Source organism: Novosphingobium guangzhouense (assembly GCF_002896965.1).
Lineage (GTDB): Bacteria > Pseudomonadota > Alphaproteobacteria > Sphingomonadales > Sphingomonadaceae > Novosphingobium > Novosphingobium guangzhouense.
This window is the reverse complement of the sequence record NZ_LYMM01000062.1, coordinates 1-55246: the sequence shown is the minus strand read 5'-3', so window position 1 is coordinate 55246 and position 55246 is coordinate 1. Positions and strand designations below refer to the sequence as shown.

General features: G+C 63.4%; 55 protein-coding genes and 2 tRNA genes (1 of these 57 cut by a window edge). 32 read left to right on the top strand and 25 right to left on the bottom strand.

Going from position 1 to position 55246, the window contains the following annotated elements; all coding sequences use genetic code 11:
* Positions 1–707 carry the final stretch of an NAD-dependent DNA ligase LigA gene (gene ligA, locus A8V01_RS20750; protein ID WP_103098204.1) on the top strand. The gene continues 1429 nt to the left of window position 1, outside the view, so only the last 707 of its 2136 coding nucleotides appear in the window; its start codon lies beyond the left edge, outside the window; it ends in the stop codon at positions 705–707.
* A 53-nt stretch (positions 708–760) separates the two neighbouring features.
* Here ligA and sciP read toward each other — a convergent pair whose 3' ends face one another.
* On the bottom strand, positions 761–1063 hold the full coding sequence (gene sciP, locus A8V01_RS20745) for a CtrA inhibitor SciP (protein WP_103098203.1): 303 nt from the start codon (positions 1061–1063) through the stop codon (positions 761–763).
* 230 nt (positions 1064–1293) lie between these two features.
* Between sciP and A8V01_RS20740 the strand changes: the two genes are divergently transcribed.
* The gene (locus tag A8V01_RS20740) at positions 1294–1569 is read left to right on the top strand and encodes a PilZ domain-containing protein (RefSeq protein WP_103098202.1); all 276 of its coding nucleotides are present in this window, start codon (positions 1294–1296) and stop codon (positions 1567–1569) included.
* Between the two features lie 20 nt (positions 1570–1589).
* Here A8V01_RS20740 and A8V01_RS20735 read toward each other — a convergent pair whose 3' ends face one another.
* On the bottom strand, positions 1590–2492 hold the full coding sequence (locus A8V01_RS20735) for a 50S ribosomal protein L11 methyltransferase (protein WP_103098201.1): 903 nt from the start codon (positions 2490–2492) through the stop codon (positions 1590–1592).
* On the bottom strand, positions 2489–3409 hold the full coding sequence (bla, locus tag A8V01_RS20730) for a subclass B3 metallo-beta-lactamase (protein WP_103098200.1): 921 nt from the start codon (positions 3407–3409) through the stop codon (positions 2489–2491). Before bla ends, A8V01_RS20735 begins: the two co-directional genes overlap by 4 nt.
* Positions 3410–3559: 150 nt before the next feature.
* Between bla and sdhC the strand changes: the two genes are divergently transcribed.
* The 6 genes from sdhC (at position 3560) to A8V01_RS20700 (ending at position 9120) form a co-directional block, all read left to right on the top strand.
* The gene (sdhC, locus tag A8V01_RS20725; RefSeq protein WP_103098356.1) at positions 3560–3955 is read left to right on the top strand and encodes a succinate dehydrogenase, cytochrome b556 subunit; all 396 of its coding nucleotides are present in this window, start codon (positions 3560–3562) and stop codon (positions 3953–3955) included.
* 12 nt (positions 3956–3967) lie between these two features.
* Positions 3968–4354, top strand: coding sequence for a succinate dehydrogenase, hydrophobic membrane anchor protein (gene sdhD, locus A8V01_RS20720; protein ID WP_103098199.1), 387 nt, complete (start codon positions 3968–3970; stop codon positions 4352–4354).
* Complete coding sequence (gene sdhA, locus A8V01_RS20715) at positions 4354–6162, top strand: succinate dehydrogenase flavoprotein subunit (RefSeq protein WP_103098198.1); 1809 nt, start codon at positions 4354–4356, stop codon at positions 6160–6162. Before sdhD ends, sdhA begins: the two co-directional genes overlap by 1 nt.
* 143 nt (positions 6163–6305) lie before the next feature.
* A complete protein-coding gene (locus A8V01_RS20710; protein ID WP_103098197.1) occupies positions 6306–6893 on the top strand; it encodes an HdeD family acid-resistance protein in 588 nt (195 codons plus the stop codon).
* Between the two features lie 56 nt (positions 6894–6949).
* Positions 6950–7360, top strand: a complete 411-nt coding sequence (locus A8V01_RS20705; RefSeq protein ID WP_103098196.1) for a BlaI/MecI/CopY family transcriptional regulator — start codon at positions 6950–6952, stop codon at positions 7358–7360.
* Positions 7357–9120 (top strand): M56 family metallopeptidase, encoded by a 1764-nt coding sequence (locus tag A8V01_RS20700; protein WP_103098195.1) that lies wholly within the window; start codon positions 7357–7359, stop codon positions 9118–9120. The genes A8V01_RS20705 and A8V01_RS20700 overlap by 4 nt, the downstream gene beginning before the upstream one ends.
* A gap of 51 nt (positions 9121–9171) precedes the next feature.
* Here the strand turns inward: A8V01_RS20700 and A8V01_RS20695 are convergent, their stop codons facing one another.
* The 3 genes from A8V01_RS20695 to ypfJ all read right to left on the bottom strand — a co-directional run bounded on the left by A8V01_RS20695 (position 9172) and on the right by ypfJ (position 11543).
* Entirely contained in the window at positions 9172–9948 is a 777-nt protein-coding gene (locus tag A8V01_RS20695) for a hypothetical protein (protein WP_245892754.1), read from the bottom strand.
* A gap of 8 nt (positions 9949–9956) precedes the next feature.
* Positions 9957–10607 (bottom strand): hypothetical protein, encoded by a 651-nt coding sequence (locus A8V01_RS20690; RefSeq protein ID WP_103098355.1) that lies wholly within the window; start codon positions 10605–10607, stop codon positions 9957–9959.
* A 63-nt stretch (positions 10608–10670) separates the two neighbouring features.
* The gene (gene ypfJ, locus A8V01_RS20685) at positions 10671–11543 is read right to left on the bottom strand and encodes a KPN_02809 family neutral zinc metallopeptidase (RefSeq protein ID WP_103098193.1); all 873 of its coding nucleotides are present in this window, start codon (positions 11541–11543) and stop codon (positions 10671–10673) included.
* 215 nt (positions 11544–11758) lie between these two features.
* Between ypfJ and A8V01_RS20680 the strand changes: the two genes are divergently transcribed.
* From A8V01_RS20680 to A8V01_RS20665, 4 genes are all read left to right on the top strand, one after another.
* Positions 11759–13312, top strand: a complete 1554-nt coding sequence (locus A8V01_RS20680) for a M28 family peptidase (RefSeq protein ID WP_103098192.1) — start codon at positions 11759–11761, stop codon at positions 13310–13312.
* A gap of 142 nt (positions 13313–13454) precedes the next feature.
* On the top strand, positions 13455–14912 hold the full coding sequence (gene guaB, locus A8V01_RS20675) for an IMP dehydrogenase (RefSeq protein ID WP_103098191.1): 1458 nt from the start codon (positions 13455–13457) through the stop codon (positions 14910–14912).
* A gap of 30 nt (positions 14913–14942) precedes the next feature.
* Positions 14943–16109, top strand: coding sequence for an RsmB/NOP family class I SAM-dependent RNA methyltransferase (locus A8V01_RS20670; RefSeq protein WP_103098190.1), 1167 nt, complete (start codon positions 14943–14945; stop codon positions 16107–16109).
* Positions 16110–16122: 13 nt separating this feature from the next.
* A complete protein-coding gene (locus tag A8V01_RS20665) occupies positions 16123–16665 on the top strand; it encodes a tetratricopeptide repeat protein (RefSeq protein WP_103098189.1) in 543 nt (180 codons plus the stop codon).
* Positions 16666–16702: 37 nt separating this feature from the next.
* Here A8V01_RS20665 and A8V01_RS20660 read toward each other — a convergent pair whose 3' ends face one another.
* Positions 16703–17185 (bottom strand): RNA pyrophosphohydrolase, encoded by a 483-nt coding sequence (locus A8V01_RS20660; protein WP_103098188.1) that lies wholly within the window; start codon positions 17183–17185, stop codon positions 16703–16705.
* A gap of 254 nt (positions 17186–17439) precedes the next feature.
* On the opposite strand from A8V01_RS20660, the gene A8V01_RS20655 reads away from it, so the two are divergent.
* From A8V01_RS20655 to A8V01_RS20645, 3 genes are read left to right on the top strand one after another with little or no spacing between them, the layout of a single operon-like run.
* Entirely contained in the window at positions 17440–19398 is a 1959-nt protein-coding gene (locus A8V01_RS20655; protein WP_103098187.1) for a 2-oxoacid:acceptor oxidoreductase subunit alpha, read from the top strand.
* Positions 19399–19435: 37 nt separating this feature from the next.
* Positions 19436–20449 carry a 2-oxoacid:ferredoxin oxidoreductase subunit beta gene (locus A8V01_RS20650; protein WP_103098186.1) on the top strand — a complete coding sequence of 338 codons (1014 nt, stop codon included), beginning with the start codon at positions 19436–19438 and terminating at the stop codon, positions 20447–20449.
* Between the two features lie 59 nt (positions 20450–20508).
* Positions 20509–21459: a metal-dependent hydrolase gene (locus A8V01_RS20645; RefSeq protein ID WP_103098185.1), complete on the top strand. Its 951-nt coding sequence runs from the start codon at positions 20509–20511 to the stop codon at positions 21457–21459.
* Here the strand turns inward: A8V01_RS20645 and A8V01_RS20640 are convergent.
* Positions 21416–22129: a phosphatase PAP2 family protein gene (locus A8V01_RS20640; RefSeq protein ID WP_211295094.1), complete on the bottom strand. Its 714-nt coding sequence runs from the start codon at positions 22127–22129 to the stop codon at positions 21416–21418. The genes A8V01_RS20645 and A8V01_RS20640 overlap by 44 nt on opposite strands.
* A 54-nt stretch (positions 22130–22183) precedes the next feature.
* Here A8V01_RS20640 and A8V01_RS20635 point away from each other — a divergent pair, with 54 nt between their 5' ends.
* Positions 22184–23563, top strand: coding sequence for a cryptochrome/photolyase family protein (locus A8V01_RS20635; protein ID WP_103098183.1), 1380 nt, complete (start codon positions 22184–22186; stop codon positions 23561–23563).
* A 45-nt stretch (positions 23564–23608) separates the two neighbouring features.
* On the opposite strand, the gene A8V01_RS20630 is transcribed toward A8V01_RS20635, so the two are convergent.
* Complete coding sequence (locus A8V01_RS20630) at positions 23609–23836, bottom strand: hypothetical protein (protein ID WP_146037343.1); 228 nt, start codon at positions 23834–23836, stop codon at positions 23609–23611.
* Between the two features lie 137 nt (positions 23837–23973).
* Here A8V01_RS20630 and A8V01_RS20625 point away from each other — a divergent pair, with 137 nt between their 5' ends.
* Positions 23974–25281, top strand: coding sequence for an SAM-dependent methyltransferase (locus A8V01_RS20625; protein ID WP_103098181.1), 1308 nt, complete (start codon positions 23974–23976; stop codon positions 25279–25281).
* A gap of 24 nt (positions 25282–25305) precedes the next feature.
* Here A8V01_RS20625 and A8V01_RS20620 read toward each other — a convergent pair whose 3' ends face one another.
* The 4 genes from A8V01_RS20620 to A8V01_RS28345 all read right to left on the bottom strand — a co-directional run bounded on the left by A8V01_RS20620 (position 25306) and on the right by A8V01_RS28345 (position 28632).
* Positions 25306–25647, bottom strand: coding sequence for a PilZ domain-containing protein (locus tag A8V01_RS20620; RefSeq protein ID WP_103098180.1), 342 nt, complete (start codon positions 25645–25647; stop codon positions 25306–25308).
* Positions 25648–25723: 76 nt separating this feature from the next.
* Positions 25724–26434 (bottom strand): SDR family NAD(P)-dependent oxidoreductase, encoded by a 711-nt coding sequence (locus A8V01_RS20615; RefSeq protein ID WP_103098179.1) that lies wholly within the window; start codon positions 26432–26434, stop codon positions 25724–25726.
* Positions 26431–27876, bottom strand: coding sequence for an amidophosphoribosyltransferase (purF, locus tag A8V01_RS20610; protein ID WP_103098178.1), 1446 nt, complete (start codon positions 27874–27876; stop codon positions 26431–26433). The genes A8V01_RS20615 and purF overlap by 4 nt, the downstream gene beginning before the upstream one ends.
* Before the next feature lie 309 nt (positions 27877–28185).
* Positions 28186–28632: a hypothetical protein gene (locus A8V01_RS28345; RefSeq protein ID WP_146037342.1), complete on the bottom strand. Its 447-nt coding sequence runs from the start codon at positions 28630–28632 to the stop codon at positions 28186–28188.
* Positions 28633–29064: 432 nt separating this feature from the next.
* On the opposite strand from A8V01_RS28345, the gene A8V01_RS20605 reads away from it, so the two are divergent.
* From A8V01_RS20605 to A8V01_RS20590, 4 genes are all read left to right on the top strand, one after another.
* On the top strand, positions 29065–30306 hold the full coding sequence (locus tag A8V01_RS20605) for a lipoprotein-releasing ABC transporter permease subunit (protein WP_103098177.1): 1242 nt from the start codon (positions 29065–29067) through the stop codon (positions 30304–30306).
* Positions 30299–30982 carry an ABC transporter ATP-binding protein gene (locus tag A8V01_RS20600; protein ID WP_103098176.1) on the top strand — a complete coding sequence of 228 codons (684 nt, stop codon included), beginning with the start codon at positions 30299–30301 and terminating at the stop codon, positions 30980–30982. Before A8V01_RS20605 ends, A8V01_RS20600 begins: the two co-directional genes overlap by 8 nt.
* A 93-nt stretch (positions 30983–31075) precedes the next feature.
* Positions 31076–31354, top strand: a complete 279-nt coding sequence (locus A8V01_RS20595) for a hypothetical protein (RefSeq protein WP_103098175.1) — start codon at positions 31076–31078, stop codon at positions 31352–31354.
* 10 nt (positions 31355–31364) lie between these two features.
* Positions 31365–31856 (top strand): glutathione peroxidase, encoded by a 492-nt coding sequence (locus A8V01_RS20590; RefSeq protein ID WP_103098174.1) that lies wholly within the window; start codon positions 31365–31367, stop codon positions 31854–31856.
* A 7-nt stretch (positions 31857–31863) separates the two neighbouring features.
* Here A8V01_RS20590 and A8V01_RS20585 read toward each other — a convergent pair whose 3' ends face one another.
* A complete protein-coding gene (locus A8V01_RS20585) occupies positions 31864–33087 on the bottom strand; it encodes a GGDEF domain-containing protein (RefSeq protein ID WP_103098173.1) in 1224 nt (407 codons plus the stop codon).
* Positions 33088–33384: 297 nt separating this feature from the next.
* Between A8V01_RS20585 and dnaE the strand changes: the two genes are divergently transcribed.
* Positions 33385–36987, top strand: a complete 3603-nt coding sequence (dnaE, locus tag A8V01_RS20580; RefSeq protein ID WP_103098172.1) for a DNA polymerase III subunit alpha — start codon at positions 33385–33387, stop codon at positions 36985–36987.
* Between the two features lie 43 nt (positions 36988–37030).
* Here dnaE and A8V01_RS20575 read toward each other — a convergent pair whose 3' ends face one another.
* The 3 genes from A8V01_RS20575 to A8V01_RS20565 form a co-directional block, all read right to left on the bottom strand.
* Positions 37031–37303, bottom strand: a complete 273-nt coding sequence (locus A8V01_RS20575) for a hypothetical protein (RefSeq protein ID WP_103098171.1) — start codon at positions 37301–37303, stop codon at positions 37031–37033.
* Between the two features lie 82 nt (positions 37304–37385).
* Entirely contained in the window at positions 37386–38180 is a 795-nt protein-coding gene (locus A8V01_RS20570) for an enoyl-CoA hydratase/isomerase family protein (protein WP_103098170.1), read from the bottom strand.
* Positions 38181–38239: 59 nt separating this feature from the next.
* Complete coding sequence (locus A8V01_RS20565) at positions 38240–39310, bottom strand: PA0069 family radical SAM protein (protein WP_103098169.1); 1071 nt, start codon at positions 39308–39310, stop codon at positions 38240–38242.
* A 98-nt stretch (positions 39311–39408) separates the two neighbouring features.
* Here A8V01_RS20565 and A8V01_RS20560 point away from each other — a divergent pair, with 98 nt between their 5' ends.
* Both A8V01_RS20560 and A8V01_RS20555 read left to right on the top strand, forming a co-directional pair.
* The gene (locus A8V01_RS20560; protein ID WP_103098168.1) at positions 39409–39990 is read left to right on the top strand and encodes a TetR/AcrR family transcriptional regulator; all 582 of its coding nucleotides are present in this window, start codon (positions 39409–39411) and stop codon (positions 39988–39990) included.
* Between the two features lie 141 nt (positions 39991–40131).
* Positions 40132–40980 (top strand): TauD/TfdA dioxygenase family protein, encoded by an 849-nt coding sequence (locus tag A8V01_RS20555; RefSeq protein WP_103098354.1) that lies wholly within the window; start codon positions 40132–40134, stop codon positions 40978–40980.
* A 91-nt stretch (positions 40981–41071) separates the two neighbouring features.
* Here A8V01_RS20555 and A8V01_RS20550 read toward each other — a convergent pair whose 3' ends face one another.
* A complete protein-coding gene (locus tag A8V01_RS20550) occupies positions 41072–42295 on the bottom strand; it encodes an NADP-dependent isocitrate dehydrogenase (protein WP_103098167.1) in 1224 nt (407 codons plus the stop codon).
* Between the two features lie 155 nt (positions 42296–42450).
* Here A8V01_RS20550 and A8V01_RS20545 point away from each other — a divergent pair, with 155 nt between their 5' ends.
* A complete protein-coding gene (locus A8V01_RS20545; protein ID WP_103098166.1) occupies positions 42451–43212 on the top strand; it encodes a crotonase/enoyl-CoA hydratase family protein in 762 nt (253 codons plus the stop codon).
* Positions 43213–43535: 323 nt separating this feature from the next.
* On the opposite strand, the gene A8V01_RS20540 is transcribed toward A8V01_RS20545, so the two are convergent.
* A tRNA-Val gene (locus A8V01_RS20540) sits at positions 43536–43610 on the bottom strand.
* A 132-nt stretch (positions 43611–43742) separates the two neighbouring features.
* Entirely contained in the window at positions 43743–44117 is a 375-nt protein-coding gene (gene cpdR / locus A8V01_RS20535; protein WP_103098165.1) for a cell cycle two-component system response regulator CpdR, read from the bottom strand.
* Positions 44118–44276: 159 nt separating this feature from the next.
* Here cpdR and A8V01_RS20530 point away from each other — a divergent pair, with 159 nt between their 5' ends.
* Complete coding sequence (locus A8V01_RS20530; RefSeq protein WP_103098164.1) at positions 44277–45239, top strand: N-formylglutamate amidohydrolase; 963 nt, start codon at positions 44277–44279, stop codon at positions 45237–45239.
* 263 nt (positions 45240–45502) lie between these two features.
* On the opposite strand, the gene A8V01_RS20525 is transcribed toward A8V01_RS20530, so the two are convergent.
* Positions 45503–46303 (bottom strand): SapC family protein, encoded by an 801-nt coding sequence (locus tag A8V01_RS20525; protein ID WP_103098163.1) that lies wholly within the window; start codon positions 46301–46303, stop codon positions 45503–45505.
* Positions 46304–46426: 123 nt separating this feature from the next.
* Entirely contained in the window at positions 46427–47866 is a 1440-nt protein-coding gene (locus tag A8V01_RS20520; RefSeq protein ID WP_103098353.1) for an FAD-binding oxidoreductase, read from the bottom strand.
* A gap of 170 nt (positions 47867–48036) precedes the next feature.
* Here A8V01_RS20520 and A8V01_RS20515 point away from each other — a divergent pair, with 170 nt between their 5' ends.
* Together A8V01_RS20515 and A8V01_RS20510 are read left to right on the top strand one after the other, a co-directional pair.
* The gene (locus A8V01_RS20515; RefSeq protein ID WP_103098162.1) at positions 48037–48621 is read left to right on the top strand and encodes a hypothetical protein; all 585 of its coding nucleotides are present in this window, start codon (positions 48037–48039) and stop codon (positions 48619–48621) included.
* Between the two features lie 179 nt (positions 48622–48800).
* A complete protein-coding gene (locus A8V01_RS20510; RefSeq protein ID WP_103098352.1) occupies positions 48801–50183 on the top strand; it encodes a DEAD/DEAH box helicase in 1383 nt (460 codons plus the stop codon).
* A gap of 87 nt (positions 50184–50270) precedes the next feature.
* On the opposite strand, the gene A8V01_RS20505 is transcribed toward A8V01_RS20510, so the two are convergent.
* Positions 50271–51347: a choice-of-anchor A family protein gene (locus A8V01_RS20505; protein ID WP_103098161.1), complete on the bottom strand. Its 1077-nt coding sequence runs from the start codon at positions 51345–51347 to the stop codon at positions 50271–50273.
* 195 nt (positions 51348–51542) lie between these two features.
* Positions 51543–52073, bottom strand: a complete 531-nt coding sequence (gene msrA / locus A8V01_RS20500; RefSeq protein ID WP_103098160.1) for a peptide-methionine (S)-S-oxide reductase MsrA — start codon at positions 52071–52073, stop codon at positions 51543–51545.
* Positions 52074–52194: 121 nt separating this feature from the next.
* Between msrA and A8V01_RS20495 the strand changes: the two genes are divergently transcribed.
* The 4 genes from A8V01_RS20495 to A8V01_RS20480 all read left to right on the top strand — a co-directional run bounded on the left by A8V01_RS20495 (position 52195) and on the right by A8V01_RS20480 (position 54639).
* Positions 52195–53055 carry a class I SAM-dependent methyltransferase gene (locus tag A8V01_RS20495; RefSeq protein ID WP_103098159.1) on the top strand — a complete coding sequence of 287 codons (861 nt, stop codon included), beginning with the start codon at positions 52195–52197 and terminating at the stop codon, positions 53053–53055.
* A gap of 60 nt (positions 53056–53115) precedes the next feature.
* Positions 53116–53982: an N-carbamoylputrescine amidase gene (aguB, locus tag A8V01_RS20490; RefSeq protein ID WP_103098158.1), complete on the top strand. Its 867-nt coding sequence runs from the start codon at positions 53116–53118 to the stop codon at positions 53980–53982.
* Between the two features lie 54 nt (positions 53983–54036).
* Positions 54037–54534 (top strand): 2-amino-4-hydroxy-6-hydroxymethyldihydropteridine diphosphokinase, encoded by a 498-nt coding sequence (gene folK / locus A8V01_RS20485; protein WP_103098157.1) that lies wholly within the window; start codon positions 54037–54039, stop codon positions 54532–54534.
* A gap of 29 nt (positions 54535–54563) precedes the next feature.
* Positions 54564–54639 (top strand) — tRNA-Lys (locus A8V01_RS20480).
* A 242-nt stretch (positions 54640–54881) separates the two neighbouring features.
* Here A8V01_RS20480 and A8V01_RS28340 read toward each other — a convergent pair.
* Positions 54882–55187, bottom strand: coding sequence for a beta family protein (locus tag A8V01_RS28340; RefSeq protein ID WP_146037341.1), 306 nt, complete (start codon positions 55185–55187; stop codon positions 54882–54884).
* Between the last annotated feature and the right edge of the window lie 59 nt (positions 55188–55246).

The window sequence follows — 55246 nt, the reverse complement described above, 5'->3', positions numbered from 1 at the left end:
GCGAGAAGACCATCGATGAATTCTTCGCCAAGGGCTGGCTGGAAAGCCCGGCGGACATCTTCCGTCTGCGCAAGCGCCGTGAGGACATTCTTGCGCTTGAAGGGTGGAAGGACAAGTCTGTGGACAACCTGTTGGCTGCTGTGGAAAGCAAGCGGAGCCCCGATGCCGCACGCCTGTTGTTCGGCCTGGGTATCCGCCACGTCGGCGCGGTGACCGCGCGTGATCTGCTGAAGCGCTTCACGACCTTGCCGGAACTGCGCGCACTGGCCGAACAGGCCCACGTCAAGGATGGAGAGGAGGAAGTGAAGGCGGCCAGCGACGCCTATGCCGAACTGGTGTCCATCGACGGCGTCGGGCCGGTGGTGGTGGAAGCGCTGGGCGACTTCTTCCATGAAGAGCACAACCGTGCGGTCTGGGATGACCTGCTGAGCGAAGTCACGCCGCCGCCTTACGTGGTCGAGACGAAGGAAAGCCCGGTTTCAGGCAAGACCGTGGTGTTCACCGGCAAGCTGGAAACGATGAGCCGCGACGAAGCCAAGGCGCAGGCTGAACGGCTGGGTGCCAAGGCGGCGGGTTCCGTTTCACCCAAGACCGATCTTGTCGTTGCCGGGCCGGGCGCGGGATCGAAGCTGAAGAAGGCCGCCGAACTGGGCATCGAGGTGATCGACGAAGCCGCCTGGGCCGACATCGTCAGGGCTGCAGGATAGTGGCCGGCAGAACCGGGCGCGCCGCGTGAAGGGGAAACGCGGCGCGGCGTGGTTCAACTGTAGCGGGCCTTGCGTTCATGCACCTGGCGATAGTGCTGCACGCGCGTGGCGCGCAGCCCGGCCATGCCTTCGCGCTCGATCGAACGCTGCCATGAGGCGAGCTCCTCCAGCGTAAGGTCGTAGCGCTCGCAAGCTTCAGCGATCGTCAACAGCCCACCGTTGACGGCCGCAACCACTTCGGCCTTCCTGCGAACGACCCAACGCGATGTATTGGGCGGCGGCAGGCTGTCGATGCTCATCGGCTCGCCCAGCGGGCCGGTGATGACCGTCGGCCGGTCGTTCTTAACGTCTTCCATGGTCGGCCTCGTAAAAGTTTCTGCCAACCCCCTGTCGTTGCCAACTATCCGTATAAAACCTTAATTTGAGACGAGTGCGACTGGTTAACGCATGTTTACGATGATTTACATATTCTCGGGGAAAAGTTCCTGAAAATACAATCGATACAAGAACCAAAAGTTTACGGACCGTTAACCAGTGTTAATTACCTTCATCTTCAGCCCAGATCCAATGCGCAAGAGAGGTAAACGTGCATAGTCGCCGCAAGCAGTCGAGCCATGCTGCAGCCGTGGCACGGCATGTCACTTCAGATGGCTGTCAGTTCGTTATCGAACGGGCAGGCGTTGCGGCCGGTCAGTGCTTCAGCTTCGTTGTGGACGATTACCCGCCGGTGCGCGGAACGGTGCGGTGGGTGGTCAAAGACCGCATTGGCTTCGCGTTCGACCGTCCGATTTCACGGGACGCGCAGGCGGCGATGCTCCGCCGCAGCCGCGTGGTGCAGGGGCTGGATCTGGTTCCGGCGTAACTATTTCGGGCGGGGACCGATCAATGGCCCCGTTTGCGCATCCACAGGATCGACCAGTCCCCGTTGACCATGCGCGCGGCAAGGCGCAGGCCCGCTTTGCGGCAGGCGGCGCGTACCGCGGCTTCCTGCGTTTCCAGCAACCCGGCCAGCAGCAAATGGCCGCCGGGCACCAGCGATTTTCCGAAATCGGGCGCCAGCGATACGAGCGGCCCGGCAAGGATGTTGGCCAGGATGAGGTCGTAAGGTCCACGTGCCTCCAGCACCGGATGGGCCATGCCGTCCGCCACCGTCATCACCAGTTCGCCGCGTCGCGCGCCCATCGTTACGCCGTTGGCCTGGGCGTTGTCTTCCACCACGTTGACGCAGACCGCGTCGATATCGCTGGCCGTCGCCAGCGTGCGCGGCCAGAGCGAGAGTGCGGCGAAGGCAAGCAGGCCGGTGCCTGTACCGATATCCGCGCAGTTGCGGATGACCAGACCTTGCGCCTTCATGTGTGTCAGCATCGCCAGGCACCCGGCGGTGGTCGCGTGATGGCCTGTGCCGAACGCCTGGCTGGCAGGGATCGCGAAATCGAACACGCCGGGTTCGTCAACGGACGGGTGCTCTGGCGTGTGGACGTGGAAGCGGCCCGCGCGGATCGGTTCGAGCCCTTCCTGACTGGCGACGAGCCAGTCGGTCTCGGGCAGTTCCTCGACGATCAGTTTGGGTTTCGCGTCCGCGAACAGTGCGGTGATCGCCGCCTTGTCCGCCTTGGTCGGCTTGCGATCGAGCCAGGCTTCGAGAACCCAGTCCTCCGGCTGGTCTTCGGCGACTTCGCGCCCGGACAGGACGATCTCGTGGTCCCAGTCCCAGGCGTCTTCATGGGCGACGAGCGCCGCCTCGATGATCGGACGGGCGGCGAAGACGGTGACTTTCCAGCTCACTTTGCGCTTTCCTTGGCAAGACGCTGCGACAGACGGCCTTCAGCGGCCTTGGCATAGGCGTGGCAGGCGTTCGAATCGGCAAGCGGCTTCTGGCCCGCCAGCCGTTCCATCAGGTCGCTCTGACCCGGATGCGGGGTCAGCAGGATATCGCAGGGCAGGGCGCTCATTACGGGCAGGCCCTTGCGGATGGCGGCCACGCGCTGCGGATGATCGGTAAAGCGATACCCGTCCGAAGATATCGTGGAGGAACTGTCGGCGTAGGCGATCTTGCGACAGCCCGCGCCGGGCGCGCACGAGGTCCAGGTCCAGCTGGTCGAGCCGGGCGCATGGACGGGCGTTGCGTGCGCCGTCAGCACCAGCTTGCCGAGCGTGACGGTGTCGCCGTCCTTCAGCACCCGGTCGACGCGGACCGGAGCGATCGGATCAAGGCCGGCGAACTGCGGATCCTCCGCGCTGGATTTGCCGCTGGAGAGAGCCGCTTTCTGCGCGGGCAGGGCTGCAACTTTTGCACCCGTGGCCTGCTGCAGTGCGGCAAGTGCGCCGACATGATCGAAGTGTTCATGGCTGGCAACGATCCAGTGCACGTCCCGTGGATTGAAGCCTGCGCGCCGAATGTTGGCGAGCACCAGCGGCGCGGCGTTGGTCGTGCCCGCATCGACAAGGACATGGCCTTTGTCGCCGGTCACAAGGATGGCGGAAATCCCGCAAGTTCCGACGTACCAGGTGTTCCCGAAGATGCGGGCGGGCGGCGCCGGGGCGTCCCATGCATCCTTGCCATCGCAGGCTTTCGCCAGCGCGGCAGGCGTCACCGCGCCCCGTTCTGCGGCCCGCTCTGCGACAGGGGCTGCGACAGGGGCGGTAAAGGGAGAGGCGGCCGTCAGGGCAGCCAGCGCGATAGCCAGAGAGGTGCGACTCATGTGCGATGCTTTACGGCTCACCTGCACGATAGACCAGTCCGTCACGTGGATGTTGCGCCGCAGAACTTGCACCGTCCCGCGATTTGTCTAAGGGGGCTTGCAATAGGGCAGTTCATGACACTGCCGCAGGCAAGGGGATTCGTAAGCGCCATGGCAAATGCCGGGACCAAGAACCGTCCGCTCTCGCCGCACCTCCAGATCTGGAAGTGGGGCCCGCACATGTTCGTGTCGATCCTCCACCGCGTCACCGGTGACGGCATGGCATTCGCCGGCCTCGCCGTGCTGCTTTGGTGGTTGGGCGCGCTCGCCGGAGGCCCTGCCTCTTACGCGACGTTCACGTGGGCGATGACGACGCCGATCGGCTATCTGGTGCTCGTGGGCATCTCGTGGGCGTTCTTCAGCCATATGGCGAGCGGCATCCGCCACTTCTTCCTCGACGTCGGCGCCGGCTTCGAACTGCAGGCCAACCGCCTGTGGTCGATCCTGTGCCCGGTCCTGGGTGTCGTTCTCACCGTCGCCTTCTGGGCGCTCCTGCTGCTTCGCTGAGGGTAACGAACAATGGGTAACGGAACCTCCATCGGCCGCGTCCGCGGCCTCGGCTCGGCAAAGGGCGGCGTCCATCACTGGCTGCTGCAGCGCTTCACCGCGATCGGCAACCTGCTCTCGGTGCTGTTCCTGATCGTCTCGCTGGTGCTGCTGCCGGACTATTCCTACGGCACCATGGTCGAATGGATCGCACGTCCGGTCCCGGCCGTCGCCATGATCCTGCTGGTCGTCACGACCTTCTGGCACGCACGCCTCGGCCTGCAGGTGCTGGTCGAAGACTACCTGCATGACCACGCCAACAAGTTCGCCGCAATCGCCGCGCTGAACCTTGCCGCTTGCGGCGGGATCGCGTTCGGCGTGTTCTGCATCGTCCGCATCGCGCTGGGAGCACACGCATAATGTCCGCGCCTGCTTACAAGATCATCGACCACACCTACGACACCGTCGTCGTCGGCGCCGGCGGCTCAGGCCTGCGCGCCACGATGGGCTCGGCCGAAGCCGGCCTGAAGACCGCGTGCATTACCAAGGTGTTCCCCACCCGCTCGCACACCGTTGCGGCGCAGGGCGGCATCGCGGCCAGCCTCAAGAACAACACGCCGGACCACTGGACCTGGCACATGTACGACACCGTCAAGGGGTCGGACTGGCTGGGCGACCAGGATGCCATCGAATACATGGTGCGCGAAGCGCCCGCAGCGGTCTACGAACTGGAGCATGCCGGCGTTCCGTTCAGCCGCAACGCGGACGGCACGATCTACCAGCGCCCGTTCGGCGGTCACATGCAGAACATGGGCGAAGGTCCGCCGGTGCAGCGCACCTGCGCCGCGGCTGACCGTACCGGCCACGCCATGCTTCATGCGCTGTACCAGCAGTCGCTGAAGTACGACGCGGACTTCTTCATCGAATACTTCGCCATCGACCTCATCATGGACGGCGGCAAGTGCGTCGGCGTGATCGCGCTGTGCATGGATGACGGCACGATCCACCGCTTCCGTGCGCAGGCCGTGGTGCTGGCAACGGGCGGTTACGGCCGTTCGTACTTCACCGCGACTTCGGCCCACACCTGCACCGGCGACGGTGGCGGCATGGTGCTGCGCGCCGGCCTGCCCCTGCAGGACATGGAATTCGTGCAGTTCCACCCGACCGGCATCTACGGCGCCGGCGTTCTCATCACCGAGGGCGCACGCGGCGAGGGCGGCTACCTGACCAATTCCGAGGGCGAGCGCTTCATGGAGCGTTATGCGCCTTCGGCCAAGGATCTTGCCAGCCGTGACGTCGTCTCGCGCTCGATGGCGATGGAAATCCGCGAAGGTCGCGGCGTCGGCCCGCACAAGGACCACATCTACCTGCACCTCGATCACATCGATCCCAAGGTGCTGGCAGAACGTCTGCCGGGCATCACCGAAAGCGGCAAGATCTTCGCTGGCGTGGACCTTACCCGCCAGCCGCTGCCGGTCGTCCCGACCGTCCACTACAACATGGGCGGCATTCCGACGAACTACCACGGCGAGGTCATGACGATCGGCGCCGACGGCAACCCCGAAACGGTCGTCCCCGGTCTGTTCGCGGTCGGCGAAGCGGCCTGCGTCTCGGTCCACGGTGCGAACCGTCTGGGTTCGAACTCGCTGATCGACCTTGTCGTGTTCGGTCGCGCCACCGGCCACCGCCTCAAGGAACTGCTGGTTCCCAACGGCACGCAGGGCGAACTTCCCAAGGATTCGGCGGACCTGGCGCTTACGCGTCTGGACCACTACCGCAACGCCAACGGCTCGTCCTCGACTGCGGAAATCCGCACCGAGATGCAGCGCACCATGTCGCTTCACGCGGCGGTGTTCCGCACCGACGAACTGATGGTCGAAGGCAAGGACAAGCTTGCCGCGACGTATCAGAAGATGAACGACATCAAGGTCACCGACCGCGGCCTGATCTGGAACTCCGACCTCATCGAGACGATGGAACTGGACAACCTGATCTCGCAGGCCACCGTGACCCTGCATGGCGCGCAGAACCGCAAGGAAAGCCGCGGCGCCCACGCGCACGAGGATTTCCCGAACCGCGACGACGCCAACTGGATGAAGCACACCGCCACCTGGTTCAACGGCTGGGGCGGCAAGGGCGGCGAAGTCCGCATCGACTATCGCCCGGTCCACGAATACACCCTCACCGACGACGTCGAGTACATCAAGCCCAAGGCTCGCGTGTACTGAGGACGATCTTCGGCCAAGGCTGAAAAACGAGAGGGAGGCGGCGCAGCGGCAAGGCTGCGCCGCCTTTTTCTATTTCTCCGCCGGGCGGTGCAGGGCGGAACCGTGCGCCATTCGGTGCATTGCTGGAGGCGAAAGGAACCTTCATGCAACGGCCTGACATCGACCCCCTGCTCGAACCCAATGTTGAGCGTGATCCCTTGGTGAAAGAGATGAAGCGCGCCCCCGGCAGCACCTGGGGCTGGGTGATGGGATATGGCGTGCTGCTGGTGCTGGCGGCGCTGATCGTACTGCTCAATCCGCTGGTGGCGGGCGTGGCGACCGGGCTGATCCTTGGCGTCATTTTGATCGTTGCCGGCGTTGCCGCACTGGCGGCAGGCTGGACTTCGCTTTCCAGCCGGGCGCGCTGGACGGAAATCCTGTTGGGTGTGATTGCGTTGTTCGCGGGTATCTTCGCCGTAGCCGACCCTGTTGCGGGCGCACTTTCGCTGGTCATCGCCATCGGCTTCTGGCTGCTTGTATCGGGCGTGCTTCAGGTCGTGTTCGCGCTTAAGGCGCACCATGACAAGGGCTGGAGACTGCTGTTGGGCGCGCTTGACGTGGTGCTCGGCCTGGTGCTGCTGTTCGCCAGCCCCGCAACCGGCCTTGCATTCCTGGCGATCATTGTCGCGATCAGCCTTACGGTTCGCGCCGTATTCCTCATTCAACTGGCGCTGCTGCTTAAGCGGAGCTGAACCGCCATTCACCTGCCGTTCATGTTTACAAGCGTAGTCGATTACGCATGTAGACGATGGAGGGAAGGGTGTCGGAGTCTCCCGAACGGCCGGATCGTATCTCCGCAGAGATCACCGGAGCCGAACATGCCGTCATGGAGGCGCTGTGGCAGCGTTCGCCGCTGACCGCGCAGGAAGTCTGCGAAGAAGTCTGTGGCCCGCGCGGGTGGAGCCTGGCGACGGTGAAGACGCTGCTTTCGCGCCTTGTCGCCAAGCAGGCGGTAGAGACCGAGCCTGACGGCAAGCGCTTCCTCTATTCACCGCGGATCGAGCGCACCGCCTATGTAGGCGCCGAAAGCCGCCGCCTTGTCGATCGCCTGTTCGGCGGCCGTGCGGCGCCGCTTTTCGCGCATCTGGCGCAGAGCGAACAACTTACCCAGGATGACATTGCCGAGATCGAAGCGCTTCTGAAGGAGCTGAAGTCATGATCGAATGGCTTACCGATACGCTGGTCGCCACCGGCGCGCTGATGGCGCTTGTGCTGCTGGTCCGTCGCCCGGTTGCGCGCTGGTTCGGACCGGCGGCGGCTTATGCGCTTTGGGCTTTACCGATGATCCGGCTGGTGTTGCCTCCGCTTGCGTTACCCAGCTTCATGGCGCACGGTTTTCTGACGAACCTGCGTGTCGGGGTGGAGCCGGTGACGGCATCGGCTGCCGGAACGCAGGCAACTGTCCCGGCAGAGGCTCTGGCGGTCGTCCCGTTCGTGGATGCGGCGGGTGCGCCGTCAGTGGCTGCAGCGGAACCTGGCTTGCTGGCGCAAGTGCCGTGGGCGAGCGTGGCGCTGGCGATATGGCTTGGCGGCGCGGCCCTGTTCCTTGTCTGGCGCACGGTGACGTACCGCTGGATGCGGCGCGACCTGCTGGATGGTGCGCGGGTGGTGGCCCGCTCGTCCACCGTGCGCATTGTCGAGACGCCTGCGATCACAGCGCCGCTGGCTTTCGGCGTGTTCGACAAGGTCGTTGCGCTGCCGCAAGGCTTTCTGGCCGAGGCGGACTCCGAAACCTCCGACTTCGCCATCGCGCACGAGATGGAGCATCACGCGGGCAGCGACCTGCTGGCGCTGATCGCGATGCAGCCGCTGTTCGCGCTGCATTGGTTCAACCCCATCGGCTGGGCGGGGTGGCGCGCGGTCAGGGCGGATCAGGAGGCATTCTGCGATGCTCGTGTCATGGCGGGGCGCAGCCGGGCGGAACGGGCGCGCTACGGCCGCCTGATCGCGTCGATGGCTGGAGGCACCCGGCTTGGTCTTGCAGCGCCGATGGCGGGGCCGCTTTCGGGTGAGAAGCCGATCATTCAGCGCCTGAAGGCGCTGGCAGCTGCCGACGTCAGCCCCACGCGCCGCGTACTGGGTCGCAGCCTGTTCGCGCTGGCTATCGTGGCGGTGCCGGCCACGGCTACGGTCAGCTATGCCGCGATGGATGAGGCCGGGATCGATGAGGCCGGGATCGATCCGGTGGCGGGATCGACCTCTGCGCCCCGGACTGCTGCCGTGAGCCATCCGGCCATGCTGACCGCGCCGCAGGCTCCCGTGCCACCTGCTGCACCGCAGGCGCTTGCAGAGGCGGATCTGCCTGTTCCACCCGAGGCACCGGAATTTCCGGAACTGCCGGACATGGATGCGGAGCAGGGCGTGGTGCCGCCGATTGCTGCCGTGCCGCCGGTTCCGCCGCTACCTCCGGTGCCGCCCGTACCGCCGGTGCGTTTCACCGATCGGGATGCCATGACGCGCGAGCAGGCCCGGCAACTGCACGATGCGCAGCGGACGGCGGCCGTGGCACAGCGCCGAGCGGCAGAGGCACAGCGTCAGGCACAGCGCCAGGCTGCCGCGGCGCAGGCCCGCGCTCCGCAGGTCAGCGAGACGGTGTCCGCAGACGGCAAGCGCCGGACCATCAGCATGGTGCACCGCGACGGTTCGCGCACGAGCATGCGGACCATGGTGCTGGATTCCGATTGCCCGGCAGCCAGCCGCCGCCGCGAGGTTCGGGGCGAGGGGAGCGGTGCAAGCGCGTCGGTGGTCATCTGCACCGGCGAGCCCGAGGCGGCGAAGCTGGCGGCGGTCAACGCCTTGCGCAGCGTTCGCGCCACATTCGCGGCCGACCGGGCTCTTGACGCCAAGGTTCGTGCCGAGATCCTTGCAGGGCTTGATGGCGAGATCGCCGATGCGCACCGCGAGATGAATGCCAACTGACGTAGAGTAGCATCGGAAGCGGGGCTGCGGCGGGGTCGCGGCCCCGCTTCCTTATGCGGGGCGCAGACTGGCCGACGTGATGTGCCAGCCTTGCGACACGCCCATGCCACGGTTGATCTGCCGCAGCGCATAACTGCCGACGAAGCGCTGACGCTTGCCGTTGTCGAGTTCGGCATCGACCGTGACCGGCACCGTTACATAAAGCGAACCTGCGCCGCCTTCGACGTCGGAAACCTTGCCGATGTCCACGTGTACGCGGCGGGTATGGGCATAGCCCTCGGTAAACGCCTGAAGGGTCTGGCCGCTGGAGCCTCCGTCCGGTCCCCATAGTGCCCATGCAGAGGGGAAATCGCGTTCGTTGATCGCGGCGTAATAGCGTTCGACCATGTCGGCTGCTGCGGGGCGACCGACGGGGTCGATGCCGCCGCAATCGGGCGTTTTCACCGCATCTTCGCCCAGGATGGCGCATCCGCGCGCGATCTCGTTGCGGATCATCGCGCAGGAATTGACGGCGTTGCACGGCGGCCGCGTAGCCGGGGACACGACCAGGCATTGCTGCACCAGCTTGTCCGCCTGCGCCTTTCCGATCTCGGACGAGCAGGAGACAGGCTGCATGTCGGTGGCGGCGGAAGGTATCTGCGGATCAAGCGAGGGAGGCTTCACCGAGGCGGCTGTGTCTGAAGCCGCAGCACTTGAAGAGGGCGCCTGATCCTGCGTTTCGCTGCCGGGGCTTGGCGCAGGGGCTTTGCTGCAGGCGGACAGGGCCAGCACCGTGGCGCCAAGCAGCGGCAGCAGGCGCAGGGATTGCCCGATCTGGCGGGTGCTCAATGTCCGGGTCATTCCTTGGGGGCGGGTTGCCGCGCGTCAGGTTCGGATTTGAACGCAAGATCCTTGCCGGAGTCCTTCTTGCCCTTGTCCGACTTTTCCTTGGCGTCCTTGGCCTTCAACTGTTCAAGATGCGCCTGCACGACACTGGCCGGGGCGGGGGAAGCGGGGTACCGGCAGCCCTTGGCCGCGCCCATGCCCTTGAGGAAGCCGCGCCGGGTCAGGCCCGCCTGAATCGCCGCATTCACCTTGCGGTCCTGCGCGTTGGCACCCGATACTTCGCGGATCAGGCCGCGAAACGGGATGAACGATGCAACCACCCACTTGCCGACGCGGCCTGCATTGATGCGATCGCGTTCTTCGGCGGGAAGATCGATGTCTGGCCCGAGAACTTCATCGAGTTCCTGAATGGCGCCCGCGATCTGCCGACACTTGGTAAGCCCGTTCAGCGCGTAAGGCTGCGTCGTCGCCTTGACCAGCAGGGGGGGGATTTCGCCGTCCCTGCCGACGTTGAGGTCATTGATAGGGGTTTTCGCAACGTCGACCGCATCGGGATCGCGTGACGTGATGGGCTTGTCGTCCTGACGTGCCAGTGCCGGACCCGTGACCGTGCTGATGGTAAGGCCCGCAATAACCGCCGCACCGAGCCATTTGCGTTTCATCACCCTGTTCTCCAGTTTCAGGTGCAAGCGCAGCATCCGCCAGGGAGCGCTTGCCCTGTAATGTCATCCTGTTGAAGAGAACGTGTCACATGCATCCTCGTTCCCGGTGTCCAGCCCACGCTTGAGCCACCGCATGCGTTCCGCGCTGGAGCCGTGCGTGAAGCTTTCGGGCGTAACGGCCTGACCGGCATTCTTCATCAGGGTGTCATCGCCGATCGCGCTGGCGGCGGTCAGTCCTTCCTCCATATCGCCCGGCTCGATCAGGTCGCGATGCTTGCCTGCCCAGACGCCGGCATAGCAATCCGCCTGCAATTCCATCCGCACCTGCAGCGCGTTTTCCTGCGACGGGTTCTGCTGCTGCGCCTGGCGGACCTGCCGGTCCAGCCCCGTAAGGTGCTGGACATGATGGCCGTATTCATGAGCGATCACGTAATAGCGCGCGAAGTCACCCCTTGCGCCCAGTTGCTTGTCCATCTGGTCATAGAAGCTGACGTCGATGTAGATGCCCTGATCGGCGGGGCAGTAGAACGGCCCCATCGCGCTTTGTGCCGCGCCGCAGCCACTGCGGGTGCCTCCGGTATAGAAGGTAAGGGTGGGCTGCTCGAACGGGATGTTCGCTTTCTGGAAAAGCGGTTGCCATGTGCTGTTGAGCGAGGACAGCGCGTTGCACGCCTCACGCGAATAAGGTGTGCGTGAGCAGATTTCGCCCGTGCTGCGCGATCCGGCCGCCGGTTCCTGCGGAGTGGCGGGGCTTTGCTGCTGCACGTTTTCGATCGTGCCCAGCATCTGTCCGGGGTCCACGCCGAAAACGAGCGCGCCGATCAGTACGATGACAAGCGTTCCGCAGCCCAGCTTTCCGCCGCCGATCGGAAAGCCGCCGCCACGGCCGCCTTCGGTCACCTTGATATTGTCGGGGTCAAAGTCATCCAGCCGCATCGGTGTTCCTGTCACTTTTTTCAGTCTAGCTAGACCTGTCCTTGCGGGCAGATCAATTCGCAAAAGCCATGGCTGTTCCTTTCGGATACGCAGGGCCACGGGTGTTGCGCGCGCGCGTCAACTTGGGGCCTCCTGGTAAAAAATGCTTCCTGAAGACAAGGATGGAGCAAATTTTGCAACCGCGCCCGGATTTGTGCCTTATAGGTGGGGGCGACATGAAGGCGGGCATTCGGGCAGTGGGACTTACAGCGCGGAAACGTGCGTGGAGAACGGCGGCGTTCTTTGCGCTTTTCGCTGTCGCACCTTCCTGCGTCGTCATCGGCGCAAGCATAAGCCGCGCCGACCGCGAGATAGAGGATCGGCTGCGCGCGCACATCCAGATCCTTGCCAGCGATGATTTCGACGGTCGTGAACCCGGCACCGATGGCGAGGCGAAGACCCTGCGCTATCTGGCGAAGCAGTGGTTCGACATCGGCCTTGTCTCGGGCACCAACGATCCGGGCAACGAATGGTTTGCACCTGTGACGGTCATTGCGCACGAACCGTCGAACGGCTCGGCGCGGTTCCTGCGCAAAGGCTACCGCGCCTCCATCGCGCCCAGCGATGTGCTGGTCTTCACGTCCGGCAAGCGTGCGCTTGTGCGCAATGCGCCGCTGCTGTTCGTTGGCCGTGCGCGCAGCCAGGACTTCACGCGCAACGAACTGGCAGGCCGTATTGCCGTCGTTCTCGACGGGAATACGCCCGACAGTGCACGGCAAAACGAACTGCTCTCGATGGGGGCATCGGCGGTCCTGACCGTTCTGGATGGCGAACGTACCATCGATCAGGTCGCGGCGCGGCGCAGGCGTTCGGGCTATGCCCTCTCGGACGAGGCGGTCGGCGGCGATCTGGAGGCGTTCATCGGCCGTGCTACCATGGAAACATTGCTAAAGGGCACTGCCCATACGTTCGACGAACTGGAGCAGGTGGCAGGCAAGGACGATTTCGCGCCGGTCGTGCTGGATGTAACGGCCTCGCTGGAAGCCAGCACCGACGAAACCACGATCCGCACACACAATCTGATCGGCAAGCTGCCCGGCCGCAACAAGCAGGCGGGGGCTGTGCTGTTCGTGGCGCACTGGGACCATTTCGGCGAATGCGGCGAACCTCCGGCCGAAGACGTCATCTGCAACGGCGCGGTCGACAACGCCAGCGGTGTTGCCGCGCTTACGGAAGTGGCGCGGCGCCTTGCGCGCAACCCGCAGATGGACCGCGACGTCTATTTCCTTGCCACCACGGCCGAGGAGCTTGGCTTGCTGGGCGCCCATGCCTTTGCCGACAATCCGCCGCTGCCGCTGGAAAAGATCGTTGCGGCCTTCAACATCGATTCGGTGGCTATCGCCCCGCGCAAGACGCCTTTCGCCATTGTCGGCAGGGGCATGACCGCGCTGGACAAGGACATCGCCAAAGTCGCCAAGGCCGAAGGCTTCCGGCTGCGCGATAACGACGACGCCAACGAATACATGAAGCGGCAGGACGGCTGGGCCTTGCTGCAGCACGACATTCCCGCCGTCATGGTGACGACCGCCTATGGTGACATGGAGCGGATGCGCAGCTTCTTCGATGGCGACTATCACCGGCCAAGCGACGACCTTTCCCACCCGATCGAACTGGGCGGGGCCAGCGATGACGTGAAGATGCTGACCGCGCTGGGGCGCTGGTTCGCCGATACGCGCAAGGTGCCGGTCGTGGCGCCGACAGGGCGCGCGGCGGCTACGACGAAGAAGTAGCGCGGCGCCGGAACCACCACGCGCAACCGGACCCGCGAAAAACATGGGATTCGCCCCCTAGCCCTAGCCGCTGCCTTTGATTACATGGGCCGCCACGATTCTCCCCCCTCTCGGGTATTTGGCGAAGGCATTGGTGGCGCATATGGATATCCAGCTCGGACTCACTTTCGACGACGTACTCCTGCGTCCCGCCAAGTCCGATATCGTGCCGACCCAGGCCGACACGCGCTCCATGCTGACCCGCACCATCGGGCTGAACATCCCCGTCATCTCGTCGGCCATGGACACCGTTACCGAGGCCGACATGGCCATCGTCATGGCGCAGATGGGCGGCATCGGCGTGCTGCACCGCAACCTGTCGATCGAGGAACAGGTGGCTGCGGTCCGTCAGGTCAAGCGCTTTGAAAGCGGCATGGTCGTCAACCCGATCACCATCAGCCCCGAAGCCACGCTGGGCGAAGCACAGGCGATCATGACCGCCAACCGTATCAGCGGCATCCCGGTGGTCGAAGCTTCAGGCAAGCTGGTCGGCATCCTCACCAACCGCGATGTGCGCTTTGCAGACAATGCAGCGCAGCCGGTGCGTGAACTGATGACGCATGAAAACCTTGCCACCGTGAAGGTCGGCGTAGGGCAAGACGAAGCGCGCCGCCTGCTGCACGCCCGCCGCATCGAAAAGCTGCTGGTCGTGGATGACGCGTTCAAGTGCGTGGGCCTGATCACGGTCAAGGACATCGAAAAGGCCGTCCTGTTCCCCGAAGCCACCAAGGACGAGGCGGGCCGCCTGCGCGTTGCCGCGGCCACCACCGTGGGCGACAAGGGCTTCGCCCGCACCGAAGCGCTGCTGGCGGCCGAATGCGACGTGGTCGTCATCGATACCGCGCACGGCCACAACAAGGACGTGGCGCTGGCGGTTGAACGCGTAAAGAAGCTGTCGAATTCCGCACAGGTCATCGCCGGCAACATCGCCACTGCCGAAGCAGCCAAGGCGCTGATCGATGCGGGTGCAGACTGCGTGAAGGTGGGCATCGGGCCGGGCTCGATCTGCACCACTCGTATCGTTGCGGGCGTTGGCGTGCCGCAGCTCACCGCCGTCATGGAAGCTGCAGAGGAAGCCGACAAGGCGGGCGTGCCCGTCATCGCCGACGGTGGCCTGCGCACTTCGGGCGATGCCGCCAAGGCACTTGCCGCCGGTGCGTCCACCATCATGGTCGGCTCGATGCTGGCCGGCACCGAGGAAGCGCCGGGCGAAACGTTCCTGTATCAGGGCCGCGCCTACAAGTCGTACCGCGGCATGGGCTCGGTCGGCGCGATGGGCCGTGGTTCGGCGGACCGTTACTTCCAGGGTGACATCAAGGACCAGATGAAGCTGGTTCCCGAAGGCATCGAAGGCCAGGTCGCCTACAAGGGCCCGGCCAAGGACGTCATCCACCAGCTGGTCGGCGGCATCAAGGCGGCCATGGGCTATACCGGATCGGCCACGATCGATGCGCTGCGCAAGAACTCGAAGTTCATCCGCATCACCAATGCCGGCCTTCGCGAAAGCCACGTCCATGACGTGACGATCACGCGCGAAGCACCGAACTACCCGACCCGCTAAGGACGCGGCGGCGCGCGCAGTGACGGAGCAATGACCCCCGCCGCGCGCGTTCAGGCCGCGATCGACGTGCTCGACCTCGTGATCGAGGCAGCACGATCGAATGGTGCGCCTGCCGACCGTCTCATCTCCGAATGGTTCCGCGTCCGCCGCTGGGCGGGCAGCGGCGATCGCCGCGCGGTGCGAGAACTGGCCTACCGCGCGATTCGTGCCTGCGGGGAAATCCCCGCGACCGGCCGGGCGGCCATGCTGCGCGTGGCGCAGGGCGATCCGCAGCTTGCCGCGCTGTTCGACGGTTCGCGCCACGCGCCCGCGCCGATCGAGCCGGGCGAGGCGGTGGCCGCTGCCGGTGTCGCGCCGGAATGGCTGATGCGGCGGCTTGCAGATAGCGGTGTGGAGCGTCCGGAAGCGCTGCTTGACCGTGCGCCGCTGGACATTCGCGTCAACACGCTGAAGTCCGGCATCCTCGATTTGCCCGAAGGAGCCGAGAAAGGCGTGGCGCCGCATGGCTGGCGCTATCCCCCCGAAACCAGGATCGAACAGTCGCGCGCCTACCTTGATGGCGTGATCGAGGTGCAGGACGCCGGATCGCAGCTTACGTGCGACGTCGTGGCAGCACGGCCGGGCGAGACGGTAATCGATCTGTGCGCCGGGGCGGGGGGCAAGACCCTTGCGCTGGCCGCCGCGATGGAGAACGTCGGGCGACTGGTTGCCTGCGATGCAGACCGCGCCCGCCTTCAGCGCCTGCCTCCCCGGGCCGAGCGCGCCGGGGCGACCTGCATCGAGACCCTGCTGCTTGATGCCAACCGCGAGATGCAGGCCCTTGAGCCTTTGGTCGGGGCGGCCGATGCGGTGCTGGTCGATGCGCCGTGCTCTGGCACCGGCACATGGCGCCGCAATCCCGAAGCGCGCTGGCGGCTGACCGACAAGCAGCTTGAACGCTACGTTGCCATCCAGGCGCGCCTGCTCGACGTGGCGGCAACGCTGGTGACGCAGGGCGGACGGCTGATCTTCGTGACATGTTCGCTGCTTGATGCCGAAGGCGCGGATCAGGCCGCGGGCTTCCTTGCCCGTCATCCCGACTGGCGCGCCGAACTGCCCGCACTGCCTGCCGGAACGCCGCGCGGGGCAGGGCTGCGCCTTTCCCCCTCCACCGACGAAACCGACGGCTTTTTCGTCGCGCGCTTCGTCAGGCTGTGATAGCGTCACGGTCATGATGAGGACGAAGACCTCGGCCAAGGACCTGCTGATGCGTTATACGCCTGTTGCTGTTGCTCTTTCCCTGCTAGCCGCCACGTCCTCCAGCGTCCTTCTTTCACAGCCGCCCGAACAGCTTGATCCGCGTGCCGGCATGCTTCTGTCGGAAGGCCGCGCGGCCGCTGCTGCCGGAAACCTCGACGGTGCGATCGATGCCTATGAATCCGCGCTGACGGTGGAACCGGGCAGCGTCACCGTGCTGCTGGCGCTGGCGGATGCCACGCGCCGTCAGGGCATGCAGGGCAAGGCGCTGCATTATTACCGCGTCGCGCTTGTCAACGATCCGCGCAATGTCGCTGCGCTGGCGGGCGAAGGCGTCGCCCTTGCCGAAAAGGGCGCAACGGAGAAGGCCAACCGCAATCTTGCCCGCCTGCAGACGCTGTGTGGCAAGGATTGCGCAGAGGCGCAGGGCCTTGCCGCAGCCATCGCCAAGGGGCCGGCTCCGCGCATGGTCGGGGCCGATGCCGTAACGCCCAAGCCCTCAGTCTCAGAGAACTGAGGGCCTCAGGCCCGGTTGGGACGGTGAGGCCGAAGCCTCAGATCAGTGCCTTGAATTCTTCCAGAACAGCACGATAGACGCGCTTCTTGAAAGGTACGATGAGGTCGGGCAGCAGCGCGGCCTCAATCCATTTCCAGTCGCAGAACTCCGCAGGCTGGTGCGCGTTCAGGTCGATATCCTCGTCGCGCCCCTCGAAGCGGGCGAGGAACCAGTGCTGGCGCTGGCCGCGATACTTGCCCTTCCACAGCTTGCCCAGCAGTTCGGCGGGAAGATCGTAGAGCAGTTCCTCACGCGTTTGCGACAGCAGTTGCACATGATCGGCGGTCACGCCGGTTTCCTCATGCAGTTCGCGCAGCGCGGCTTCCTTCAGGTCTTCGCCGTCATCGACGCCGCCTTGCGGCATCTGCCACCAGTCGCCTTCGCGCGTGTCGATCCGCTTGCCGACGAAAACCTTGCCGTCGGCGTTGACCAGCATGACACCCACGCAGGGACGATAGGGCAGGGACGAAAAGTCGTTCATTGAGGCACGCGTATCCGAATTGAAGGGGATGGGCTCTTTACGCGATTCGGCAGGGAATGCACTGGCGTATGCTCCATTCCATCAGGATGGCCGAACCGCTCGCGCTTGACTAGCCCGCATTGAGGTTCACACTCTTCCCATGGTGACAAACGCGAAGTTTGTTCGCTCAACAGAAAACTAATTTGTCATTGGGAACCTGAGTCCGCAGTCTTCGGCTCGAAAAACCGGCGCGGACCGGCAGCAGAGGATAGACCATGGCGACACTGGCTGGAGAGCATGGAACCGACGCGTCCGCGGGGGACGCACCCGGCGTGGAGGCCGTGGTTGTCCGTTTCGCCGGGGACTCCGGCGATGGGATGCAACTGACCGGCGGCCAGTTCACCCTGTCGACCGCGCTGGCTGGCAACGACCTTGCGACCTTCCCGGACTTTCCGGCCGAAATCCGCGCGCCGCAGGGGACGCTCTTCGGTGTTTCGGCGTTCCAGATCAACTTCGGCTCGCAAGAGATCACCACTGCGGGCGATGCGCCAGACGTGCTGGTGGCGATGAACCCGGCTGCGCTGAAGGTGAACGTCGGCGCACTCAAGCCGGGGGGGCTGGTGATCGCCGACGCCGGAGAATTCGACAGGCGCAATCTGGACAGGGCGAAGTACGCGCAAAACCCGCTGGAGGATGGCAGTCTGGCGCAGTGGGATGTGCTGGCGTTCGATATCTCCGCGCTGACACTGGAAGCGGTGAAGCCTTTCGGCCTTGGCAACAAGGAGGCGCTGCGGTGCAAGAACATGTGGACGCTGGGGCTGGCGCTCTGGATGTTCGACAGGGACCGCAAACCGCTGGTGGACTGGCTGCGCGCCAAGTTTGCGGCGGCGCCGGTGCTGGCTGAGGCGAACATCGCCGCGCTCAACGCCGGGCACGCCTATGGCGAGACGGCGGAACTGTCAGGCCCGCTGCGCAAGCTGCACATCGATCCTGTGCCTGCCGAGCCCGGTCTCTATCGCACGGTTACGGGGGCAGAGGCGATTGCGCTGGGGCTTGTCGCCGGAGCGCAGCTGGCGGGGCTGGAGATGTTCTTCGGCGGCTATCCGATCACGCCCGCCTCCGCCGTTCTGCATCATCTTGTGAAGATGAAGGAGTTCGGCGTCACCACCTTCCAGGCAGAGGACGAGATCGCGGCGGTCTGCGCGGCGATCGGCGCGTCCTATGCGGGGCAGCTGGGCGTCACCTCATCGTCGGGGCCGGGCATCGCGCTCAAGGGAGAGGCGATGGGGCTGGCGATCATGACCGAACTGCCGCTGGTGGTCGTCAATTCGCAGCGGGGAGGGCCGTCTACCGGACTGCCGACAAAGACCGAGCAGTCGGATCTCTATCAGGCGGTCTATGGGCGTAATGGCGATGCGCCGCTGCCGGTGATCGCGGCGCGCTCCCCTGCGGATGCGTTCGAATGCGCTGTCGAAGCCTGCCGCATCGCCACGCAGTTCATGACGCCCGTGATCCTTTTGACCGATGGTTACATCGCCAATGCGTCAGAGCCGTGGAAGGTGCCCGATCCCGGCAGTTTCACGCCGTTCCCGGTGGAGTTCATGACGGGGAACAACAACCCGGAAGGCAAGCCGCTGCCCTTCCGGCGCGACGCGCGCGGGGTGCGACCGTGGATCAGGCCGGGCACGCCGGGGCTTATGCACCGCATCGGCGGGATCGAGAAGGCGATCGACACCGGCAACATCGATTACGCGCCTGACGTCCATCAGGCCCAGACCGATGCACGCAGGGCGAAAGTGGATGCCGTCGCAGGTGCGGTGCCACCGCAGGACGTGGCGTTGGGAGAGGCGTCGGGCCGGCTGGCCGTAATCGGCTGGGGGTCCACCTTCGGGCCGATCCATCAGGCGGTGCGTCGGGCCCGGCGCAAGGGGCTGGACGTCAGCCACATCCATGTCCGTCACGTCTGGCCACTGCCGCACAACCTTGGCGAGCTGCTGGCGGGGTTCGATCGGGTGATGGTGCCGGAGATGAACACCGGACAGTTCAAGACGCTGCTGCGCGATCGCTTCCTGATCGATGCAGTGCCGCTGTCCAAGACCAGCGGCCAGCCCTTCGCCATTGCCGAGGTTGAGACCGCCATCGCCCGCTTCTTCGATGATATTCCCGATAACGAGGGCGGAGAGGTGCCCGTCGGCGATACCCAGCTTCCAGCCCCGGAAATCGAGCAACCATAATCGTTTAGGCATAATCGGTTAGGATGGAGACTTCATCATGAATGACATGACGCCGATCCAGACCACATTGAAGGACTGGGAAACCGATCAGGAAGTGCGCTGGTGCCCCGGTTGCGGCGACTATGCGATCCTCAAGGCGGTGCAACGCACGCTGCCGATGGTCGGCGCTGATCCCAGGAACACCGTGTTCGTGTCCGGCATCGGCTGTTCCAGCCGCTTTCCCTATTATGTCGAGAGCTATGGGTTCCACACTATCCATGGCCGTGCACCGGCCTTTGCCACCGGGATCAAGCTGGCCAATCCGGAACTGGACGTCTGGATCGTGACGGGCGACGGGGATGGCATGTCGATCGGCGGCAACCACACCATGCATGTCCTGCGGCGCAATCTGGACTGCCAGATCCTGCTGTTCAACAACGAGATCTACGGCCTGACCAAAGGGCAATATTCGCCGACCAGCCGGGTCGGGACGCCATCGCCGACATCGCCCATCGGTTCGGTGGACCGCCCCGCCAGTCCCTGCGCCTTCGCGCTGGGCGCGGGCGCGCGTTTCGTGGCGCGCGGTTATGACGTATCGAAGGATCTGCCCGAAGTGCTCAAGGCCGCCTATGCCCACAAGGGCGCGGCCTTCGTGGAGATCTTCCAGAACTGCATCGTCTATAACAAGGATCGCTTCGACGACTTCACCGCCAAGGCCGTGTCAGCGGATATGCAGATCATGTGCAGGGATGGAGAGCCTTTGCTTTTTTGCAAGGAAAGCAAAGGACTGTCGCTTGATCTTGATACTCTTTCCCTGAAAGTCGTCGACGTGGCAGACGGCGACTGGCAGGGCGCCGGAGTGGCGGTCCATGACGTGCGCAACCGTAGCCTTGCGCATATGCTGGTGGAGATGCCCTTCGGGGCCTTTCCGATGGCGCTGGGGGTGATCCATAATGACCCCGCGCCGACTTTCGAAAGTGCGGTCGTTGCGGAACGGGCGAGCCTGACGGCGGGCAAATCCGCCGACTTGTCCAGGCTGCTGAGCAAGGGGCAGACCTGGACGGTCAGCTGACGGCTTGCAATGCTGCATCGCAAACCCGATAAAGTCTGCGATGCAAACTACTGTCTATCATGGATAACCTGACGCACAGCCTGGTCGGCTGGGTGCTTGCCGAAACCGGGCTCAAACGCAGGACGCGTAAAGGGCTGGCTGCCTGCGTGCTGGCGGCCAACATGCCGGATATCGACGTGTTCTTCGGCTGGGCGCCCTGGGCACCGCTCGCCATGCACCGTGGTTTCACGCACGGCCTTGTCGGTGGCGTCCTGCTGATGCCGCCGGTGCTGGCGGGGCTGCTCTGGCTGCTGGATCGCTGGCAGGCATCGCGCGGGGCAACTTTCGGTAGCGGGCTGCCGATGCGGTTCGGGTGGCTGCTGGCGTTGTGCTATCTGGGCGCGCTGACCCATCCGCTGCTTGATCTTCAGAATGTCTACGCGGTCCAGCTGCTGTCCCCGTCCAGCGGCCGCTGGTTCCATACGGATGGCTTGTTCATCGTATCGCCCTGGCTGCTGGCGATCATGGGTCTGGGCCTGTGGCTGGCGCGCCGGTGGAGATCGACCAGACCTGCCATTGCCGCGCTGGCGGGCGTGGTAGGCTTCATCGCGATCAACATCGGTATTTCCGCAGCGGCATGGGATGCGCCGCTTCAGACGGACCCGGCTTTCGCCCCCGACCGCATCTTCGCTTCACCCGAGCCCCTGCTGTTTTGGCGGCGTGACATGATCTGGCGGCAGGCGGGACGCATATCCTATGGTCGCTACGACCCCTTCCGCCATGGTGGGAGGCTGGTTTCCGCAGATCCGCCGGTGCCGGACAACATGGCCGACCCGCTGGTGCGCAAGGCGGCCGTCGCAACGCCCGAGGCGATCAAGTTCCTGGCGTGGTCGCAACTGCCGATGGCGCGGATAGAACGCAAGGGGTGCGGGGCGGTCGTGACTTTCGGCGATGCCCGGTTCACAGGGCCGCGCCTCAGCCGGAATTTCAACGTATCGGTGAAGGTTCCGGGCGACTGTCCGGCACGCTGACGGCTTCGGCTGCGATTTCGGCGGGGCGCTGGAACAGGGCGCAGGCAAGGAACGCCCAGCCCGCGCCGCCCAGCCACCCGGCAAGCGTATCGCTGGGCCAGTGGACGCCCAGCCACACCCGGCTCCACGCGATGGCAAGGCTGGCAATGATCGCTGCGCCCAGCAAGGTGCGCCGCACTGAGGGCCGTGCGCTCATCGCCGCGAAGGCAAGGGCAGCCGCGATATAGACCACGGCCGCGTTGAAGCTGTGGCCGCTGGGGAAACTGTTGCCGCCAGCTTCGGTGAGATGGGGGACGATGCCGGGGCGGGGGCGTCCGACAAGCGCCTTGAGGGCGCTGTTGACCAGCCAGCCGCTCATCACGGTCAGGATCAGGAGCATCGCCTCGCGCCGCAATCGCAGGAACAGCAGGGCCGTGACCGCGCCGAGTGCGAAGAGGTTACGCAGCAGCACACCGCCCAGCGCGGTCACGTCGCGCACGGCCTCCAGCAGCTTGACCGGGCCGATCGGACGCAAGGTATCGTCACGCCAGAACAGCAGGCCGGTGCGGTCCATCGTTTCGGCATGTCCGGAATGGACGGCCAGCGCAATCGCAGCGACACCCAGCCAGCACAGCGTTGCAGCCAGGATCAGGCTTTTACGGTCAGGCGCCCGGTGTATGGAATTTCGCATCGAAAGCGTCATCTCCTCAGGGAACGCCGGTTAACGAAGGACGTTGCCCCGCTCATGAGTTCTCCCGTCATTGTCTGGTTGCGGCGCGACCTGCGCCTTTCCGATCAACCTGCCATCGCCGAAGCCGCGCGCAAGGGCCCGGTGATCCCTGTCTACATTCTGGATGACGAAACCCCCAGGCATCGCGCCATGGGGGCGGCTTCACGCTGGTGGCTGCATCATTCGCTCGACAAGCTGGGCGCGGCCCTGAATGACAAGGGTTCGCGTCTGATCCTGCGGCGGGGACGGGCCGACGAAGTCCTTGCCCAGCTGGCCGAAGAGACCGGCGCGCAGGAGGTCCACGCCCTGCACCACTACGAGCCGTGGTGGCGCAATGCCGAGAAGGCGGTCGGAAAGACGCTGACGCTGTGTCTCCATCATGGCAACTACCTTGCGCCGCCGGGTTCGGTGACGACGGGTTCTGGCGGGCTATACAAGATCTATACGCCGTTCTGGCGTGCGCTGCGCGAAAGGATGCCGCCCCATGAGCCCGAGCGGCGGCCGCAGAAGATTGCGGCGCCCGCGCGGTGGCCTGCGTCCGATACCTTGTCCGAATGGGGCCTGCTGCCCAAGAAGCCCGACTGGGCAGACGGCCTGCGCGATATGTGGGAGCCGGGAGAGGAGGGCGCACGCAAGCGGTTGCGCGCCTTTGTGGAGGAAGCCTCCGCCTACGAAGGGCAGCGCAACCTGCCGGGGGTGGAGGGCACTTCCATGCTGTCGCCGCATCTGCATTTCGGAGAAGTCTCGCCGGCGCAGGTCTGGCAGGCTGTCGCCGATGCCGGCGGTTCGGTGGCGACGTTCCTGGGCGAACTGGGCTGGCGCGATTATGCGCAGAACGTGATCCTTCAGTACCCCGATTATGCCGGCCGCTATGCCCGCGATCCTTTCGGTGACTTTCCTTGGCGACGCAGTCGGCGCGATCTGGAAGCGTGGAAGCAGGGGCGCACAGGCTATCCCATCGTCGATGCCGGGATGCGTCAGCTGTGGCATACCGGATGGATGCACAACCGTGTGCGGATGATCGCCGCCAGCTTCCTCATCAAGCACCTTCTGATCGACTGGCGCGAAGGCGAGCAGTGGTTCTGGGATACGCTGGTGGATGCCGATTACGGCAACAACGCGGTGAACTGGCAGTGGACGGCGGGCTCGGGCGTGGACGCGAACATGTTCGTGCGGATCATGGCGCCGCTGACGCAGTCGGAGAAGTTCGACGCCGCAGCCTATATCCGTGAATGGGTGCCCGAACTGGCGGACCTGTCCGATGCCGATATCCACGATCCGCCGCCGGGCAAGCGGCCGAAGGGTTACCCCGAAAAGCTGATCGAACACCGCGATGCGCGGGAACGGGCGCTGTCGGCCTGGCAACAGGCGAAAGCGGAGCAGGGGGCGGGCTGAGAAAGCAGGGACCACGTCAGCGCGTGGTCCCCGCTCCGGTCGGGATCAGCAGGGGCGGCCGTACCGGGGGCCGCAGCGATTGTCGCGCTCATAGTCACGGCGGGTCTCGCGCGCGTTGCGCCGGGCGTCGCGCTGATCGCGGCGATCGCCGTATCGATAGGCGTCCCGCACGTCGCGGTGGGCTTCGCGGACATCGTGGCGGCTGGTGTAGGACTGGCAGCCCGAAAGCATCGACAAGGCCAGCACGCTGCCGACAATTACGCGTTTCATCATCGCACTAAACTCCTTGTTCGTATGATGAAAAAAGCCCGACTGCGGCATAACGTTGCCTGAACACACGATTTTCCGATGACGTGATGCGGGTGTGCTAAGCGATTGCCGGGCCGGGCATTCCGGTTCATCATCCCCCCATGAACGCACAAGTGCCGGGCAGAGGTGGGGAACTTGTCGATGGAGGGCGCGCGATCGGCGTCGGCTTCCAGTGGCTGGCGCGGCTATGGTCGGGCGGGGTCCACAAGATCCTCGATCGCATCGACAAGGGGCTCGATCGCGGCTCGATCCTGGCGACCTTGCCCGGAGGCCAGACCCGCCTGCTGGGCGGTCGCCAGCCGGGCTTCGAGGCCGCGGTGGAGATCACCAGCTGGCGCGCGCTGCTGCGGCTGGCGACGGCGGGTTCGGTCGGCTGGTATCAGGCATGGGAGCTGGGGGAGTGGGACAGCCCGGACCCCGTGCCGCTCTTTGCGCTGTTCATGGACAACGCGGTGGCGCTGGGCGACACCGGGCGGGCGCACGGCCCGTGGCGACTGCTGAGCCGGATGCTCCACGCGCTTCATCGCAACACGCGCAAGGGTTCGCTGAAGAACATTCATGCGCACTACGATCTGGGCAACGATTTCTACGCGCAGTGGCTGGGTGAGACGATGCTCTATTCCAGCGCGCTCTATTCCGAAGTCCTGCCGGCGCCGAACCCCTATGCCCAGTTCGTGACAGAACTGGACGTCGCGCAATCGGCCAAGACCGGCGCCATCGTTGAGCGGCTTGAGCTGCAACCCGGCGACCGGGTGCTGGAGATCGGCTGCGGCTGGGGCACGCTGGCGGCTTTCGTGGCCAGCCATGCGGACGTGCACGTCGATGCGATCAGCCTGTCGGACCAACAGCTCGCCTACGCGCGGGAACGCTGGACCTTCGAGCGTGGCGGCGGGCGCGGCAGCGTCGATTTTCGCAAGCAGGACTATCGCGACGTTTCCGGGCAGTACGATGCGATCATGTCGGTGGAGATGGTCGAGGCGGTAGGGCAGGCATACTGGCCGCAGTTCCTGGACTGCATCGCCCGCAACCTCAGGCCGGGCGGGCTGGCCGCGTTGCAGCTGATATCGATGCCTGACGCGCTTTTCGAAGGCTACGCCCGCAGCGCCGACTTCATCCAGACCTTCATCTTCCCCGGCGGCATGCTGATCCGCGAAAGCGAGTTTCGCGCGCTGGCAGAGGAGCGGGGGCTTGGCTGGGAAGATCGGCGCGGGTTCGGCGCGGACTACGCCCGCACCCTGCAGGCATGGCGCGCGAACTTCGATCTGGCGGTGGACGAAGGCCGCCTGCCGCCCGGTTTCGACGAGCGCTTCGTGCGGCTATGGCGCTTTTACCTGATGTATTGCGAAGGCGGTTTCCTGGGCGGCGGCATCGACGTGGCACAGGTCACGCTGGTCAGGCGGCAGGACTGACGCCGCTTCTCATGGAGAGGCCGGTCAGCCTCTGCGGTCGCGGTTCCAGCGGGCCATGATCGAGTCCAGTTCGTGCGGTTCCAGAAGCTGCTCGAACGCGCAGCCGACAAGGCCGTTGTCCCACCACACCACCTTGGCGGGCAGGGCATCCTCCCGACCGGGAAGCGTCAGCCAGCATATCGTGCGCGGCGCGATGCGGCTCATCGCCGTGGCCGAGAAGCCCGACATCGACAAATCGCGCACAGCCGTCTGGAAGCTTTTGGAGCCGGAGGGGCGCAGCGTGGCCGGAATGGAAATGCGGCTGCGGACGGCGCTGCGGTCTTCCTGCGCAGCGGCGGCGTAGCGTTCCTGCTGGGTATGATCCATGTGCGACCTCGCGTGGTTTGCGGCATGCAAGATACCGATATTACACGATCTGTCCCAGTATGGGGTTACGATCCCGTTATTGCGGCTGGTTAACGGTTTCGCGGTGCGGGCTTGCGAAGTCTTCCGTAAGCAGGCCGACCACGCGGTCCGCCACGACTTCGGGCGGCTTGACCGACGCAGGTGCTTCGCCCGGATAAGCCCGCGCGCGCATGGCAGTGCGGGTGGCGCCGGGATTGACGATGGCGACGCGGATCTTCGATACCTTGGCCACTTCCTGCGCATAGCAATCCAGCAGCACTTCGAACGCGGCCTTTGTGGCGCCGTAGGCACCCCAGTAGGCGCGTGGAGCCTGTGCCACCGTAGTGGTCATGCCGATCACGCGGGCGTCGGCGCTCTTCTTCAGCAGCGGATCGAAGTTCGCGATCAGCGCCTGCGTGGACAGGACGTTGGTGGTCAGCGCCTTGTTGAAGGCGCGCTGGTCGATGTCGGCCACGCTGGTCAGTTCGGGCAGGATCGCTGCGTTGATCACCAGCATGTCCAGCTTGCCCCAGCGGTCCTGCACGGCGCTGGCCAGACGGGCGATGCCGTCCGGCTCGACAAGGTCGACAGGGGCGATAGTGGCCGATCCGCCGGCGTCGTAGATGCGTTCCTCGACGCGTTCGAGCGCCTTGGTGTCGCGCCCGGTCAGGACGACGTGCGCGCCCTCGGCCGCCAGCGCGACGGCAGTGGCTTCACCGATGCCCCGGCTGGCGCCGGTGACGAGGGCGACCTGTCCTTCGAACTTCATGCGGCGTCGCGTTCCGGAAAGCGGTCGGAGAAGTCGGTCAGCTTGGTCGGATATTCACCCGAGAAGCAGGCGTCGCAGAACTGCGGGCAGCTTTTCTTGCGTTCCGATTCGCCCACCGCGCGGTACAGGCCGTCGATCGATACGAAGGCCAGGCTGTCCGCCTTGATGAATTCGGCCATCGCCTCGGTGTCCATCGTCGCGGCCAGCAGCTTGGAGCGCTCGGGCGTGTCGACACCGTAGAAGCACGAATGCTCGGTCGGCGGGCTGGCGATGCGCATGTGCACTTCGGCAGCGCCCGCATCGCGCATCATCTCGACGATCTTCTTCGACGTTGTGCCGCGCACGATCGAATCGTCGATGAGGATGATGCGCTTGCCTTCCACGACGGCGCGGTTGGCGTTGTGCTTGCGCTTCACGTCGGCGTGGCGTGCGGCGTCACCGGGCTGGATGAAGGTGCGGCCCACGTAATGCGAACGGATGATGCCCAGTTCGAACGGAATGCCCGATTCCTGCGCATAGCCGATCGCAGCGGGAACGCCGCTGTCGGGCACAGGGATGACCACGTCGGCGTCGGCGAAGGATTCCTTGGCCAGTTCCACGCCGATCTGCTTGCGCACCTGATAGACCGAAAGGCCGTCCATCACCGAGTCGGGGCGCGAGAAGTACACGTGCTCGAAGATGCAGGGGCGGGGCGACGGGTTGCCGAACGGGCGGTGGCTGGAGATCGTGCCCTTGTGGTCGACCTGCACCATTTCGCCCGGTTCGATCGAGCGGATGAATTCGGCCCCCACGATATCGAGTGCCACCGTTTCGGAGGCGAAGACGATCGCCTCGCCGATGCGGCCCATCACCAGCGGGCGGATGCCCAGCGGATCGCGGCAGGCGATCATGCCTTCGGTGGTCATGCAGATCAGCGAATAGGCGCCTTCGACCATGCGCAGGGCATCGACGAAGCGGTCGATCAGCGTGGGATAGCGGCTGGTGGCAACGAGGTGGATGATCACCTCGGTGTCGGAGGTCGACTGGAAGATCGAACCCTTGGAAACGAGATCGCGCTTGAGCGTCATCGCGTTGGAGATATTGCCGTTGTGGGCGATGGAGAAACCGCCGTCGGCAAGGTCCGCGAACAGCGGCTGGACGTTGCGCAGGCCCGAACCGCCGGTGGTGGCGTAGCGCACGTGGCCCGATGCCATCGAGCCGGGCAGGGTGTCCACTTCCTTCTGGCGGAACACCTGCGCCACATGGCCGATGCCGCGGTGCGAATGGAACTCCGCGCCGGAGAAGCTGGTGATGCCCACCGCCTCCTGCCCGCGATGCTGGAGCGAATGGAGCCCGGCGGCGGTAATGGCCGCTGCCTCATTGGCGCCGATAACGCCGAAAATACCGCACTCTTCGCGCAGTTTGTCCCCATCGGCATCGAGGAAGGGGTGAGTCATGTTCATGGTGTTTTTCCAGCCCGCCTGGCGCGTCTCAACGCGACGCGCATTTGGCTGCGATCGCGTCGAAAAGCAAGGGGGAAGGGACGGGCCGTTGAGCGCGCAGGTTCCTGCGCCCGTTTGGTGACGGGAAGATGACGGCGACGGGGCGGGTTATTGCCGCCTTACCCCCCGCTCATGCTGCGCTTGTCGAAGCATGGGGAGCAGCAGCACCCAGTCTTGGGGCCTTCGACAATGTCAGCCTGAGCGGGGGTGAGGTCCGGTTTGGGTGGATTTGAGACCGACCGCTTCTAAGTAGCAATGTGGTGATAGCCGTCATTTAGCGACGAAAACATCGGCAGGGACCTCGACTGAGAATGGTTCGTCGAGCACGACTTCTCTCTTCCGTCTCAAAAGACCAGATGTTTTGATCGTGTACGGAACATAAATGTAGCGCGAATAACCCTCGCCTTCGAGATGGACGCGAATGCCATCCGGTAAGGTCGGATTGTAAGCTATTGGGATGTTCACATCGACAGCAACAGCTGATCCCGAAATGCTTTTGCTTTTTGCCTCATCGCGCAACGCTGCTGACAAAAGCTGATATAATTCGGCGGGCGCAGGGTGCTCTTCACCGTTCCACCCCGCAACGGCTTTAACCTCGCCCGTTGAAGTTACCGCAGCTCCGAAAGGCAGGAACGATGCGCTGTCTTCGAGCATGTGCTTCGCGAAATCGAGGCAATACGAGAATGCCGAATGCAACTGCTCAGGATTTGCAACCATATACCCCGCCGTAATCGAAAACCCTTTGAACGCTGGCACGATTATCGAATGGCGGCAATCGGCATGATAGCAGGTGCGACTGAAAGGCCACAAAGGGGCGCTTTCAGACGGGCAGCTTTCCTACACCCTCCGCAATCCCATACATTGCGCCGATGCCCGGCCCGATCGCTCTGCGCAGCACAAGTTTACACCGCAAGGTGACACCTCTGTCCCACAAGGTGACACATCGCGCACGAAAGGTCACACAGCTCGCCTTGTCGGGTGCCAAAAAGCCGCGCAGTTCCGCCGCTTTCCCAGCCTCGGCGCAAGTGGTTCACCCATCGGTCAGTGTAAACCGTCAAGGATCGCGGGAACCATCCGCCAGCCCGCAGCTTGCCAGCACCGCCCACGCATCCTAATGCCTGCCCACCTTTTCAGGACGGACCCCCTCGCTTGATCCTTTCCCCCTTCGAATGGACGATCGCCAAGCGCTACATGCTGCCCGGAAAGGGTGAGCGCTTCATCGCCCTCGTCGCCGGCATCAGCCTTGTCGCGGTCATGCTCGGCGTTGCCGCGCTGGTCATCGTCATGAGCGTGATGAACGGTTTCCGCGCCGAACTGTTCGACAAGATCGTCAACCTCAACGGCCACGCCATCATCCAGGCTTACGGCGGCCGTCTCGACAACTGGCAGAGCGTGCTGGAAGACGTGCGCAAGACGCCCGGCGTCACTCGCGCCTCGCCGCTGATCGAGCAGCCGCTGCTGGCCAGCTTCAACGGCCGGGTCGAGGCGATCCTGGTGCGCGGCAACACCGGCGAGGATATCGGCCGCCTTGCCGACAAGGTGAAGGCGGGCGATCTGGCCGAACTCAAGGTCGGGTCCGACAACGTCGCCATCGGCAAGCAGCTGGCGCAGAACCTCGGCGCGCAAGTGGGCGATGTGATCACCATCATCAACCCGGCGGGCCGCTCCACGCCCTTCGGCACTGTACCGCGCCAGATCGCCTATCGCATCGCCGCGGTGTTCGAGATCGGTGTGTATGATTACGACAACGCCTTCGTGGTCATGCCGATGAAGGACGCGCAGACGCTGCTGCTGACCGGCGACCAGATCGGCATGATCGAAGTGACGACCAGCAACCCCGACCGCGTCGGAGAGATCCTTGCCCCCTTGACCCGCCAGCTGGCGGGCCGCGCGGTCGTCACCGACTGGCGCACCATCAACGCCTCGCTGTTCGAGGCGCTGGCGGTGGAGCGGGTGGCGATGTTCGTGATCCTTTCCATCATCGTGCTGGTGGCGGTGTTCAACATCCTGTCATCGCTGATCATGCTGGTGCGCGCCAAGACCCGCGACATCGCGATCCTGCGCACGATGGGGGCCACGCGGCATTCGCTGCTCAAGGTCTTCGTCACCGCCGGTTTCTGCATCGGCGCGATGGGCACCGTGGCGGGGGTGATCATCGGCTTCATCTTCCTCTATTTCCGCCAGCCGATCGTGCATCTGGTTGAAATCCTGACAGGCCAGAACCTGTGGGATCCCTCGATCCGCTTCCTGACCGAACTGCCCGCGCGCTCCGACCCGGTGGAGATCGCCACGATCTGCATCATGGCGCTGGTGTTCAGCTTCCTTGCCACGCTCTACCCCGCCTACAAGGCGGCGAGCACCGATCCCGTGCAGGTGCTGCGCTATGAATGATATCGTTGATCCAGTGGTCCGCCTGACCGATGTGACCCGCAGCTTCGAACAGGGCGGCGTGAAGATCGACGTCCTGCGCGGTGTGAACCTTCAGGTCCGCCCCGGAGAGATCGTGGCGCTGCTCGGTCCATCAGGTTCGGGCAAGTCGACGATGCTGCAGGCGATCGGTCTTCTGGAAGGCGGCTTTGGCGGCAAGATCGAGATCGCCGGTATCGACGCCAGCAAGCTGGGCAAGGACCAGCGCGCGGCAGTCCGGCGCGATCACATCGGCTTCGTCTACCAGTTCCACCACCTTCTGCCGGATTTCAACGCAATCGAGAACGTGGTCCTGCCACAGCTGATCACCGGCAAGCCGCGCGCCGAATGCGAGGCACGGGCGAAGGAACTGCTCGAAGCACTTGGCCTCGGCCAGCGGCTGGACCATCGCCCCAGCAAGCTGTCGGGCGGCGAACAGCAGCGCGTGGCGGTGGCTCGCGCTCTGGCCAACCGGCCGCACATGGTACTGGCGGATGAGCCGACCGGCAATCTGGACGAGGCTACGGCGGACAAGGTCTTCGCGCAGTTCCTCGCGCTGGTACGGGGAGAGGGCAGCGCCGCGCTTGTCGCCACGCACAACGAGCGGCTGGCGGCGGCGATGGACCGCGTGGTGCGCCTGCATGACGGCGTGTTGACGTAAGGGGATATAAGGAGGGGCTGGGCGGAACCGGCGTTGAACTCGCGGTTTTCGTTCCCCACATCATAAAGTCCAGAACAAGAAAGGACACCGCCCATGAGCGACACCCCGTCCACCATCGAAACCAGCACCACGCCGCCCAAGGGCTTTGGCTGGGACGATTCGGCCGAATTGCACAAGTGCGAGGATGGCGGCGGGCTGTTCCACCGGTTCAAGACCATACGGCGCGGCACGGTGGCCGAACTGATCGGCTTTGTGATGGGGCTGCCGGAAGAAAAGCAGGACGATTACGCGATCCAGAAGGATGGCGATCACACGTTCCGCATCGGAGAAATCCGTCGCCTTTCGCGCCGTGCCGATTTCCCCGCTTCGTGACGCCCGGTTCATGACCCGCGATCTTCGCTCCATTGCGGATTTCACTGCAACTCTACCCAACGGCGAGGTGATCAGTCTCGCCGACCGGGTGGGCAAGGTGGTGCTTGTCGTCAACACGGCCAGCAAGTGCGGGTTTACCCCGCAGTACAAGGGGCTGGAGGAGCTCTGGCGCAAATACCGCGATCGGGGTTTCGAAATCATCGCCTTCCCCTGCAACCAGTTCGGCGGGCAGGAGCCGGGCGATGCGGATGAAATCGCGTCGTTCTGTGAAGTGAACTTCGGCCTTTCCTTCCCATTGATGGGCAAGGTCGAAGTCAACGGTCCCGATGCGGCGCCACTGTTTGACTGGCTCAAGGCGGAAGCGCCGGGTTTCCTGGGCTCAAAGGCGATCAAGTGGAACTTCACCAAGTTCCTGATCGATCGTCAGGGTAACGTGGTGCGCCGTTATGCGCCCACAGACAAACCCGCCGCGCTGGAAAAGGACGTTGCGAAGCTGCTCTGATTACCTGCTAGGCTGAGGCACGACGTCCGGCGGCGGCAGCGGCGGCAGCAGCAGCGGCGAAGTCGATCGCCTTCGCCGGGGCAACCGACACGGGTTTCGCCATGACAACCCGGTTACGACCCTGCCGCTTGGCCGCGTAGAGCGCTTCATCGGCGGCGGCGAAGCATGCCGCCTCATCGCCAAGGTGCAGCATTGCAACGCCGATACTGATTGTGGATCGACGGGAAAGCCCACCATGGACGTGGCTGCGCGCCTCGAAGGCGATGCGTATGGCGTTGGCCCGTGTCATGATAGCTTCGGGCGTGTGGGCGTGAATAATGGCGGCGAATTCTTCGCCGCCGACGCGGAATACATCTTCGCCGGTCAGCGCCTCTCGTGCGACCATCGCAGCGCCCGCTATGACGATGTCGCCGAATGCGTGGCCAAGTTCGTCGTTGATCGCCTTGAAGTGGTCGATGTCAAGGACGGCTACCGCTGTGCAGCCTTCCTTGCGGCTGGTCAGCGCAAGAGCTTCCATCCGTTCGTCCAGCGCACGGCGATTGCCGATACCCGTAAGCGGATCGATCAGTGCAAGGCGATAGTGCTGTGCCGCCAGCTGTTCGCGCCCCAATGCTGTCAGGAAGACCCCCAGCAGTAATCCCTGCAGAACGATCAGGAAATTGAACAAGGCGATAGACCAGACTTGTGTTTCCTCAGGTCCGAATGGCGCGGGCAGCGAAAGGGAAAAAGGTGCGCGAAGCAGTTCGAAAACGCAGAACAGGGCGAAAATCCAGTACAGCGTCGTTGCAGACTGCAGTTGTGGATGACGCATGCGCAGGAACTCCCGCGCGGCAAGTCCGTCGAACAGCGCGAAAAGCAGTACGCGCGGCAGCATCCTCAGCTGAGGTATGGCATCGTCGGCGCCGATCGTCGCTGAAAAGATGAGAACCGCGACACACGGCAACACCATAAGGATGGGCTGTGGTTTACGGCCTGCCGTTACCCGAGCGGCCATCCACGCAGCGCCGTAAACCAAGGTCAGAGCGAACCAGCCCAATCTTAGCCCAAGTGGGCCCGGCATTATTCCGGGATACGTAAGCAGAACCCCTGCTGGAACTGCGATGCCGAACGGCGCGAACTGCCAGCTTCGCTGCATCGGACGGCCGTCCTTGAACCAGGACAGCAGGACAGCGATGCACATGATGGCGCCAAGTGCCGTGCTGCATGCCGCAATCGTGGTGATGTCAGGCATCGTCGACGTCAGCGACGCTTTCGGGACGGATAGGGCGAAATGATCATCGGCGTATCCATCTCCGAAGGGCGAATCAATCTAGTCGATCCGGATGTGTACTTACGATCATGGCGTAAGGTTGATTAATGCTTTGTATTCGCGAGCGGCAAGTATGTCGCATTGCAAAGCATTGCTACTTGGTCTTCCGGGTTGCGCTCGGCCTTGCATGGAGCGGCGATGCGCAAACCACCGATGTTTCCCCTGCCTTGTGATGTGATGGTCTTGATCGCGCCGGGGGGCAGTGCATAGATTTATCGGATGCCGCATGCTCCCTTTGTACCGCTTCGCATCTTTTCCAGCTTCACCATGCTGGACGGCGCGATCGACCCAAAGGCGATCGCCAAACTGGCGAAGGAGCGCAAGTTTCCCGCTGCTGCCCTGTGCGACCGAAATGGCCTTTACGCGGCACCTACTTACGCTGGCGCTGCCAAGGGCGCCGGCGTGCAGCCCATCGTCGGCACGTTTCTTGCCATCGCTCGCCCCGGCAATGTCGCGCAGGGACAGGAGCGGCCGATCGACTGGCTTGCCCTGTTCGCGCAGAACGAGGCTGGTTGGCTCAATTTGTGCCACCACGTCAGCCGTGCGCACCTCGATCGTCCGCTTGAAATGGACCCCAATGTCGAACTCGATTCGCTGCGGGGATACACGGACGGTCTGATCTGTCTGACGGGCGGCAACGAAGGTGCGCTGGCGCGCCTCTATGCGGCCGGTCGCCATGAACAGGCGGAAAGCTACTGCGATACGCTGCAATCCCTGTTCGCCGACCGACTTTACATCGAGATCACCCGCACCGGCGAGCCGGAGGAGGACGAGAGCGAGGAGGATCTGATCGCGCTTGCCTATCAGCGCGATATCCCCCTTGTCGGCACGAACCCGGCGCAGTTCGCCGAAAAGGCCTTCCACGCCGCGCATGACGCGATGCTGTGCATTGCCAACTCGACGCAGGTAGATGCCGCCGAACGGCCGCGCTCGTCTTCCGAACGCTGGGTAAAGCCCGCCGATGTGATGGCGGACCTTTTCTCCGATCTGCCCGAAGCTCTGGCAAACACGCTCGTCGTTGCTCAGCGTTGTGCCTATTCACCGCCCAAGCGTAAGCCGCTGCTCCCCAGTCTTGCCGGCGACCGAGAAGGTGAAGCGCGGATGCTGGCCGACGATTCGCGCCGGGGGCTGGCGGCGCGGCTCGCGCCCTATTGGCCGGACGCTACCGAGCAGGAACTGGATGAGGCGATGGCCTTGCAGGGGGACGAGCGTCGCGCGGCGTATGAGATTTTGCGGGAAAAGGGGGTCACGCAAGACTTCCTCGAATACGCTGAGCGCCTTGATTTCGAGACGAAGATCATCGTCGGCATGGGCTTCCCCGGCTACTTCCTGATCGTCGCCGACTTCATCAAGTGGGCCAAGGACAATGGCATTCCGGTGGGGCCGGGCCGTGGTTCGGGCGCGGGCTCGCTGGTCGCGTGGGCATTGACCATCACCGATCTCGATCCCCTGAAACTTGGCCTGCTTTTCGAACGCTTCCTCAATCCGGAACGCGTGTCGATGCCAGACTTCGATATCGACTTCTGCGAAACCCGCCGCGGTGAGGTCATTCGCTATGTGCAGGCCAAGTATGGCCATGATCACGTGGCCCAGATCATCACCTTCGGCAAGATGAAGGCCCGCGCGGTACTGCGCGACTGTGGGCGCATCCTGCAGATGGGCTACGGCCGCGTGGACAGCCTGTGCAAGATGGTGCCGAACCATCCGACTGATCCGTGGACGCTGACCGAGACGATTCAGGGCCGCAAGGCGCATGGTGTCACCAAGGATCCGCCGGTCGCCGAATTCAAGCGCGAATATGACAATGACGCTGAAGTGCGCCGTCTGGTTGATCTGGCGGTGCAGCTTGAAGGTCTGCCGCGGAACTCTTCCACGCACGCAGCGGGGGTGGTGATCGGCGACCGTCCGCTGGCGAAACTGATCCCGCTTTACCGCGACCCCCGCTCGGACATGCCCGTCACCCAGTTCGACATGAAGTATGTCGAAGACACCGGGTTGGTGAAGTTCGACTTTCTTGGTCTGAAGACGCTGTCGGTGCTTCGCAAGGCGTGTGATCTGCTGGAACGGCGCGGCATCACCATCAATCTTTCGACGCTCGCATGGGACGATCCGGGCGTTTACGAACTGCTCAAGCGGGGTGACACCGTCGGCGTATTCCAGCTGGAATCGGAAGGCATGCGCCGTACACTGGCGGCGGTGAAGCCGACCAATTTCGGCGATATCATCGCGCTCGTCTCGCTTTATCGTCCCGGCCCGATGGACAACATCCCGCTGTTCGGCCAGCGCAAGAACGGCCTTGCGCCCATTGAGTATCCGCATGACAAGCTCGCGGGTATTCTTGGCGAAACCTACGGCATCTTCGTCTATCAGGAGCAGGTCATGCAGGCCGCGCAGATCCTGGCAGGATACTCGCTGGGTGATGCAGACCTTCTTCGCCGCGCAATGGGCAAGAAGGTGCAGGCAGAGATGGACAAGCAACGTCAGCGCTTCGTTGACGGTTGCAGGGAAGTGTCTGGCATCGATGCGGCCAAGGCCAACGAACTGTTCGATTTGATCGACAAGTTCGCCGGCTATGGCTTCAACAAGTCACACGCGGCCGCCTACGCCTTGCTGGCGTACCATACCGCGTGGTTCAAGGCGCATTACCCGCACGAATTCTACGCTGCAGCAATGTGTTTCGACATGCATCAATCCGAGAAGCTGGCGATATTCGTCGACGACGCGCGTCGCAACGGCATCGAACTTGCCGCCCCCGACATCAATCGCTCTGAGGCTGAGTTCATCGTCGAGGAAACGGCGGAAAGTCATGCCGTTCGCTATGCGTTGGCAGGCATCCGCAACGTCGGCGAAAAGGCGATGGACGCCATTGTCGCGGAGCGAGAGGCCAACGGCCTGTTCGTAAGCCTTGACGACGTGTTTCGTCGTGCGCCTGCAGGATCGATGAACCGGCGCCAGCTTGAAAGTCTGGCCGCAGCGGGCGCCTTTGACGCACTGGAGCCCAATCGCGCGAAGGTGCTCGCCAATGCGGATACACTGTTGGCGGAGGCAGATCGTTCATCGCGTGAGCGCAATTCCAGTCAGCACGGCCTGTTCGGCGGTGACGATCACGTGGAGCAGGGTCTGCGCCTTGTCGAAGCGGACAAATGGGATCGCGCCGACCAGATGGCGAAGGAGCGCGAGACCTTCGGCTTTTACTTCGCTGCCCATCCTGTGGAAGCCTACCGCGCAGTGGCATCGGCCAACGGCGCACGAACGTATTCCAGCCTCATGGCGGGCGGCGGCGGCGTGGGCCGCACGGGCGCGGTGATGGCCGCAATGGTTGAGAACGTCCAGAAGCGAAAGACCCGTAAAGGCAAGGACTTCGTCATGGCCGATTTCTCGGACTCGTCCGGTAATTTCTCTGCTTCGTGCTTTGAGGAAAGTCTGGTCGAGAACTTCGTGAAGTGGGCCAAAGAAGGTGCGTGTATCCTTCTCAACGTCGAACTTGATTCCCCCAGTCCCGATGAGCCGCCGCGCGTCACCGTGCGGGGGGGCAGGCCCCTCAATGAAGTAAAGGCCGATGCCCGCATGGTGCTCAAGCTGGACATTGACCGGGTCGAGGCGGTGCAGGAACTGGCCCTGCTGATGCGACCGGGACTGCAGGGCGCAGGCGAGGTTATCGCCACGCTCCATCTCGGAGACGGGCGCACGCAAAGGGTTCGGCTGGGACGTGATTTTGCACTGGACGGCGAATTCGCAGAGCATCTGCAAAGCGTGGAAGGGATCAGCAACGTTTCGCTGACGGCCAAGCGCGGTCCGGAGCGGGTTGCAATGGCGGCCTGATAGGAAGGAAGCAGCCCCCCCGGCGCGGGGCTGCTTTCGTGATTTACTTGTCGGTCTTCACAGCGTCCTGCGCAGCATCGCCCACCTTGGTCGCAGCCGCGCCCACATCGTTCGCTGCGTTGGCGATGGCATTGTCCTTGGCTGTTTCGCTGTTCTGGCTGAACAGGTAAATACCGCCGACGATCGCGACCAGCAGCACCAACGCCATTACGATTCCCGTGCCGCCGCCAGTCGACCGGCTTTCGCGAATGATGGTCGTGGTGTGACCTGGTGCCGTGTTCGTGGGGTGCTCGGTTGTGACGGTTTCTTCTGCCATTGAGAGCTCCTGTTCCTTGTGGCTTTCTGGCAGGAGCAACGCGTGATGCTGCCCTCGGTTGCTCGCGAGACCGGACGCAGGCTCAGCGGTCGCGGTAGTGAGGGGGGCGCTTTTCCCGGAATGCAGTCACGCCCTCCGCAAAATCTTCGGACATCAGCATCATTACCTGCTGCCGATCTTCCACCGCCATTGCGTCTGACAAGGATCGCGCGCCAAGGTTGCGATTAAGCGCGTCTTTGGTGAGCCTAAGGCCCATCGGTGAATTGGACGCCATCTCTGCTGCAAGTTGCAGTCCGGCGTCCAGCAGGTGCTCTGCGGGTAGGATCCGGCTGAGAAGACCGCACGATAATGCTGTCTCGGCAGACATGAAACGGCCGGTCAGCATATACTCCGAAGCGATGGAGGCGCCGATCAGCCGGGGCAGAAAATAGCTGCATCCAAGATCGCAGCCGCCAAGACCAACTTTTATGTATGCCGCGTTCATTCGCAGATCCGGCGCACCCAACCGTACATCACTCGCCAGGAGGAGTGAAAAGCCCGCACCGCAGGCCGCACCATGACCCAGTCCAATGATGGGCTGCGGGCACGCCCGCATCAGTTCGAGCAATCCGCTCAGCGAGCGCTGCAATCGCCAGTAGTGCTGGAGTTTCCCTTGTGATCCGTCGTCTATCCAGCCAGCCAGATCCAGCCCTGCGCAGAAGGCGCGACCCTCTGCGCGCAGGATGACTACCCGCACATCTTGCCTTTGAGGCAAGGCAGCTAAATAGGCGCGCAGCGCGAAAGTCAGTTCCTCGTCGAAGGCGTTGAGCGCGTCCGGTCGGTTTAAAGTGACGGTTTCCACCGCATCGCGGCGGTCTACAAGAATGGGATTGGCCATACTGCAGGCTAGATGCTTCGGGCCGGATTGCGCAGTCGCCTCCAGGTAATCATCCTTGTCTAGAGAAGTGACAATTGTCCGTCGAGGGATGGGCGGCGAAACTGCGTGGAGTCGAGGTCGACTTGCACGCCCGTCATCCCCGACCTTGTGGCGGCTACGCGAAACCTGCGGCGGAACAGGTCGGCCCACACACCTTCAGGACGCATCCGGGTGAAGAAGTTGGGATCATTGTCTCGTCCGCCACGTATGGACCGAATGGTCGCCATGACCTTGCCCGCGCGTTCGGGGAAGTGCGTGTCGAGCCATTCGCGAAAAAGCGGTGCGACTTCGTGGGGCAGGCGGATGACGATCCATGATGCTGAACGTACGCCCCGATCGGCGGCATCTTCAATGATGGCTTCCATGAAGCTGTCGGTTATCGAGGGAATGACAGGCGCGATGGACACGTGCACTGGGACGCCTGTTGCTGCCAGCCGCCCCAGTGCCTCCATACGCTTGGCCGGAGAGGCGGCGCGTGGTTCCAGTTTCCGGGACAGCACCGGGTCAAGGCTGGTTATCGATATGCCGACATGGACAAGGTTTCGCTGCGCCAGTTGTTCAAGCACGTCCAGATCAAGCAGTACGCGGTCGGACTTTGTGGTGATCGTCACCGGATGGCGCAGGTCGAGGCAGAGTTCCAACACTTCGCGGGTGATGCGGTAGCGTTCCTCGATCGGCTGATAGGGGTCGGTATTGGTCCCCATTGCGATTGGTGTCGGTCTATAGCCGGGCTTCGCCAGTGTTTCGCGCAAGAGCCTGGCAGCGGCAGGTTTGGCAAACAGCTTCGTCTCGAAATCAAGACCGGGCGAAAGGTCGTGATATGCGTGGGTAGGGCGGGCAAAGCAGTAAATGCACCCATGCTCGCAGCCTCGATAGGCATTGAGGGACCGATCAAACGGGACATCGGGCGATTTGTTGAACGAAAGGATCGAGCGCGGGTGCTCCTCAGTCACGGTGGTCGTCGGGGGACGAGAGCGGCCATCGACGGTTTCCATCGCATCCAGCCAATCGCCGTCTACCTCTCGCGCAGGCAGGTTGAAACGCATGCTTGCCGCGTCGCTTACCGCCCCTCTGCCCTTGATCACTTTCATATGCCTTGCGTGAACAGAATAAGAACAAAAGTCAATGTGGGCTTCGCAGGTTGATCTTGCTGCGCTGCACCCTTAGGCGGGCATGAAAGGGGAATATCATGGCAGGCGCAACGCGCAGGGTCGGAGCAGAAACGTCCGCTACGCGGGCGCTAATCGTTGAGGCCACCAATCAGTTGATCCGGGAAGAAGGCTACGCCTCCGTAAGTTCGCGGCGGGTGGCCGCGCGAGCAGGGCTCAAGCCGTCGCTGGTTCATTACTATTTTCCGACGACCGACGACCTGCTGGTTGAGGTTTCTCGGCAAGGTGCAGCGCAAAGCGACCGCATGATCGAGGAGGCGCTGGCCTCTGACGAGCCGCTGCGTGCGCTCTGGAGCTTCTTTATCGACACAAGCCGCGTTGCAATGGCGCTTGAGTTCATGGCACTGGCGAACCACCGCCCCGCCGTGCGCGATTACATGGCGCAGCACAGCGAAGAGATGCGTGCGCGACAAGTCGAAATCCTCAAGCATATGCTTGGCGACAAGCTGGAGCGCCTGGAAGGTTTTGATGCCGCCGGGCTCAGCGTCGTTCTTGCAGGGATCGGCCGTGCGGTGGTGATGGAGCAGGGGCTTGGCGTGAAGACCGGCCATGCTGAGGCAATACGTATTGTCGAAGGCTGGCTGGACAAGCTGGCGGCCTGATCACGGTCCGGCCACATACCGCGCGGGCGCTGATTGCGGCTTTGCGCGGGGTGGGGTGCGACAGTCGGCTTGATTCCTACCGATCCCGCGCGAAGAACGTGGTAACAGCGTTCTCATACGGTATCCTTGGGAGAAATGGCCATGACGGTCGCCACCACAACCGCCCAGCTGAAGGCTGAGCATATCAAGCCGAAGATCGGCAGCCGCATCCTCAACACGAAAGAGGAACTGCTTTCAGGTGAACTCGCCGCTCAGCTTCGCGAAGAGCTTGAGGCGCGAGGTATCCTGGTTTTCCCGCAGATCAACTTCGACGATGCGGAGCAGATTGCCTTTACCAAGACGCTCGGCGCTTATGCGCCGGAAGGCCCTGACGGGGGGCCAAGCAAGATCACGCTGGATGTGAAGGAAAACCCGGCCAGCGCCGAATACCTCAAAGGATCGCTTTACTGGCACATCGATGGCACTCGCAACGAAGTGCCGATCCTGGCCTCCTTGCTGTCCTGCAAGGTGCCTAGTCCGAAAGGCACCGGGAATACCGGGTTCTCGAATACATATGCAGCCTATGAAGATCTGTCGGACGAGGACAAGGCCTACTACGACGACCTGCGGGTAGTGCATGGGCCATGGGCCTCGCTGTTCTACTACGAACCGGAGCCGAGCCTTGCCAAGCTGAAGGTCATGCAGGGAATTGGTGAAAAGGTGCTGCCGTTGGTGTGGAAGCACGCCTCGGGCCGAAAGTCGCTGGTGTTGGGCTGTACCTGCCATCATGTTCAGGACGTCGATCATCTGGAGAGCGCGCGGATCATTCATGGGCTGCGTGAATGGGCGACGGGGCCGGAATTCACTTACAGCCACGAATGGTCGGTGGGCGATCTGGTGATCTGGGACAACACCGGCACGATGCACCGTGCAGAGGCCTATGATCCCACATGCGGTCGCATGATGCACCGCACCAAGCTGGAGGGCGAGGAACCCTGGACTTTCGACTGAGGTTCCCCTCCTCCCCGAACGAAGATGCCACAAAAGAAAAGGCCCGCCCCTCTTACGAAGGGCGGGCCTCTTTCTATTCAGCTGGAAGCGATCAGGCCCAGGTGGCCATCTCAGCTTCGAGGTTCTCGACGATCGCTTCGAAGAACTGCTCGGTGGTCATCCAGCTCTGGTCCGGGCCGATGAGCAGCGCCAGATCCTTGGTCATCTTGCCGCTTTCGACGGTTTCGATGCAGATGCGCTCAACGGTTTCGGCGAACTTCACAACGTCCGGCGTGTTGTCGAACTTGCCGCGATAGGCAAGGCCGCGCGTCCAGGCGAAGATCGAGGCGATCGGGTTGGTCGAGGTCGCCTTGCCCTGCTGGTGCTGGCGGTAGTGACGGGTCACGGTGCCGTGGGCAGCTTCGGCCTCGACGGTCTTGCCGTCGGGCGAGAGGAGGACCGAGGTCATCAGGCCCAGCGAGCCGAAGCCCTGCGCGACGGTGTCCGACTGCACGTCGCCGTCGTAGTTCTTGCAGGCCCAGACGAACTTGCCCGACCACTTAAGCGCCGATGCGACCATGTCGTCGATCAGGCGGTGCTCGTAGACGATGCCCTTGGCCTTGAACTGCTCGGCGAAGCCTTCGTTGTCGAACACTTCCTGGAACAGATCCTTGAAGCGGCCGTCATAGGCCTTGAGGATCGTGTTCTTGGTCGACAGATACACCGGCCAGCCGAGGTTGAGACCATAGTTGAACGAGGCGCGGGCGAAGTCGCGGATCGATTCGTCGAGGTTGTACATCGCCATGGCGACACCCGGAGCCGGGAAGTCGAACACGTCGAGGTCGATCTTGTCGCCGTTCTCGCCGTCCCAGACGAGGCGCAGCTTGCCGGCACCGGGGATCAGGGTGTCGGTTGCCTTGTACTGGTCGCCGAACGCGTGACGGCCGACGACGATCGGGTCGGTCCAGCCCGGAACCAGGCGAGGAACGTTCGAGATCACGATGGGCTCGCGGAAGACGACGCCGCCCAGGATGTTGCGGATCGTGCCGTTCGGCGACTTCCACATCTTCTTGAGGCTGAATTCGGTGACGCGCGCTTCGTCCGGGGTGATGGTGGCGCACTTGACGGCAACGCCATACTGCTTGGTGGCGTTGGCAGCGTCGATGGTGATCTGGTCTTCGGTCTCGTCGCGCTTTTCGACCGAGAGGTCGTAATACTTGAGATCGATGTCGAGGTAGGGGAGGATCAGACGCTCGCGGATCCACTGCCAGATGATGCGGGTCATTTCATCGCCGTCCATTTCGACGACGGGGTTCACAACCTTGATCTTTGCCATTCTAAAGGGACTCCCCTGGGGTGAGAATTGCCGCAGTCTCTAGGCACCGCTGCGACGCATGGCAAGGCCGAGACTGGGGTATGACAGGGCGGATATCGGCTTTGCAGGCCGGGTCACCTCCGCGGCTGTCACTAAGTACAGGCGAGGAGAGCAGGATGCGTGAGGAAGTGTTGCTGGCCGACCGTGACGGCGTGCTGGAAGTAACTATCAACCGGCCTGAGCAGCGCAACGCCATGACGAAGGCAGTGGCAGAGGCAATCGCCGCAGCGATGGATCAACTCGAATCATCGGATCACCTGCGGTGTGCTATCCTTACGGGCGCAGGCGGCAGCTTTTGTGCGGGTATGGATCTCAAAGGGTTTCTGCGCGGAGAGCTGCCGGTGGACGCGCGCGGTGGGTTCGGAGGTATCTGTACCTGGACCCCGCGCAAGCCGATCATCGCAGCGGTTGACGGCCCCGCACTGGCAGGGGGCTTCGAACTGGCGCTGGCGTGTGATCTCATCGTCGCGAACCAAAATGCACGCTTCGGTATCCCTGAAGTCAAGCGGGGGCTTGTTGCGGCAGGAGGTGGGCTGGTCCAGCTGCCGCGCCTTCTGCCCCGGGCACTGGCCATGGAACTCGCGCTGACGGGAGATCCGATCGGTGCTGAAAGGGCGCTGGAACTGGGCCTTATCAATCGCATGACTGATGGGCCCGCAATCGATGCCGCGCGCGAATTGGCGCAGCGCATCGTGGCAAACGGCCCGCTGGCCGTTGGCGCATCGAAAGCTATCGTGCGGGATTCGTGGCTTTGGGAGGTGGACCGGCTCAACCAGCATCAGAGGGCGCACGTCGAGCCGGTATTCCGCTCGGAGGATGCTACGGAAGGTGCCCGGGCGTTTGCTGAGAAGCGCGCTCCGGTCTGGAAAGGCCGCTAAAGCCAGGTCAGGGCTTAAAGACCGTTTGAGAAATCGCGGAAAAGCGATTTCAGAGCCGGTGCTGCGATGTGCCGTCAGGCGTATTCTCAAACAGTCTTTGAGCGTGAATTCCTGCACTCAGTTCTGCCAATTGTTCCATAGCATCGGCAATATAGAAGTTTGGACCCGGTGGTGCTGCAGGTCGGGCGTTGAAGGGCAGGGCGCACTTTTGCGACCACGCGGTTCGGACGAGGCGATGTGGCGCGAGGCAATTCCAAGATCAAGGCATGAGAAGCCTCAAAGAAAAACCCCGCCTGGTCCGAAGACTGGCGGGGTTTCTGGAATGGTGGGCGTAGCAAGGATTGAACTTGCGACCCCTACGATGTCAACATAGTGCTCTACCACTGAGCTATACGCCCATTCCATTCATGGTTTCCTGCGGTAAACCGTAGGTCTCCATTCGAGCGCCCCGGTGAGTGTCCCCGCCGGAGGACTGGCCCTCTAGCTGCGGTTGTTTGGGCTGGCAAGTGCCTTTTTGGAAAAAATTTCGTTCAGAGTGTCGCGTGCTCGGCAAGGCCGAAGACGCGCTGCACTTCCATCACGATATCGCGCAGATGGAAGGGCTTGGACAGCACCTTGGCCTGCGGGGCCTCACGACTGGCGCGCAGGGTGACGGCGGCGAAGCCGGTGATGAACATCACCTTGGTCGAGGGCGAAATTTCCGCGCACTTCTGCGCAAGTTCGATCCCGTCCATCTCGGGCATGACGATGTCCGATAGCAGCAGGTCGAAATCGTCGTTCTTGAGGTGAGGGATCGCCTCGGTTCCGCGATCGACGGCGACGACGCTGTAGCCCGCGTTCTGCAGCGCACGGGCAAGGTAAGTGCGCATTGCGTCATCATCTTCGGCGAGCAGGATGCGGATCATCGCTGGTGTCCAGTCTTGTGCGTTGTCTTCTAGCGTCTGTAGCGGCGCGTGTCTGTCCGTAGGCATACAGGGTAAGCGTTTATATTTCCTGTCCCTATTCAGAGGTGACCGGTAACGGGACGCTTTGACACGGCGGTGGGAAACGCACAGCTTTGAAGGATGGCCGAACAGTTGGGTGAGAATGATTCGCAGGGTGAAGGAGGCGGTCGGATTCCGGGCGCTCCCAGTGTTCCGGCGTTCTTCCTTGAAGAAGCAGATCCGTCCGTTCTTCCGGTCCTGATCGCGGCGCCTCACGGTGGACGGCATTATCCGCGCTCCCTTGTTGCCGATCTGCGGCACGGTGCTGCTGCGGCATTGCGACTGGAAGATCGCTATGTCGATCTCATGGCGCGCGGTGTCGCGCAGGCTACGGGGGCAAGTCTGATCGTGGCCAACGCGCCGCGCGCCATGATCGATCTCAACCGTGCGCCTGACGATGTCGACTGGGACATGTTTCCGCGCGATGCGCGACCCGCGGGCGCTCCAGCGCCAAGTCGCCGCGTGCGCGGAGGGCTGGGGCTGATACCCCGCCGCCTGCCGGCGCTTGGAGACCTGTGGCGGCGGCGCCTGGGCCCCGTCGATCTTGCGGAGCGCGTCGCCGGCGTTCACGAACCCTATCACGCGGCTATTGCAGGCGAGCTTGCGCGTTTGCGGCAGAACTGGGGGGCGGCATTGCTGATCGATCTCCATTCGATGCCGCCGCTGCCGTCAGCGCCAGGTGTGGCGAGCGCGCAAGTCGTCGTCGGCGATCGCTTCGGAGCGAGCAGCAGTGGCAGTATCGTTGCATCGGCCTTTGCGCATTTCGCGCAGGTTGCGCGAGAGGCGGCGCACAACCGGCCTTACGCGGGTGGTTACGTGCTTGAACGCCATGCAGATCCGCGCGGAGGAATCCACGCCTTGCAGATCGAAATCGATCGTAGCCGCTATCTCGATTCGGCACTGGTCGAACCATCTGGGGATATGGCGGGGATGATAGAAGATCTGGCCGGGCTGGTGCGCCGGCTGGGGGCGATCGTGGCCGAACTGGGTGAGAGGCAGGCGCGCGATGCAGCCGGGCCGGACTGGCCGCTTGCAGCCGAGTAAATCCCGATAGGCATTAAAAAACCACCTCGTGCGATGCACGAGGTGGCCAAGGTTCAGGGAGGAGGTGCACGAAGTGCACCAACCCGAACGGGCCATGAGGGTAGCGCCGGTCGGGTAAGGCCTGCATAGGCTTACCCGATTCAACATTCAAGCGATTCGTCATGCAGGACGTATAAGAAATGTCCAGCGAACTATCTGTCACGCTAATCGAATGGGGCGGGAGTGTGACAAAAGTGTCATAACTCCCGCCTTTCAAAGGTGAATCAGGCGTTCACGTCGTCTGCGACCGGGGCGGCCGGCGGCGTGAAGTTGGGCACCTTGCCCTGTGCGGCCTGACGGCCGAAGACTTCGCGGACCAGTTCAAGCGAGAACAGGTGCGCATAGATCAGGCCGAGCAGGCCGTTCTGGTTCCACTGGCGCAGAACGTCACCACGCACTTCGCGCAGCTTGTTTTCGTCTACCATCTGGAAGCCGCGATAATTGAACGGCTGCGCGGCGCCGACGTCGATGTTCAGTTCGCCGTCCATGAGCAGCTTGTGCTTCTGGAGTTCTGCCATGAACTGGGCGGTCTTGTTGCCCGCGATCTCGAAGTTCTCGCAGAACTTGAGCATGCCGGTGGTGGTTTCGCTGGCCTGGCCGTCCTCGGTGAACAGGCGCTCGCCTTCCTCGATTTCGCCGACGAGGTCGCTGGTCGGGTCGACGCAGAGCGAAAGCTCATCCGAATCCTGGCGCAGCTTGGCCAGCATGAACGGATAGCGGCGCACGTAAGCCGGGATGTAGATGGGGGTGTTCACCGTGCCGTCTTCGTCGACGAACACGTTGGTGCCCTCATTCATGCCCATGAGCACGAGCGGGATCGGGTTTTCACCGGCGGTGAACACGATCGGGAAGTTGCGCTGTGCCTGCGGGAATTCCTCGACCGTCAGCGGAACCGAGTTGATGCCGGCCAGCCAGGTCGCCTTGTCGGTCGAACGGGTCTTCCAGTTGGCGTGCTGCTGCGAGTTGAGGGGGATCAGGTCCTTGTAGAACAAGGGCAGTGCAGGATTCTGAGGCACGCTGGCCATGGGTACTCTCCGCGAGGGGTGGTCAGTCTTGGAAGCGCGTGGCTTTAGAGGCTGCGCGGCGACCGCGCAAGCACGAGACCTGCCCATATCCGGCGATTCGACGCGGGCTGTTTCCGGATTGCGTCAGACCAGCTTGCCGGGATTGAGCAGACCCCGCGGATCGAGCGCCTGTTTCACTGCGCGCAGCATCGACAAGGCCACCGGATCGCCCAGCCTGGCCAGTTCATCGCGCTTGAGTTGCCCGATGCCGTGCTCCGCCGAGATCGATCCCCCCCATTGCGTGACGAGATCGTGCACCCGACGGCTGATCGCCTTGCCTTGCGTGGCATTCCAGGTGCTGGCGTCGGAAGCTCCCGGCGCGATGACATGATAATGGACATTACCATCGCCCAGATGGCCAAAGGCGATTGCCTCGGTGCCCGGAAATTCGGCTTCCAGCATGGGGGCGGTGGTTTCGACGAAGGCGGGCATGGATTCGACCGGGACGGAGATATCATGCTGGACCGCAGGGCCGCGCGCGCGCTCTGCGGGAGGAACGGTCTCGCGGATGAGCCAGAACGCCTCTGCCTGAGCCTCGCTGGCGGAAAGCGCGGCGTCTTCAACCAATTCCTTTTCGAAGGCTTCAGCCATCATCGCCTCGCATCGATCGCGCAGCGTGTCGACCCCGGTGCGATCGGCGACGACTTCGATCAGCACGTGCCAGGCATGGCGTCCTTCCAGCGGCGGCCGGGCCGTGGGGAGATGATCGACGACCGCATCTATGCTGGCCTGCGGCATGACTTCGAAACCTTCGAGCGCCTCGCCTTCCATGGCATCGCAGTGGAGCAGCAGCGCGCGGGCGGCAGGCAGGGAGTGAACGCCAGCCCAGATCACCATGCGTTCGGCAACGGCGGGCAGCAGGCGCAGGGTTGCGGCAGTGACAATGCCCAGCGTGCCCTCCGACCCGATTAGCAATTGCTTGAGGTCGAAGCCCCGGTTGTCCTTCTTGAGCGGGGTGAGCTGTGAGAATACCTGCCCGTCGGCCAGCACGGCCTCCAGTCCCAGAACCAGCGCGCGCATCGATCCGTGGCGCAATACCTGCGATCCGCCGGCATTGGTGGAGATCAGTCCGCCTACGGTGGCGGAGCCCTTGCCGCCAAGGGTAAGGGGGAATCGAAAGTCCTGTGCCTCGGCTGCTTCGTGCAGGGTCTGGAGAATGACGCCGGCCTCGCAGGTTGCGCGGCCCGATTCGGTGTCGATGTCGCGGATGGCGTTCATGCGGCGCAGCGACAGCAGCAGGGCGGTGCCGCTGTCATCCGGAGTGGCGCCGCCGGACATGCCTGAATTGCCACCCTGCGGCACGATGGGCACGCCATGGTCGGCGCAGAGCCTGACGAGCGCAGACACCTCCTCGACATTGGCGGGAGAGGCCAGGGCGCAGGCACGGCCCGTGAAGCGCCCGCGCCAGTCGGTAAGCCAGGGGGCGACGAGTTCGGGGTCTGTCGTCAGTCCGCGCGGGCCGAGCAGGGCTGCGGCCTTTTCGATGAAAGAGGCGAGGGGGGGCGGAACTGCGGTGTCGGTCATCTCCGGCGATATGGCACATGCCGCCGGGCGTTTCACCATCGCCGCGCGATATTTGCGATGGCGCCGAGCCGGGCAACGATTGATAAGTTAAGCGTCGGTTCAAGCTCTTGCCGTAAGGCGGACATGTCGGCATCGCTGTGCGGGTCGATTCCGGGGATACGAAAGACGACATGAGTTTTGCTTCCGCCCTGTTGTATCCGTTCCTTCTGCTGCTGCCGGCGGCAGGGGGTGACGACGGCGTGCGGCGGGCAGACGACGGGCAAGGCGATCCGGCGACGGCGGGGCTCTGGCCTCCGGTGGAAGTGGGAATGGCCGCCTCAGACGCACCTTTCGCCATCAGTCTGCTGCCCCAAGTCGCGCCCGAGGATGCGTGGCAGGTTCGCATCGAGCAGCGCATGACAATCCGCGTTTCACCACGGTCTTCGGCCGTGCCGATGCCGGACATGTTCTTCGGCATGCCCACTGACAATTCGGCAGAGTTCAGTGAGCGGAAAATGGGCAACTGCCTTCCCGCGTCGGGCATCGTCAGCGTGCGGCCGGATCGCGGAAACCGCCTGTTGCTGTTCATGCGCGATCGCAAGGTTGTCAGTGCCGAACTGGCCCGCTCCTGCCGTGCCCGGGACTTCTATTCGGGCTTCCTGATTGAGCGTAACGAGGATGGGCGGCTCTGCGTCGATCGTGACACGTTGCTGTCTCGCAGCGGGATGAGCTGCACGCTGACCCGAATTCGGCAGCTGGTGGAGCAGGACCACTAAGGGCGAGCGACGGGCGTGCGTTGGCCGAACTTGCCTTTCCTAGCGGATTTCCTTGACTTTCCCGCCTTTTTCCGCAAATGGCCCGCTGTCGCGCGGCAGGCGTCGCGGGCGGCGCTTCGCCCCGCCCCGGCTTCATGCCGCTGCTTTACGTGAAATTTTTCCGGAAAAACCATACGCCTATGAGCTTTGCCGATCTCGGCCTGTCTGACGAATTGCTGCAAGCGGTGGAGGCTGCGGGCTATACCGAGCCGACTCCGATCCAGGCACAGACGATCCCACCGGTCCTGATGATGAAGGATCTGATCGGCATCGCCCAGACCGGCACCGGCAAGACCGCTGCCTTCGTGCTGCCGATGATCGACATCCTGGGGCATGGTCGCCGCCGCGCGTTGATGCCGCGCTCGCTGATCCTTGAACCTACGCGCGAACTCGCTGCGCAGGTGGCGGAGAACTTCGAGAAGTACGGCAAGAATCACGACCTCAAGATGGCGCTGCTGATCGGCGGCGTGCAGATGGGCGACCAGCTGAAAGCGCTGTCCGCCGGTGTCGACGTGCTGATCGCCACGCCGGGCCGCCTGATGGACCTGTTCGAACGTGGCAAGATCATGCTCACGGGCTGCGAACTGCTGGTCATCGATGAAGCTGATCGCATGCTCGACATGGGCTTCATCCCCGATATCGAAACGATCTGCTCCAAGCTTCCGGCCAATCGCCAGACGCTGCTGTTCTCGGCAACGATGCCGCCGGTGATTAAGAAGCTGGCCGATCGTTTCCTGACCAGCCCCAAGTATGTCGAAGTGGCGCGTCCGGCGTCCACCAACACCAACATCGCCCAGCACAAGGTCATGGTTTCCGCGCGCAAGAAGCGTGAGGCGCTGCGCCAGCTGCTGCGTACCGACAATGTCGGCACCGCCATCATCTTCGCCAACCGCAAGACGACGGTGCGCGAACTGGCCAAGAGCCTGAAGCGTCACGGCTTCTCTGCCGGCGAGATTCACGGTGACATGGATCAGCCCGCTCGCAATGCCGAACTTGAGCGTTTCAAGGCGGGCGAGATCAGCATCCTGTGCGCGTCCGACGTTGCCGCGCGCGGCCTTGACGTGAAGGGCGTCAGCCACGTCTTCAACTTCGATACGCCCTGGCACCCGGACGATTACGTCCACCGGATCGGCCGCACCGGACGGGGCGGTGCATCGGGTCGCGCGTTCACGTTCGTCGCGCCCGAAGATGCCGAAGCGATCGCCAACGTCGAAAAGCTGACCGGCGGCGCCATCCCGGTCTACGAGCTTGCTGCAGAGGCCGACCACGAAACCGCCGTCGAGGCGAAGCCGGCCCGTGCGAGCAGGTCCAGGCCTGCACGCGATGAGAAGCCGAAGCGTGAGCCGCGCGCTGAAGCCAAGAGCGAAACTTTCGCCGAACAGCGTGCAGAGCGCGCACCGCGCCGAGAGCCCAGGGTCGAGGAACCACGCCGCGGCCGTCGCCGCGATGCCGTGGACACGCAGGAAGATGGCAGCTGGAACGGTCCGGTGCCCGCGTTCCTGAGCGTTTCGGCGCTGAACTGATTTGTGACGCCGCCGTCAGGCGGTGCGCGACAACAAAAAAAAGGCAGGGGCTTCCCCCTGCCTTTTTTGTTTGCCCTCTTGCTGCGTTCAGGCGGCGGTAGTCGCCCGGCGGCGGCGCACGAACAGCAGACCGCCCACCGCTGCGGCCAGCAGGCCCAACATTCCCGGTTCAGGCACCTGCGTTCCGCCCGAGGAAGAAGATCCGCCCGGCGTCGTGCCCGGATCGGTCGGCGTGGGCGTGTAGTTGCCGGTGTAGGTTCCCACGTGCATTTCACCGTTCTGGACGAGGCTGCCGAACACTGCCGAACCCTGGATGTAGTTTCCCGTGGTCGCGGCTGCGGAGGGTGCCAGCACCGATCCGCCCCATGCCGTGGACAGCGACAGATCCTTTGCTTCGTAGAAGTTCCAGACCACATGTTCGCCAAGGTTCTGGGTGCCGCCCAGGAAGTTGTCGTTCAGGGTGATCGATCCGCCCGAAACGTTGACGATCGCAGTGTCCGCACCGTTGAGGTTGAACTGGATCTCTCCGATCTTGTCGAGATCTGCGGCGGAGATGTTGAACACGGCAACACCGTTCGAATCGGGCTGCGCGTCGAAAGTGCCGCGGTTGCCGCTGATCGACAGCTGGCTGTTGGCGGTCTGCGTGCTCATGTCATGGCTGAGGCCGGTCATCGATGTTTCGATGAGACTGGCCTGCTGCGTCAGGTTTTGCGTGAACGACGGATCACCCGAGGCAAGTCCGGAGGTTACCGTGTTGTTGTTGACGTTGGTGTTGCTGATCGAGCCACCCACCAGCACGGTCTGCGCCGCGCCGTTGAGGTTGAGCCCACTGTTGACGTTGCCGCCGACCACCGCGCCCGAACCGTTGTTCAGGTTCTTCGCGCCGCCGTTGACGTCGCCCACCACGGTCAGGCCCGGCGTGCCGGTGCTCGATGCCGGGATCGCCTGGATCTGGTAATTCGACGAATTGCCGTTGAGGTTGCCGCCGACGAAGGTGCGTCCTTCGACTTCGGAAGACGAGGTGAGGTCGCCCAGCACCACCAGGTTCCAGGTCTTGAGGACGTCGACACCCGCGATCATGCCGGAATCCGCCAGCAGCGGGGTGGCGGATAGGGCGGCGGCCATGGCGGCCAGCGAAAGCGAAACGGTACGGATGGAAGCCACGGCGTGTGTCCCGAAATGGCGTGAAGTGACGCCGGGACCAGTATATTTACTTAGAGAATTTGGAAGGACGGCTTTTGCACTGTCCCTGCATGGAACAGCAGGGGGCAATTACTCGGCAATTTACGAAATTTGAAGAACTTCCCAAAAGAACCGCCCCGCCTGCTTCCTTCGGTGGAAGAGGGCGGGGCGCTTGCTTCAGGCCTTCACCTTGTTCTGGAAGCTTTTGCGCAGCTTCATCAGCTTGGGCGGGATCACCGCAAGGCAGTAAGGATTGCGCTGGCCTTCGCCGTCCCAGTATTCCTGATGGTAGTCTTCGGCCGGATACCAGGTGGCAGGCCCTTCGATCGTGGTCACCGCCTTTTCGCCGGAGTGTTCTGCATTCCACCGCGCGATGGCGGCAGATGCCTCTTCGCGCTGGGCATCGTCGAGCGGGAAGATGGCCGAACGGTATTGCGTGCCGATGTCGTTGCCCTGACGGTTCAGCTGCGTCGGATCGTGTGTGCCGAGAAACACGTCGAGCATGTCGGCATAAGAGATCACCGTGGGATCGTAAGCGACCCTGATCGCCTCCGCATGCCCGGTTTCGCCCGAGCAGACCGCCTTGTAGGTGGGGTTTTCCACCGAGCCGCCGATATAGCCGCTTTCCACGGTGCTCACGCCCACCACGTCGCGGAATACCGCTTCGGTGCACCAGAAACACCCGCCAGCTATGATTGCCGTTTCCATTGTCGTTACATGTCCTCAAGTCGAAAGGATTGGGCGCTAGATAGGTATGCGGTGCCCGCTTGTCATTGGCCTGATGTCGGCTAGTCTCGGCCCCGCTTCAAATCCACGTGGAGAGAACCCGATGCGCCGCGCCCTGCTGACCTTGTCTTCGCTCATCGGCCTCGCCGCCGTTCCGCTCTGCGCACAGGCTGCGGAGAAGGAGGCGAAAGTCGAAGCCTGCAAGGGCTGCGAGGCGCTGCTGGAACTGGCCGCCGCCAGCCCGCTGCGCAAGGACGACCGCGCCCGCGACGCTGCACGCCACCCGGTAGAAACGCTTTCGTTCTTCCGCGTCGGCCCGCAGATGAAGGTGGGCGAATATGCGCCGGGAGGGGAGTGGTATTCTCGCTTCCTTGGCCTCTATCTTGGCCAGCAGGGGCATCTGGTCGGGCTCTATTTCGACCCAACCAGCGGCGCCTTCAAGGCGGAGCGGCAGGATGGCATCCGCAAGGCTGCCGCCCAGTATCCCGCCGATGTCGCCAAGTTCACGGGCATGCCGGCCGACAGATTCGCCGCCTATACGCTCGACGCGGTCCCCGAGGCTGAGAAGGGCACGTTCGACGTTATCGTCATCCCGCGCATGATGCACAACCTGTTCAACTGGAACATCGCCGACAGCGAGATCAAGGCGATGCGCGGCCTGCTGAAGCCCGGCGGTCTCGTCGGCATCGAGCAGCACCGCGCGAAGGCCGATGCGCCCTATTCCTATGCGGACGGATCGAAGGGCTATCTGCGCGAGGCGGACGTGATCCGGTTCATGGAAGTCAACGGCTTCGACCTTGTCGGCAAGTCGGAAGTCAGCGCCAATCCCAAGGATACGGCGAACTGGCCCGACGGCGTCTGGACGCTGCCGCCCACGTATGCGCTCAAGGATCAGGACAAGGCGAAGTACCAGGCCATCGGCGAGAGCGACCGCATGACCCTGCTGTTTCGCAAGCGGGCCTGATTGCGTGACGGCTGCGGCCAAGTCTGGACTTCATGCGGCCCAGTCCATAACTGAGGCGCCATGACCCGTCAGATCACCGTCGCCGCCCTGCAACTCGCCCTTGGCTCCGCCGACGAGGCTGAGAACATCGCCGCCGTCTCTGCATTGGTGGAGGAAGCGGCAGGGAAGGGCGCGCAGGTCATCCTGCCGCCCGAACTTTTCTCCGGCCCCTACTTCTGCAAGACCGAGGACGAGGCGCTGTTCGCGTTGGCCCGCCCGACGCTGGAGCACCCGTCGGTGATCGCCATGAAGGCACTGGCGGCGAAGCTGAAAGTCGCGATCCCGACCAGCTTTTTCGAGCGTGACGGTCACCACTATTACAACACCCTCGCCATGATCGGCGTCGATGGCGAGATCATGGGAACCTACCGCAAGAGCCACATCCCCGATGGCCCCGGCTACGAGGAAAAGTATTATTTCCGTCCGGGCAATGACGGGTTCAAAGTCTGGGACGTCTTCGGCACCCGCATCGGTATCGGCGTGTGCTGGGACCAGTGGTATCCCGAATGCGCGCGCGTCATGGCCCTGATGGGGGCGGAACTGCTGTTCTACCCCACCGCGATCGGATCGGAGCCCTATGACGCCACGCTCGACACCAGCCGGATGTGGCGCCGGGCGATGGTGGGGCATTCGGTGTCCAACTGCATGCCGGTGATCGCGGCCAACCGCATCGGCGCGGAAACCGAATGCGGCAGCGCGCAGACGTTCTACGGGCATTCCTTCATCACTGATGAATGGGGTGATTTCATCGCCGAATTCGGACGTGAGGAAACCGGCGTACTTGTTTCCACACTGGACCTTGATCGCGCGGCGACGCATCGTGCGGGCATGGGCTTCTTCCGCGATCGGCGGCCGCAGCTCTACACGCGCGTCGCTCAGGACATCTGAGCAGGATATCCGGGTGCCTGCGCATCTGATCTGACCGGGAAGGGGGGGCATGTAATGGGCAAGCATCGCTATCTGGTGGCGCTGGGGTCCAACAGGCGGCACCGCCGACATGGCTCTCCGCGTGCCGTGCTGAGCGCGGCGCTGCGGGCGCTTGACCATGGCAAGCTGGAACTGCTTGCCGCTTCGCCGGTGATCGAAAGCGCGCCGCTTGGCCCCTCTCGCCGCCGCTATGCCAATGCGGTGGCGCTGGTGCGCTCGAAGCGTGCGCCGGAGGAAGTTCTCCACAAGCTTCAGAAGATCGAGCACAAGTTCGGTCGGCGGCGCGTGGGGCATGCGTGGGGCGCGCGGGTGCTCGACCTTGATATCGTGCTGTGGAACGGCGGGCCCTACGCCGCTGAAAACCTTGTCATACCACACCCAGCCTTTCGCGAACGCCGCTTCGTGCTTGATCCGGCAGTGAAGATCGCAAGCCGCTGGCGCGATCCCTTGACCGGCTTTAGCCTCAGACAGTTGCGTGCCCGCTTGACCAAGCCGCGCATGGCCCCTAGGTGACCCCGACCGTCACGCCGCGTCGGCAATGGGGGCCCGTAGCTCAGTAGGTAGAGCAGCTGACTTTTAATCAGCGGGTCACAGGTTCGAATCCTGTCGGGCTCACCAGTCTTTTCAAAGACTTAGGCCGTACGGCGTTGCGATTTTCTCCAGCGTGGGTCCCAATGGGGGATCAGGGCGGGGAAAATCGCTTGAGAGCGAATCCGATCCTCAGGTTTGTAATCAGGGGGCCACGGGTTCGAATCCTGTAGTCGGCACCAATTATTCAATGACTTAGGTTCGAGTGAAAAACGGCTCTCTCATCGGGGTACCGATGGGGCACCAGTCATCATCGATTGCGCGCCGCCCCATCAGCCAAACATTGAAAGCTGTATTTCCTCCGATGCCGGGGCATTTTTGATCAAAATGCCCCTCACCTTCGCGATGTCGCTGACAACTTGGGTAATGTGATGCGTCGTGTTGAGCTGCCGCCAAGTGGTAGAGTTGCCTGGTCCCGCTGTGGGATTCTCTGCTGCGTTCGCGATAAACGTATCTGCGCTAGAAAAGCCCTTGCCGGCGAAGTCACCGCTGTTGACAATCGCTTTATAGACACCGTGTTGATTGCCACTGAGAAGTGACCCGGGAAGGCTATAAGTTTCCGCTGAGAATTGACCCATGTTTTCCTGCCTTCCGGCTGCCAGTCGGAGGGTCGTGGAGTGATCGACATGGACTTACT

Bases quoted from the DNA above. Each gene is read 5' to 3' on its own strand.
- sciP (WP_103098203.1), bottom strand. From the start codon at position 1,063: ATGGAAGACGTTAAGAACGACCGGCCGACGGTCATCACCGGCCCGCTG.
- bla (WP_103098200.1), bottom strand. From the start codon at position 3,409: ATGAGTCGCACCTCTCTGGCTATCGCGCTGGCTGCCCTGACGGCCGCC.
- sdhC (WP_103098356.1), top strand. From the start codon at position 3,560: ATGGCAAATGCCGGGACCAAGAACCGTCCGCTCTCGCCGCACCTCCAG.
- sdhD (WP_103098199.1), top strand. From the start codon at position 3,968: ATGGGTAACGGAACCTCCATCGGCCGCGTCCGCGGCCTCGGCTCGGCA.
- sdhA (WP_103098198.1), top strand. From the start codon at position 4,354: ATGTCCGCGCCTGCTTACAAGATCATCGACCACACCTACGACACCGTC.
- A8V01_RS20710 (WP_103098197.1), top strand. From the start codon at position 6,306: ATGCAACGGCCTGACATCGACCCCCTGCTCGAACCCAATGTTGAGCGT.
- A8V01_RS20705 (WP_103098196.1), top strand. From the start codon at position 6,950: ATGGAGGGAAGGGTGTCGGAGTCTCCCGAACGGCCGGATCGTATCTCC.
- A8V01_RS20700 (WP_103098195.1), top strand. From the start codon at position 7,357: ATGATCGAATGGCTTACCGATACGCTGGTCGCCACCGGCGCGCTGATG.
- A8V01_RS20690 (WP_103098355.1), bottom strand. From the start codon at position 10,607: ATGAAACGCAAATGGCTCGGTGCGGCGGTTATTGCGGGCCTTACCATC.
- ypfJ (WP_103098193.1), bottom strand. From the start codon at position 11,543: ATGCGGCTGGATGACTTTGACCCCGACAATATCAAGGTGACCGAAGGC.
- A8V01_RS20680 (WP_103098192.1), top strand. From the start codon at position 11,759: ATGAAGGCGGGCATTCGGGCAGTGGGACTTACAGCGCGGAAACGTGCG.
- guaB (WP_103098191.1), top strand. From the start codon at position 13,455: ATGGATATCCAGCTCGGACTCACTTTCGACGACGTACTCCTGCGTCCC.
- A8V01_RS20670 (WP_103098190.1), top strand. From the start codon at position 14,943: ATGACCCCCGCCGCGCGCGTTCAGGCCGCGATCGACGTGCTCGACCTC.
- A8V01_RS20665 (WP_103098189.1), top strand. From the start codon at position 16,123: ATGATGAGGACGAAGACCTCGGCCAAGGACCTGCTGATGCGTTATACG.
- A8V01_RS20660 (WP_103098188.1), bottom strand. From the start codon at position 17,185: ATGAACGACTTTTCGTCCCTGCCCTATCGTCCCTGCGTGGGTGTCATG.
- A8V01_RS20655 (WP_103098187.1), top strand. From the start codon at position 17,440: ATGGCGACACTGGCTGGAGAGCATGGAACCGACGCGTCCGCGGGGGAC.
- A8V01_RS20650 (WP_103098186.1), top strand. From the start codon at position 19,436: ATGAATGACATGACGCCGATCCAGACCACATTGAAGGACTGGGAAACC.
- A8V01_RS20645 (WP_103098185.1), top strand. From the start codon at position 20,509: ATGGATAACCTGACGCACAGCCTGGTCGGCTGGGTGCTTGCCGAAACC.
- A8V01_RS20640 (WP_211295094.1), bottom strand. From the start codon at position 22,129: ATGCGAAATTCCATACACCGGGCGCCTGACCGTAAAAGCCTGATCCTG.
- A8V01_RS20635 (WP_103098183.1), top strand. From the start codon at position 22,184: ATGAGTTCTCCCGTCATTGTCTGGTTGCGGCGCGACCTGCGCCTTTCC.
- A8V01_RS20630 (WP_146037343.1), bottom strand. From the start codon at position 23,836: ATGATGAAACGCGTAATTGTCGGCAGCGTGCTGGCCTTGTCGATGCTT.
- A8V01_RS20625 (WP_103098181.1), top strand. From the start codon at position 23,974: ATGAACGCACAAGTGCCGGGCAGAGGTGGGGAACTTGTCGATGGAGGG.
- A8V01_RS20620 (WP_103098180.1), bottom strand. From the start codon at position 25,647: ATGGATCATACCCAGCAGGAACGCTACGCCGCCGCTGCGCAGGAAGAC.
- A8V01_RS20615 (WP_103098179.1), bottom strand. From the start codon at position 26,434: ATGAAGTTCGAAGGACAGGTCGCCCTCGTCACCGGCGCCAGCCGGGGC.
- purF (WP_103098178.1), bottom strand. From the start codon at position 27,876: ATGAACATGACTCACCCCTTCCTCGATGCCGATGGGGACAAACTGCGC.
- A8V01_RS28345 (WP_146037342.1), bottom strand. From the start codon at position 28,632: ATGGTTGCAAATCCTGAGCAGTTGCATTCGGCATTCTCGTATTGCCTC.
- A8V01_RS20600 (WP_103098176.1), top strand. From the start codon at position 30,299: ATGAATGATATCGTTGATCCAGTGGTCCGCCTGACCGATGTGACCCGC.
- A8V01_RS20595 (WP_103098175.1), top strand. From the start codon at position 31,076: ATGAGCGACACCCCGTCCACCATCGAAACCAGCACCACGCCGCCCAAG.
- A8V01_RS20590 (WP_103098174.1), top strand. From the start codon at position 31,365: ATGACCCGCGATCTTCGCTCCATTGCGGATTTCACTGCAACTCTACCC.
- A8V01_RS20585 (WP_103098173.1), bottom strand. From the start codon at position 33,087: ATGCCTGACATCACCACGATTGCGGCATGCAGCACGGCACTTGGCGCC.
- dnaE (WP_103098172.1), top strand. From the start codon at position 33,385: ATGCCGCATGCTCCCTTTGTACCGCTTCGCATCTTTTCCAGCTTCACC.
- A8V01_RS20575 (WP_103098171.1), bottom strand. From the start codon at position 37,303: ATGGCAGAAGAAACCGTCACAACCGAGCACCCCACGAACACGGCACCA.
- A8V01_RS20570 (WP_103098170.1), bottom strand. From the start codon at position 38,180: ATGGCCAATCCCATTCTTGTAGACCGCCGCGATGCGGTGGAAACCGTC.
- A8V01_RS20565 (WP_103098169.1), bottom strand. From the start codon at position 39,310: ATGAAAGTGATCAAGGGCAGAGGGGCGGTAAGCGACGCGGCAAGCATG.
- A8V01_RS20560 (WP_103098168.1), top strand. From the start codon at position 39,409: ATGGCAGGCGCAACGCGCAGGGTCGGAGCAGAAACGTCCGCTACGCGG.
- A8V01_RS20555 (WP_103098354.1), top strand. From the start codon at position 40,132: ATGACGGTCGCCACCACAACCGCCCAGCTGAAGGCTGAGCATATCAAG.
- A8V01_RS20550 (WP_103098167.1), bottom strand. From the start codon at position 42,295: ATGGCAAAGATCAAGGTTGTGAACCCCGTCGTCGAAATGGACGGCGAT.
- A8V01_RS20545 (WP_103098166.1), top strand. From the start codon at position 42,451: ATGCGTGAGGAAGTGTTGCTGGCCGACCGTGACGGCGTGCTGGAAGTA.
- cpdR (WP_103098165.1), bottom strand. From the start codon at position 44,117: ATGATCCGCATCCTGCTCGCCGAAGATGATGACGCAATGCGCACTTAC.
- A8V01_RS20530 (WP_103098164.1), top strand. From the start codon at position 44,277: ATGGCCGAACAGTTGGGTGAGAATGATTCGCAGGGTGAAGGAGGCGGT.
- A8V01_RS20525 (WP_103098163.1), bottom strand. From the start codon at position 46,303: ATGGCCAGCGTGCCTCAGAATCCTGCACTGCCCTTGTTCTACAAGGAC.
- A8V01_RS20520 (WP_103098353.1), bottom strand. From the start codon at position 47,866: ATGACCGACACCGCAGTTCCGCCCCCCCTCGCCTCTTTCATCGAAAAG.
- A8V01_RS20515 (WP_103098162.1), top strand. From the start codon at position 48,037: ATGAGTTTTGCTTCCGCCCTGTTGTATCCGTTCCTTCTGCTGCTGCCG.
- A8V01_RS20510 (WP_103098352.1), top strand. From the start codon at position 48,801: ATGAGCTTTGCCGATCTCGGCCTGTCTGACGAATTGCTGCAAGCGGTG.
- msrA (WP_103098160.1), bottom strand. From the start codon at position 52,073: ATGGAAACGGCAATCATAGCTGGCGGGTGTTTCTGGTGCACCGAAGCG.
- A8V01_RS20495 (WP_103098159.1), top strand. From the start codon at position 52,195: ATGCGCCGCGCCCTGCTGACCTTGTCTTCGCTCATCGGCCTCGCCGCC.
- aguB (WP_103098158.1), top strand. From the start codon at position 53,116: ATGACCCGTCAGATCACCGTCGCCGCCCTGCAACTCGCCCTTGGCTCC.
- folK (WP_103098157.1), top strand. From the start codon at position 54,037: ATGGGCAAGCATCGCTATCTGGTGGCGCTGGGGTCCAACAGGCGGCAC.
- A8V01_RS28340 (WP_146037341.1), bottom strand. From the start codon at position 55,187: ATGGGTCAATTCTCAGCGGAAACTTATAGCCTTCCCGGGTCACTTCTC.